This is a genomic window from Alteromonas sp. ABH2_165 (genome assembly GCF_056159945.1).
Genome location: NZ_JBSWWF010000001.1, coordinates 749,570 through 807,240, shown reverse-complemented (window position 1 = coordinate 807,240; position 57,671 = coordinate 749,570). Strand labels below are relative to the sequence as shown.

Genomic DNA, 57,671 nt, shown 5'->3' with positions numbered 1-57,671 from the left:
CGTTCGTTTATCGGCTCTGATCACCTTGCCACCCTAATTGAGGCCGCAAACCGCGCAGAAAAACAAAGCAGTTACCCGCCCTACAACATTGAATTGCTCAGCGAATACAAATACCGCATTACCATGGCGGTAGCAGGCTTCAGCCAGCAAGAAGTGCTAGTAGAAGTGCAGGACAACACCTTACGTGTTGCGGGTAAAAAAGCGCAAACCCAGCAAACAGAACGCAAGTTTTTGCATAAGGGCATTTCTGAACGTAACTTTGAGCGCAAATTTCAGCTGGGCGACAACGTGAAAGTACTGGCCGCCGATATGGAAAACGGCTTACTACATATTGATTTGGAACGTATTATTCCTGAACCGAAAAAAGCGCACCGCATACAAATTGGCGGCAGTAAGCTAGGCCATAACGAGTAGCGAATACCGATTTTAAGGCATTAATTGCTGCGCTAGCTTGTCATAAATAGGCAGATGATGCTCATGGACATCTGCCTGATTAATGCGACTTAGCGCTTCCCGGCCAGCTTCCTCTCGTCCCTGCAAAACATCCAGTTCGATAATGCGTAACTTGAGATAGGTTAGATCTTTGCTTTGATATTCACCAAGTGCAGTTTGCATAGAGGCGATTGCCTGCTCAAACCAATAACGAGACAGCTCAAATTGCTCAGTTTTGCGCAGTGTCACAGCGAGATTCGCTTGTCCGAAGGCCAGCATCATAGGTTCGCCAATTTGCTCACTGGCGTCGACAACTAAACGATAATATTCAATCGCCCGGGGGTAGTCCTTCAAAAACCAAGCTACATGGCCAATCGAGAGATTGAGTGGTGCTTTCGCGTAAGGGTTTTGTATATTGGCTGTTTTGTCCACGGCCCACTTTGCGACGTCGTTGGCCGTTTCATACTGTTTCAGGTAATTGTACAGATTAATTAGTTCAGCGAGTCGACGAGGGTCAGGCAAACGGTCAGAGCTAGACATGATCAAGTCACGGGTAAAGCGAACATATTTTTCACCGTTGGCGGTATCTCCCTCAGTGAGCAATTTCTTTGCATAAATGGTGTAAACGACAATGCGAAATACATCGGGGGCGTTTTCTAATCTCGCATAGCCTGCCACTTCATCAATGGAGATATCAAGGTTTTCAAGCTCCCAGCGTGCCGAGAGGTTGTAATACATCAACATGTACCAATCACGTTCGCCGGCAGTTTTATGTTTCAATAGCGCTGACGTTTCAGTTCGACACGCCACTGCATCTATCAAACAATCGTCCAGACTTGCATAAGACAACGCAAACGCACTGGCAGAGAAACCAGTACAGCAAAAAATAAATAATCGGATACCGTGGAGCACAACACATTCCCGGTCAGGTAGACATCTGAATTTTCACTTCCTTACCTGTACGCAGAGGGCGCAAGAAATAGCCGAACGGCAAACTCTCAAGCGTGAAGAATGATACAGCGAGCAAAAGCCCAGCCTGAGACAGTGTAGTTATCCATTTTTAAAATTGCCCAGGCATACTCCATCTGCGCAACAACGCCGGAGTATACCTTAATTTATGAAAAGTGTTTGCATGAAAATGCAACAAACAAAGTGCCAGACAATTAGCGTCCAGCGGAAAGATGAGTTTTGGTGAACAAGTGCGTTTGCGAAAGCCAGTCTTTAAGCACTGCATGTTCAGTGTCACTAATCCCGATCACTGACATGTGGGTTTCGTTATTGTTTATAATTCGCGTTACATTATCCAGCCCCTGCCAGCGCTCTGTGCGACGAATGTTACTGGCTAAATCCATACCCGAGCCGTAAGTCAGAATGGGCACTGACAACGCTGGCAAATCAGAAAACATATCGGTTTGTTCCAGCGTGATGCCAGCACGGCTTAACGCTAACTCAGCTCCAGCCTTAATTGATGAGTCTGGAACCAGTTTGCTCAATCGAGGTTTGAACATATGCGCCACACCAATGGTAGCGCGATCGAAACGATCCATGGGCGCAAGCAGAATAAGGCCAGAAATGGCATCCACTTGACGGGCCGTTTTTACTGCGGCCAGTGCGCCCATAGAGTGACCCACCAAATAAACAGGCTCGTCGGCGACAGGAATGATTTGTTCAATGAATTCTGCTAACAAGTCACCATCGCGCACACCAAAACCTAATGGTGCCTGAGACTCACCCTGCCCCATGAGATCAGGTTCAATAACACGAAACCCGAGGGCCTGAAAATAGAAGCCGGTGTTCATCCAGCTCTCTTTCTTGGCGCCATAGCCATGAATTAATACAACGGTACCTGAAAATTCGCCGACATCTTCAGGGGATAGCGTGACTTCTTTTAGAAAACTAAATTGATTGCCAAAATCCCGGGAAACGGAAAAAGATAACGAAGGTGGCTGTTGAATCGCTGCCGCACCATCGCGGTAAGGAATGCAATAATTTGAGACTTCACTACACCAGCGCTTTTCAATTACACCCCAACGGGCATACTCGGCATCGAGCGTTGCTTGTTCGTAATGAATAATTTGTGTGGGAGATTCTATGCGCTCCGCCACCATCCTTGAGCAGCCACTAAGAGCGATAAAAACAACTAGCAAAAATACGTGTTTCACTGCCTGTACCGCGTTACTTCTCTGCAGCCGGATGGCTGGTAGCTAAAAAATGTGGAACGCCGCAAGCGGCATTCCACGTTCGACATCAGATATATTCCACTTCTGTGATTTCAAATTCCACAGTGCCGGCGGGTGTCTGAATATTCACCACATCGTCCAACTCTTTACCAATCAGACCGCGAGCAATCGGTGAATTGACCGAAATCAGATTGTTTTTAATATCGGCTTCATCATCGCCAACAATGCGGTAAGTGGTTTCCGCATCGGTTTCCAGATTCATAATGGTGACGGTGGTACCAAAAATAACCTTGCCGGTGTTATCCATTTTGGTCACGTCGATGATCTGGGCATTAGACAATTTGCCTTCAATATCCTGAATACGGCCTTCACAAAAACTCTGCTCTTCACGGGCTGCATGATACTCGGCATTCTCTTTCAAGTCGCCGTGTTCACGGGCTTCCGCGATAGAATTAATAATTCTTGGGCGGGTTACCGTTTTCAGTTCATTTAATTCTTTGCGCAATAACTCTGCGCCACGAGCGGTCATCGGATACTGACTCATGGGGAATTCTCACTTTGTTTATTGGGTCTCCTGACCCACTGATCGCTGAGTTAAAAAAAGTGCGCCGAATGGGCGCACTTTTTTGTAATGCTAATTGGGTAGATTACCCCAATTTCACATAAATGTCATTAACCTTTAATACGAGCATGCAGTTCCTGCACCGATGACACTTTATTTCGGTCATCTGCAGACTTAGCACGAATCGTAGCAAACGCTGCGTTCATCGTAGTGGTATAGGTGATCTTATTCAATAAGGCCTCACGACGAATGTACACAGAATCTGTAATGGCTTGACGTCCTTCGGTGGTATTAATGATGTAACTGTAAGCACCGTTTTTAATTGAATCAACGATGTTAGGGCGTCCTTCAGAAACCTTATTCACAACACTACATTCAACACCGGCATCAATCAGGCTCTTCGCCGTACCGCTGGTCGCTTCAATTTCGAAGCCCGCTTCAACCATGGCTTTCGCCAGGTCGACAACACGCGCTTTGTCGTTGTTACGTACAGACAGTAGTGCTTTACCTTCTCTAGGCAGAGGCGCACTGGCTCCCAGGTTGGCTTTTGCATACGCTTCTTCGAAGGTATCGCCTACACCCATAACTTCACCAGTAGAGCGCATTTCTGGGCCTAACAGCGGGTCAACACCTTGGAACTTCGCGAATGGCAATACCACTTCTTTCACAGAATAGAACGGTGGAATAATTTCTTCCGTCACACCCTGAGACTGCAGTGATTGACCAGCCATACAGCGGGCAGCAACCTTCGCTAACGGTACACCTGTCGCTTTCGATACGAAAGGCACAGTACGGGCAGCGCGAGGGTTCACTTCAATCAGGTACACTTCACCGTCTTTGATAGCAAACTGTGTGTTCATCAAGCCAACAACACCAAGCTCCAGCGCCATGTCACGAACCTGCTTACGCATTACGTCTTGAATGTCTTTCGGTAATGAATGCGAAGGCAATGAACAGGCAGAGTCACCAGAGTGAACACCGGCTTGTTCAATGTGTTCCATGATACCGCCGATAACCACGTCGGTGCCGTCACAGATAGCATCGATATCTACTTCAATCGCGTCGTCGAGGAAACGGTCGAGCAGGACTGGGGCGTCGTTAGACACTTTTACCGCTTCATTCAGATAGCGTTTCAGATCTTTAAGGTCATAAACGATTTCCATCGCACGACCACCTAACACGTAAGACGGACGCACGACCAGCGGGAAGCCGATTTCTTCTGCCTTAGTCAGGGCCTGTTCGATATTCGTTACGGTTGCATTAGCTGGTTGCTTAAGACCTAGCTTATTAACCATGTGCTGGAAACGCTCACGGTCTTCAGCGCGGTCAATGGCTTCAGGTGAAGTACCGATGATGGGTACGCCATTGGCTTCAAGGGCACGGGCCAGTTTCAGCGGTGTCTGACCACCGTATTGTACGATAACGCCTTTAGGTTGTTCTTTCGCAACGATTTCCAGCACGTCTTCCAAAGTCACTGGTTCGAAATACAGGCGATCTGACGTATCGTAATCAGTAGAAACCGTTTCAGGGTTACAGTTAACCATGATGGTTTCGTAACCGTCTTCACGCATAGACAGCGCCGCGTGTACACAGCAGTAATCGAATTCGATACCCTGACCGATACGGTTTGGACCACCGCCCAGTACCATGATCTTCTCTTTGTCAGACGGATTCGCTTCACACTCTTCGTCGTACGTAGAGTACATGTAAGCGGTGCTGGTAGAGAACTCAGCGGCACAGGTATCAACACGCTTGTAAACGGGTGAAATGCCGAAACCACGACGGATGTCTCGAATGTCGCTTTCAGCAACGTTAGTCAGTTCTGCCAAACGCGCGTCTGAGAAACCTTTACGCTTCAATGCACGGGTAAAGTCAGCAGTCAGTGCGCTAACGCCCTGCTCTGCTACTTGGTTTTCCAGTTTGATCAGCTCTTCAAGCTGTACCAGATACCAGCGGTCTACGTTGGTGTTAGAGAACACTTCCTCAACGCTCATGCCCATACGGAAGGCATCACCGATGTACCAGATACGCTCTGCGCCAGGATTCTGAAGTTCGTACTTCAGTTTGCTCATGGCTTCGTCGTCTTCTGGATCCAGAATTGGATTCAGGCCCGTTGCGCCCACTTCCAGACCGCGAAGTGCTTTCTGCAATGATTCCTGCTGGTTACGACCGATTGCCATGACCTCACCCACAGATTTCATCTGCGTGGTCAGACGATCGTTAGCACCGGCAAATTTCTCGAAGTTAAAGCGAGGGATCTTGGTTACAACGTAGTCGATTGACGGTTCGAACGATGCCGGCGTCAAGCCACCAGTGATGTCATTGGCCAGTTCGTCGAGGGTATAACCGATAGCCAGCTTGGCAGCCACTTTTGCAATCGGGAAACCGGTTGCTTTAGAGGCCAGTGCTGACGAACGAGATACACGCGGGTTCATCTCGATGATAACCATACGACCAGTTTTCGGATCCACACCGAACTGTACGTTTGAACCACCGGTCTCTACGCCGATTTCACGCAGTACGGCCATGGCCGCGTTACGCATAATCTGGAATTCTTTGTCGGTCAGCGTTTGAGCCGGTGCAACGGTGATAGAGTCACCGGTGTGAACACCCATCGCATCGAAGTTTTCGATAGTACAAACGATAATGCAGTTATCGTTCTTATCGCGAACCACTTCCATCTCATACTCTTTCCAGCCAATCAGCGACTCATCGATGAGTAGCTCGTTGGTAGGAGAAAGGTCGAGACCGCGGTTACAGATTTCATTGAACTCGTCAATGTTGTAAGCGATGCCACCACCAGAACCCCCCATGGTGAATGACGGACGGATGATACATGGGAAACCGATGCGGCTAAGTACATCGTGGGCCTGCTCCATAGAGTGAGCAATTTCAGCACGAGGACATTCAAGACCGATAGATTTCATCGCTTTGTCGAAACGCTCACGGTCTTCCGCTTTATCGATAGCGTCTGCAGTTGCACCAATCAGTTCTACATTGAACTCTTTCAGTACACCTTCGCGTTCGAGATCCAGAGCACAGTTCAGTGCTGTCTGGCCACCCATGGTAGGCAGCACCACATCCGGACGCTCTTTTTCGATGATTTTACGTACAACTTCCCAGTGAATTGGCTCGATGTAGGTTGCATCGGCCATTTCAGGGTCAGTCATAATAGTGGCAGGGTTCGAGTTAACCAGAATAACCCGGTAGCCTTCTTCGCGCAGTGCCTTACAGGCTTGTGCGCCAGAATAGTCAAATTCACAGGCCTGGCCGATAACGATAGGGCCGGCACCCAGAATCAGAATACTTTTTATGTCGGTACGTTTTGGCATTGTCGGCTAATTCCTACTGTTTCGATTGTTCAATAAGTTCGATGAAATGATCGAACAGATCTGCCGCTTCGTGCGGGCCCGGGCTCGCTTCAGGGTGTCCCTGGAAGCTGAACGCTGGCTTGTCGGTACGATGAATACCTTGCAGCGATTTATCGAACAATGAGACGTGAGTAACTTCAAGATTCTCTGGCAACGACGCTTCATCAACAGCAAAACCGTGGTTCTGGCTGGTGATCATCACCGTGCCTTTCTTAAGATCTTTAACCGGGTGGTTGGCACCATGGTGACCAAACTTCATTTTCACCGTTTTTGCACCACTGGCCAGCGCCAGCAATTGGTGACCAAGACAAATACCGAATACCGGGATGTCTTTTTCAAGAATGGTTTTGATTGCTTCAATGGCGTAGTCGCATGGCTCAGGATCACCTGGGCCGTTAGACAGGAAAACGCCATCAGGATTGAGCGCCAGTACATCGGCAGCTGGCGTTTGCGCCGGCACCAACGTCACTTTACAACCGCGGTCTGCTAACATGCGTAAAATGTTGTTTTTTACGCCGTAGTCATAAGCAACTACGTGGTATTTTACCTCAGCAGGCGTGGTGTAACCTTCACCCAATGCCCAGGTGCCTTCGGTCCAGGTTTTCACTTCCTTAGTGCTAACTACTTTAGCCAGATCCATGCCTTTTAAGCCCGGGAACCCCTTGGCAGCGTCAAGCGCTTTGCTTTCATCCAGTTCGTCACCGCAGATGATACAGCCGTTCTGCGCACCCTTGTCGCGAAGGATACGGGTTAAACGACGGGTATCGATATCCGCAATACCTACTACGCCTTTGGCAGCTAAGTATTCAGATAAAGTTTGTTCGTTTCTAAAATTACTGGCAATGAGAGGAAGGTCACGAATGATAAGACCTTTAGACCAGATTTTGTCTGCTTCGACGTCTTCAGAATTGGTACCGGTATTACCGATATGGGGGTAAGTGAGTGTTATGATTTGTTCAGCATATGATGGGTCGGTGATGATTTCCTGATAGCCTGTCATGGAAGTATTAAAAACAACTTCCCCAACGGCAGAACCAGTGGCACCAATAGCCGTACCTTTAAAAACTGAACCATCCTCTAACACCAAAAGGGCAGAATTAGCCAAGTCAACCTCCAGATTAAGGATAACCGACGGTTTATTCAGTGGCATGAATAAACCCCACAAAAAACGGGAGGTAATAATAAAATTTACTTCCCGTTTACGATACTTTGCAGCTAATTAAATACGTCTCAGACAAGCTGAAACGCTAAATTTTGGCAAATTCCAAGTATTATATAGGAGTTATCAGGATACGTCTAATTCAAATTTGGAAAAATATGAAAAATACCTGATTGGCTGCGTTTTTACATCCTAACCTTAGAAAAGCCTATTTATCTGATGAATAGTTAGTCAAGACCAATTACATCGTTCATACCATAGCGGCCATTTTGCTTGTCAGACAACCACAACGCCGCGTGGACTGCGCCTTTAGCGAAGGTCAGTCTGCTGGATGCTTTGTGGGTTATCTCAAGACGCTCGCCTATGTCGGCAAAGAGTGCAGTATGTTCGCCTACAATATCTCCCGCTCTTACGGTCGCAAAACCAATCGTTTTGTGTTCTCTGGGGGGTTCTTTCCCTTCTCGGCCATAAACAGCACATTCTTGCAAGTTTCGACCTAATGTGTCGGCGATGGCCTGACCTATTGCCATGGCGGTGCCCGACGGCGCATCTTGTTTAAAACGATGGTGAGCTTCAAGAATTTCAATATCAGCGGTGTTTCCAAGGGCTTTAGCAGCCTGACTCACCAGCGCCAACATCACGTTTACACCCACACTATAGTTCGCTGCAAACACCAATGGAATTTGCTTCGCGGCTTCATCCAACGCGGTTAATTGCGCGTCAGATAAACCGGTTGTACCAATTACCACCGGTTTTTTGTTCGCTACACACCATGCAAGGTTGTCATCAAATGCAGCTGGCAGCGTGAAGTCAATAACCACGTCCACATCATCGGGGTCCAATGTAGAAACCGCCGTACACGCAACCCCTTGTGTACCGATTCCAGCCAGTTCGCCCACATCAATACCTACCCATGGAGAGTCATCACGCACGGTGGCAACGGCAAGATCTGCCTCTTCGTTTTCCCGCAGCGCTTCAATCAACACCCGGCCCATGCGCCCATTGGCGCCTAAAATTGCTACTTTCATGTTCATTTCATTCATCGTCTGTTTGCGGGCATTTTGCCTGACACAGCACAATTTTCAATTGTTCATAGGTAGATGCTTCAAGTTATCGTACCAGCGGCATAAAATAACGCGGATTTGTATACCCGCAGTCAGGAGTTGGTAGTATAAGTATCAGGCAATATTGGTTGCATAAAAATAGTAGTTGCATATAGAAACTTACTGACAGCAACTTGCAAACATAACAACGCGCAGAGGAATCTGGACATGGAACAAAAGTTGATTTGGGATATCCCTACTCGTCTCTTTCATTGGCTATTAGTATTTTCGCTGGTTGGCCAGTATGTCACCGCAGAGTTAATGGATAATGCTATGCAGTGGCATTTCTATCTCGGTTATTTCACCCTCGGGTTGATCATCTTCCGAATTATCTGGGGTTTTGTTGGTTCAGATTATGCCCGCTTCGGGCAGTTCCTTTATGGCCCCAAAGCGGTGGTTGGTTACTTAAGTACGCTGTTTGCCAGAAACTCCCAAGCTCATGCTGGTCACAATCCACTAGGTGGCTGGGTGGTGGTGGTTATGCTCACGCTGGTCATGATTCAAGCAGTGAGCGGGTTGTTTATGACTGATGATGTGTTTCTTGATGGCCCCTGGCGCGGTGCAGTTGAAGATGCCACTCTGGATACCATGAGCTTTCTGCACAATAACGTATTTAACGTACTCTTAGCAGTGATTGCCCTGCATATCGCTGCCATCGGATTTTATGCTGTTTATAAAAAACAGAAGCTAGCGCCGGCTATGGTACACGGGAAAAAAACCACAGCGGAGAAAGGCATTACATCATCTCGTTTACTCGCAGCGGTGGTTGTTACATTGATAAGTGCCGGAATTGTCTATTACGTGGTAGAAATTGCGCCACCAGAAGCAGCCGAAGAAGAGTTTTATTACTAACAGTACTCACATTATCTGTCGCTTAATTAAACATCAAAGCCGCTCCAATGAACGGCTTTGGTGTTTACAGATGTTTTGATTTTCAGTGCTTGCTATCGCGAAAAGTACGCCTTATTACTCAGAGGTTCCCTTTACCAGCCCCTGTTTCTGCATGATTGCCTGAATTTCTGTCACACTTGCTGGGTCGTCGATAGTAGACGGTATAGATAACAAGTGATTCGACGCAATTTGGCGCAACAATTTACGCAGTATTTTGCCAGAGCGAGTTTTCGGGAGCCGCGGAACAATCACTGCTCGTTGAAAGCAAGCAATGGGGCCAATTTCCTTTCGCATCATCTCCACCAGTTCCTTTTGCAACGTTTCCTCATCAATGGCGGCACCATCTTTTAATAACACCAGCCCCACGGGTACCTGTCCCTTCAGACTATCGTGAACGCCAATCACGCTGCATTCAGCAATCATAGGATGTGCAGCAACCACTTCTTCCATTTCACCGGTTGATAAGCGGTGGCCCGCCACATTAATTACGTCGTCCGTACGGCCCATAATAAATACATAGCCTTCATCATCTTTATAACCGCCGTCACCCGATGTGTAATAGTTCGGATAGGCTTCCAGATAGCTTTGCTTAAACCGTTCGCAGTCACCCCAAATAGTGGGTAAGCAACCCGGGGGCATGGGCAGTTTAATGGCAATGGCCCCCTGCTCTCCGGCTGGCAGTGGCTCGCCCACATGATCCAATACTTCAACATTAAAGCCAGGCACAGGAACCGTTGATGAGCCCGGTTTAGTCTCGAGGGTTTCGAGGCCAGTAGGGTTGGCACAAATTGCCCAACCTGTTTCGGTTTGCCACCAGTGGTCCACGACCGGCTTTCCGGTTTTATCCACGGTCCACAAATAGGTGGGAGGATCTAATCGTTCGCCAGCCATAAAAATGGTTTTCAGTGACGAGATATCATATTGCCCCAGCAAATTCGCCTCTGGATCTTCTTTTCGAATGGCACGGAAGGCTGTGGGCGCGGCGAACAACGCCTTGATGCGGTATTCCTCTGTCATGCGCCAAAACGCGCCGGCATCTGGGGTTCGCACCGGTTTCCCCTCATACACTACCGTGGTGCAACCATGGAGCAGCGGACCATAAACAATGTAGGAATGTCCTACCACCCACCCCACATCCGAAGCGGCCCAGAATACTTCTCCCGGTTGCATGTTGTAAATGGCATTCATGGAATACTTCAACGCAACAGCATGCCCGCCGTTATCGCGCACCACGCCTTTGGGTTTCCCCGTGGTGCCCGAAGTATAGAGAATGTATAAGGGGTCGCTACCGTTAACCGGTGTGCACTGAGCGGGTTGTGCTGTTTGCATTTCTGTTGCCCAGTCTGCATCGTTTCCGCTGAGTTCGGCTTTCACTTCCGGGCGCTGGAATACGATGCTGCTCTCAGGCTTATGCGCTGACAATGCAATAGCTTCATCAACAAGGGGCTTATAAGGTATGCGTTTATCTACTTCTATACCGCAGGATGCGGTCACCAGCACTTTCGGCTGGGCGTCTTCAATACGTACAGCTAACTCATGAGGGGCAAAGCCGCCAAAGACAACCGAATGGATAGCGCCCAACCGGGCAGTTGCCAACATGGCGATGACAGCTTGGGGGATCATTGGCATGTAAATAACGATGCGATCGCCCTTTTTCACACCTTTTGATTTTAAAACGCCAGCAAATTTCGCCACCTCCTCCAACAATTGCTGATAAGTGAGTGTGGATTTTTGCCCGCTTACCGGCGAGTCGAAGATGACAGCAATCTGCTCACCGCGCCCATTCTCGACATGATAATCAAGGGCCATATAGGCGGTGTTCATCTGGCCATCGGCAAACCACCTGTCGATCCCGTTGTCATCTTTAGACAGTATGGTTTCAGGGAAAGTAAACCAAGAAAGCGCGCGCGCCTTGTCTTTCCAAAATACTTCGGGGAATTCGATTGAGCGCTGATATTCTGCTGCATACGACATAATGGGCCTCTGAGAATGCTGATCTTTACTACGATTAATGTAATCAATAGTGAAAACTTTTAACTTGATTTACATTAATATAAAAACAACTACGTGCCGCATAAGACTTCTGTCGCAATTTTTTAGTTTAATGAGTTAGGTTCACCCGCCGCTGGCGATTGCTAGCTGCGCTGATTGAGCGCTAATAATGACCTCCCGCCATTCATCTTCTTCGATAGGTTTAGACAAATAAAATCCTTGGTAAATATCGCAGCCACGCTGCATCAAGTAGTTAATTTGAATCTCATTTTCAATACCTTCAGCAACCGTCCTTAAACCCATCGCGCTTGCCATATCAATAATGGTGTTCACTATGGGCGCGTTATCGCTTTCGAAGTTAATTTCGTCAACGAAATACCTGTCTATTTTTAACTCGCAGATGGGGAGCTCTTTCAGGTAGCTTAAACTTGAGTAGCCGGTGCCAAAGTCATCAATCGAGAATGAAAAACCGAGTTGAGAGAGGCGTTCGATACGTTTACGCACAATGTCGATGGTGGTCACCAATGTGGTTTCGGTGATCTCAAGAATTAATTGGTACGGATTAATTTGCCACTCAGAAATGGTGTGAAGTAATCTATCGTAGAAGTCCGCACGCGCAATATGACGGCCACTGATATTTACCGAAAGCGAAGTTTCGATGCCCTTAGCATTTATTTCGGACAACAGGCGACAGGCTTCGTTGATAACCCAATACCCGATATCAACCACAGCATCACTTTCTTCAGCAATAGGGATAAACTCACCAGGGCTAATAAATCCCAGCCGTTTTTCATTCCAGCGCAATAGTGCTTCTGAAGAAACAATGTTCCCTTTCGCGTCGAACTGGGGCTGAAGTACTAAGTAAAATTCGTTATTTTCAATGGCGTGGCTAAAACTCTGACTGATATAGTTATGCCGGTCGTACGCATTGAATTCATTGCGCTCCAAGGTTATCCGCCCTCCCGGGCCTTGCTGCTTGGCACGCTTGGTACCAAACTCTAATATACCCACAACTTTCTCATAACTCGCCTCTGGACTGTGCACATAGGTAGAAGCTAACGTAGCAGGCACAACTTGAGAATGGCCGTGTAAAGAAAATTCCCTTCCAAGTTCAGCGTGCACATTCCATTCAACTGTATCGATGAGCTCCATCACATCCTGATCTTTTTCAGGCGCGAATGGCTGTGAGTGGAGGATATAAAACTTGTCGCCTAATCCCCGATAAATTTGAAAACGGGAAGACACTGCACGCTTCAACCTGCCCGCGAAAATACGCAAAATATAGTCGCCGGTTTCCTTGCCGAAAGACAAATTAAATTGAGAGAAATTGTCGATATCCAGCATACAACAATATATTTGTTGATCGGATAAAGCCGCGGCAATGATGAGTTTTCGCAAATCTTTCTCAAAAGATTTCACATTAGGTAGGTGGGTGATTTCGTCGAAAAACGCGATGTTATAAATGCTATCAAGCGCCTGTTTACGCTCTGTAATGTCGCGAAATACACAAACAAATTGAGAAAAGCCAGATTGGAAAACTTCCGCAACAGACAGTTCGACTGGAAAATTTCTCCCCTGACTGTGCCGCGCACTCAACTCTTTACCATTTATCTCGCCAACGCCGGGCTTTAACTGTTGATGCACAAATTCACTGTCTTTGTCTGCGGGCGTTCCCGGCAGCAAAAACGAAATGTCCTCACCGATAACAGCATCAGGTTCGATGCCAAAAACCTCTTTTACAGTGTTGTTGGCAGTTATGATGGTACCAAACTCGTCTACGGTAAGCACCGCATCGTTGATGCTATCGAGAATGGTATTTAAGTACTCAATGTAGTTGTGCTCTGTGGCAGACAAACGTTTTTGTTCACTGACATCCTGCACGGAACCAAAGAGGCGCACAATTTCACCATCACGCTTTTGCGCTTTGCCGGAAAGTTTTAGCCACCGGGCGTGCTTCTTTCGCGTGACCACCGGGAGTTCAAGTTGGTAGTTAATCCCTTTATCAATCAAATTTCGAACGGCACGAATGAGAGTTCGCCTTGATTCAGGCGAGAAACAGGCGAGAATACGGTGCAAGGTTATCGGGCAGTCTTTGGTAAAATCAAACAATCTGTATGTTTCATTGGTCCAGTTCATTCTCCCTTCTGGCATATTAAAATCCCAGCCACCGGTTTCAGCCATTTCTGAAACGGTGTCGAATAAAGAAAGCTTGTCCTGTAACTGTTTGAGATTGTCGTGTTGTCGACCGATGACCAACTCAATAAGGTTTGCCAACCTTTCTGCGGTTAAGGCGACAAAAGCTGAATCATGTGCACTAATGCTGCTGTCGGGAAAAAAGCCCGCGATAAAAAGCCTACCAGTTACAGCTCCATTCGTTTCTACGGCGCTCGCTATGCCCTGCCAACATGCAGTGTTTTCAAGCTTCACCGCAACGAGATCTTGCTGTGCATTTACAGTGACTTCACATACATTTGGCCAAAGGCTTGCATTTTCGCGCAGCCAAAATAATACCTGCGCAGTCTGTGGTGAAGGCATGTTTGCGTTCTTCGGGATTGGCTCCTGAATGTGCAGAATGCATGCATTCTCAGCCGGAGTACTTCGGACGAGAGAGTCTAGAAGCTCACTGACACGGAAGCGATATTCGCATCCTAAGCGCTCCCGTAGCAGATTTTCACTAAGCAATCGTCGTTCTCCTTACAAATCCTTTGGATGAATAAAACAGCAAGCAAAACTTGGTTTCTTTAACGCAATGTCAGATTAAGCATAGAAAAAGAAACCTGATTCCTCAAATTGACAGCAAACTTTAATGTTGGAATGACTTCTTTCTGCTAAAAACGAAAAAACGGCCGCAAATGCGACCGTTTTTCTCATCGTTAAATATTACTTTCTTGCGGCTTGACTTATTACCAATTAATCCGCTTTGTAATCGTCATGACAACCTTTACACGCGCCACCTACCTGGCCTATCGCAGCGCGATATTTACTTTCATCCCCCGCAGCTGCCACACTCGAAAGATTTTCTGCCGCAGATTTCAAATCAGCGACTTTTCCTTCAAAGTCTGACCAGTTTTCCCAAATGTCGTCTTTTGCACCTGTATCAACATCAAATTTGCGGGTATCTACCATCAGGTAATCACCCATCATATCGGCAAGCTGTTCCAGACGCATGGCATTGGTGGAAATGGTTTCCTGATCAAATGGAATTGCCCCTTTCGCCATGCCGCCCAGTGGCGCCATATTACTTTTTACCAGTTGGAAGATAGCTTTGCGGTATTCAGTCGCCGCTTCTGCGTGTTTCTCATTCATCGCCGCTTCCTGAGCAACAACAGCCGTTGTTGTGAAACACGATACAGCCATTGCCGCGAGTATTCCGGTCTTGAGCAGTTGTTTCATTATGTTCTCCGTTAAATGAAATGTGATGTGGTGGCTTTATATTTATTACGCGAAAACCTGCATTTGGCTCATTAAAACCGCCTTGGATGCAGAATTTGATTATTATTCACACAAAAACAGGTGCTGAGATAGCCTGAAACGACAAGCCCTCCAAAAGGAGGGCTGAATTTTTATCGCTGACCGGGTTAAGGTCTAGGGGGAAAGCTTAGTTAGTCAGATCGTCAAAGAATTTCTTCACGCCGTCAAAAAAACCTTTTTCCTTTGGGCGATGTTTTCCAGAGTCGCCGCCCATGGAGTCATCCAGTTCCTGCAGCAGTTCTTTCTGACGGGTTGACAGATTCACCGGCGTTTCAACCACAACCTTACACATCAGATCGCCAGTTACACCACTGCGTACAGATTTAACCCCTTTACCGCGCAAGCGGAACATTCTTCCGGTCTGGGTTTCAGGACTGACTTTCAGTTTAACCTTACCGTCTAACGTAGGAACCTGCAGTTCGCCGCCCAATGCCGCTGTAGTGAAACTCAGCGGCACTTCGCAGTATAGATTATTACCGTCGCGCTGGAAGATTTTGTGTTCACGTACGTGTACCTGGACGTATAAGTCACCCGCTGGAGCGCCGTTCTCACCGGCTTCGCCCTCACCGTTCAAACGAATGCGGTCTCCGGTATCCACGCCGGCCGGTATCTTAACAGACAGGGTTTTGTTCTTTTCTTTACGACCGTGGCCATGACATGCATTACACGGGTCGGAAATAATTTTCCCGCGACCTGAACAAGTTGGACAGGTTTGCTGCACCGCAAAGAAACCCTGACGCATTTGCACCTGACCCGCACCATGACAGGTTGGGCAGGTAGTCGGTGACGTACCTTTCTTCGCACCGGAGCCGTGACAGACATCACATTCAACCAGTGTTGGTACACGAATTTCAACTTCTTTACCGCGAACCGCTTCTTCCAGGGACATTTCAAGGTTGTAGCGTAAATCGGCGCCCTGACGGGCACGGGACTGACGTCCACCGCGACCACCACCAAAGATATCGCCAAAAACGTCGCCGAAGATGTCACCAAAGTCTGCGCCACCGCCGAAGCCGCCACCACCACGATTCGGATCCACACCGGCATGACCATACTGATCATACGCAGCACGTTTCTGCGAATCAGTCAGGACTTCATAGGCTTCCTGGATTTCCTTAAATTTTTCTTCCAGCGCTTTATCGCCCTGGGTGCGGTCAGGGTGGTACTTCATCGCCAGCTTTTTGTACGCTTTTTTAATATCGCGTTCGCCAGCGCTTTTGTCCACTCCAAGCACTTCGTAGTAGTCTCGTTTCGACATATCGCTTACTTTTCCTACTCGTTACTTCTGATGCCCGGAAGCGGTATCTCCGCAACCGTCCATCAAACATTCATCCGGATAATTTCAACCGGCCTTAACACAACAAAAGGCGCAACAAGAATTCCTGCTGCGCCTGCACTGTACAGCACCCCGGCAGAGTGCCGCCGGGGAAGCATTGCTTACAGCTTATTTCTTGTCGTCTTTCACTTCTTCAAATTCAGCGTCAACAACATCATCTTCCGCTTTCTGACCAGAAGGCTGCTCTGCGCCTGCTTCAGCGCCGCCTGCAGCTGCCTGTTGGGCCTGAGCCGCTTCCATCAGTTTACCTGATGCTTCAACCAGCGCCTGCGTTTTCGCTTCGATTTCCGCTTTATCTTCGCCTTTAACCGCAGTTTCCAGTGCAGAGATAGCTTCTTCGATTGGCGCTTTGTCTTCAGCAGACAAAGCATCACCCACTTCATCAAGCTGCTTACGGGTAGCGTGAATCATACCGTCACCCTGGTTACGCGCTTGAATCAGTTCTTCAAACTTGGCATCCGCTTCTTTGTTTGCTTCCGCGTCAGAAACCATTTTTTCGATTTCATCATCGCTCAGACCCGAAGAGGCTTTGATAGTGATCTTCTGTTCTTTACCCGTATCTTTATCTTTCGCAGATACGTGCAGGATACCGTCAGCATCCAGATCGAAGGTTACTTCGATCTGCGGCGTACCACGAGAAGCCGGACGAATACCTTCTAAGTTAAACTGACCCAGCGACTTGTTACCAGACGCTTGCTTACGCTCGCCCTGCAGTACGTGTACTGTTACTGCAGACTGGTTGTCTTCTGCGGTTGAGAAGGTTTGCGATTTCTTGGTAGGAATCGTGGTGTTCTTCTCAATCAGATTGGTCATTACACCGCCCATGGTTTCGATACCCAGAGACAGAGGCGTAACGTCGAGCAGCAGTACGTCTTTTACATCACCAGACAGTACACCGCCCTGGATAGCTGCACCAACAGCAACCGCTTCATCCGGATTCACGTCTTTACGTGGCTCTTTGCCGAAGAACTCAGATACATACTTCTGCACCAGAGGCATACGTGTCTGACCACCAACCAGAATGATGTCGTTGATGTCAGAAACTGACAGGTCGGCATCTTCCAGTGCTTGTCTAACTGGCTTCAGCGAGTCTTTCACCATGTCTTCAACCAGAGATTCCAGTTTCGCTCGGGTCAGTTTGATTGCTAAGTGCTTAGGACCTGTTGCATCTGCAGTGATGTACGGCAGGTTAACTTCGGTCTGCTGTGAAGAAGACAGTTCGATTTTCGCTTTCTCACCGGCTTCTTTCAGACGCTGCATAGCCAGCGGATCTTTACGCAGGTCAATGCCCTGATCTTTCTTGAATTCGTCAACCAGATAAGTAATTACGCGGTTATCGAAATCTTCACCACCTAAGTGCGTGTCACCATTGGTAGCCAGTACTTCAAAGGTGTGCTCGCCATCAACTTCATCAATTTCGATGATAGAGATATCGAAGGTACCACCACCTAAGTCGTATACCGCAACAACATTATCGCCTTGCTTTCTGTCCATACCGTAAGCGAGGGCAGCAGCTGTTGGCTCGTTGATAATACGTTTAACTTCAAGACCCGCGATACGACCGGCATCTTTAGTTGCCTGACGCTGGTTATCGTTGAAGTAAGCAGGTACAGTGATTACTGCGCCAGTCACTTCTTCGCCCAGATAGTCTTCAGCGGTCTTCTTCATCTTTTTCAGCACTTCAGCAGAAATCTGCGGCGGTGCCATTTTGTCGCCTTTCGCTTCTACCCAGGCGTCACCATTGTCAGCCTTGGTAATTTTATAAGGCATGATGTCGATGTCGCGCTGCACTTCTTTATCTTCGAAGCGACGGCCGATCAGACGCTTGATAGCGAATAATGTATTAGTCGGGTTGGTTACTGCCTGACGTTTCGCAGACTGACCTACCAGTGTCTCACCGTCGTTAGTGTACGCGATGATTGAAGGCGTTGTGCGATCGCCTTCAGCGTTTTCAATTACGCGAGGTTTGTCGCCGTCAAGAACTGCGACACACGAGTTTGTTGTACCTAAATCGATACCAATGATTCTACCCATTTCGTGTCTCCAAAATAAGATTCAATAATTTCTGCAATATTAGTGGGGTTATTCCCCGGTAATTCAAGAGACGCCAGTAAAAATAAGTCTCTTAGGCTGTCGCCTGTTACGCCTGCGTATCAACACCACCGTCTGGTGCACGAGACACCATGACCATAGCCGGACGAAGCAGACGCCCGTTGATTTGGTAACCTTTCTGCATCACCGCCATCACTGTGTTTGGCGCGTGGTCGGCGCTTTCCTGCATGGACATCGCCTGATGCAACTCCGGATTAAAACCTTCACCCTGTGGATCAATAGGTGTTAAACCGAATTTTTCAATAGTGCTGACGAAAGATTTAAGCGTCATGTCAACACCTTCCATCAGAGGCTTAACGGCTTCATTGTCCGCATCACCTGCCTGAATAGCACGTTCAAGGTTGTCGATAACCGGCAGCAGCTCACCAGCAAAACGCTCAAGGGCGAATTTACGGGCCTTTTCTACTTCTGCTTCGGCGCGACGACGGGCATTTTCGCTGTCGGCGCGGGCACGCAGTACACTGTCCTGCTGCTCTTTGATTTGCGCCTGAGCATCCGCCAGTGCAGTTTCCAGCTCATAGATGCGCTGCTCCTGTTCAGAAACTGGCTGCGCTTCCGCGGCTTCTTCATTTACAACTTCGCCCTGAATCACTTCTGCGTCTTCAGGCTTATTTTGATCCTGCACGTCGCGATCTTCGCTCATGCCATCCTCCCAACAATACTCATCTGCGGTGAATTTTTGTGTTGCTGACTGCGGGTTAAAAACCTTGCCACAATCAGCGTGAATACGTTCAGTGGGGCTAATAATGGGGTTGGTTAACTGCCTATCAAGGGTATCCCCTAAAAATTTGTGGCTAATTGCCATATTTTTTACAGAAAGGTTGCGGTAGAGTTTGTTAACGAATTGTTTTCACTGTGGATCGCATGTTTAGCATCTGGACCATCGGCATCATTACCGTGGTGTATCTCGTATTTCTTTTTATGGTTGCCTTCTGGGGCGACCGGAAGCTTCGGGACAACCAGCAACACCCGGTTTTATACAGTCTCGGCCTGGGTATCCACTGTACCTCCTGGGCGTTTTTCGGCACCACCACACAAGCGTCACAATTTGGCTGGGCACTGGTCCCCACCTATGCCGGCATTATCTTCGGCATGGCTTTTTTCTACCCTGTATTGATAAAAATTGTTCGGTATTGCCAAAAGCACAATGTCACTTCTTTAGCGGATTTCTTTGCTCTACGTTTTCGCCATAGCCACTTTTTGGCAGCCACGGTAACAGGTTTATGCTTTATTGGCGTTATTCCCTATATTGCGCTGCAATTAGATGCCATTTCTGCCAGTATTCGGCTTATTACCTACGATGCAGGACAAGGCTCAGATACCGTAGGATTATATGTTGCAGCGCTAATGGCCCTGTTCGCCATTCTGTTTGGTACCCGCACACTCAACCTTACCGACAAACACCCCGGGCTTGTGCTTACCATTGCCGTTGAGTCTGTGATCAAACTGGTTGGCCTGTGTGTGGTAGGCATATTTGTGTGCTACGGACTGTTCAGCGGCCCCTTTGACTTAATTGCACAGGCCACGGTTCATCCCTCTGCCCGCGAAGTGTTGTATGCCGATTCGGCGCCCCTGGTGTATTTGAGCCATGTGTTACTAGGGGTGTGCTCATTGTTCGTGTTGCCCCGCCAATTTCATATGAATTTTGTTGAATGTAACGGTGAAGGCGAACTGGCTACCGCCCGCTGGCTTTTTCCCGCTTACCTTATTGGCATGACAACATTCATTCTGCCCATCGCCATTGCCGGCCACATTCTACTTGATACCAGCATGGTAAAAACCGACGCTTTCGTATTAGCGCTGCCTTTGAGCACCGGCAATATCGGGGTTTCACTTGCGGCATTAATTGGCGGGCTGTCTGCGACCACCAGCATGATAATTGTGGCTACCCTGGCCCTTGGGATCATGATGTCGAATAATCTCATTACCCCCATTTGGCTTAAGATTCGGCTAAAAAATGACCCGCAATTAACTATGCGCCCCGCCACTCTGCTCACCGTGCGGCGACTCACGGTACTGGTCGTACTTAGTGTAGCTTACTGGTACCACGTTAACGTGAGTCAAAGTGCGCCATTGGTAAAAAGCGGGGTGATTGCCATCGCTTTGCTCGGTCAGTTGCTTCCCGCCATGCTGTTTTCATTATACTGGCAGCGTACCGCCAAGTGGGCGGTGCAATCAGCGATTCTAGTTGGCTTTGTTTGTTGGGTAATGTGGTTACTCTACCCCTCTATTCTGTCGAGTTACTATTTCGAAAAAGCGCCTTCTGAACTTCAACTGGGTACCAGTTTCTTTGCCTGCCTGGTGATGAATACGCTCACCTTAGTTTTGATTTCGCTCTTATCATCGTCGAAGAAAGAACAGGATAAAAACCTTGGCGGCGACGATAAGCATCCTGATCTTGCCATTCGCATACAGGATTTATTTTCACTCACTGAGCGGGTACTTGAGCCCAGTGTTAACCTTACATTGAAAAGCCAGCTTTCTGCCCATGCCAACACAGACGGTTTCGCCAGCATGGCGCTGTTGCAACGGGTAGAAAAGTTACTGGCCGTTCAGGTGGGCACACCAAGCGCCCGCATTCTGCTCTCAGCCATTGCCCAATCTAAATCCGGGGCACTAAGGGAAATTGTAGACTGGGTGGAAGAAGCCTCTCAATCATTCCAGTTTAATCATGAGATTTTACAGTCATCGGTTCAAAACATTGAACAAGGGATCAGTGTGCTCGACCAGCAGCTTTGCATGCTTGCCTGGAATGACCGGTATGTCGAACTGTTTAACTATCCGAAGGGCTATCTGAAGGTGGGTCAGCCAATTCAGGCGTTGCTGCAGTACAACGCTGAGCGGGGCTTGTTGGGTAAAACCGATGACGTGGAAAATGAAATTAGTAAGCGTGTGGACTACATGCAAAAGGGCAGCAGCTATAAATATATTCGCCGCCAGACCGATGGCCGGGTCATCGAACTTAATGGTAGTCCGCTCCCCCACGGCGGTTATGTAACAACATACAGCGACATCAGCGAATATATCCGCATACAAGAAGAACTGGAACTCGCTAAACGGGATTTGGAAGCCCGGGTACTGAAACGTACTGAACAATTGGAACTGGCCAAACAGGAAGCAGACCGGGCCAATGAGAGTAAATCCCGCTTTCTGGCCGCCGCCGGCCACGACTTAATGCAACCGTTTAATGCCGCTACGCTTTATGCTGGCATGCTGTCACAAAAAACGACTGACTCCGATTTAGCCAGTTTGTCCCATGGGCTAGTCACATCACTCAACAGTGCTGAAGCCTTGCTCTCCACTTTATTAGATATGACCAAACTGGAATCGGGCGTATTAGTACCTCAAATTACTGAGTTTCCACTAGACGATGTGCTTACGCCGCTGATCAACGAATTCCAGGTGATTGCAGAACAAAAACAGCTTCTTTTAAAGCAGGTTCACACCTCCGTAGTCGTGCGCTCTGACAAAAAGCTCCTGAAGCGTATCGTGCAGAATTTGATCTCCAATGCCATTCGCTATACCCGCACAGGAACCATTCTAGTGGGCACACGTCGTAAATCATCGGATTGGTTAGCGATCTGGGTGTGCGATACCGGCCCGGGCATACTCGAACATCAGCAACAGATTATTTTTCAAGAGTTTCACCAGCTCGAGAACCGCGAAGCTAGTCAGGGGTTGGGATTAGGACTGACTATTGTGGAGCGCATCAGCCAACTGCTCGACCATGAAATTGGTTTGGCATCGGCTGTAAACAAAGGCACGGTATTTACCGTTACCCTGCCCCGGGCTGTGCGGGCACTTCAGCGCAACGCGATTGCTCCCCAAGAACAGAGTGTTACGTCACAAGCAACCTGGTTACAGGGACAGCATATTCTGCTGCTGGAAAACGACGAGCAAATTACCGAGGCCATGCAGGAACTCCTCGGTGACTGGGGCGCTGAGGTAATCTGTGCTCCTTCATTGTCTTCGGCGCAGGCAGTGTGCCCCGCACCGCCAGACATTATGCTGGTTGACTATCATCTGGATTTTGGCGAGAAAGGCACCGATGCTGCAAAGTCATTGAAAAGCTTCTGGCAACAGAATGTTCCAGGGATTTTAGTAACGGCAAACCGCGACGATGGCGTTCGTGATGAAGCCGCCGCAGCCGGCTTGCGATACCTTCCGAAGCCGGTAAAACCTCCCGCGCTGAAACGTTTGCTGAAAGAACTGCTAAGTGGCCGCTAATTCCAGTGTTTACACTTCTACCTTGTGCTCACCCTCGGTCTGATTTTCATTACTTAGCTTTTGGTACAGCCAGCCGATTCCCACCAGACTGAAGCCCAGACCAATGAATGAAATAGCACGATACAGCCCTTCTAGCTGTGCCGTATCAAAAATAAATACTTTAAGAATGATTACTGCCAAAAGACCGAATCCCACATTACGCAATGTGATTAACTGGCGGTGTTGACCGCCGAAGATAACTGCTACCGCGATGAGCAGCCACACGATTGAATACGTGTAAAGTTCTGCCTGTGGCATATTGTGACTGATGACAATATTCCCGGGATGGAATGCGCCACGGATCACGCCGTTAATATAGAAAAACAACAGCACGCCTCCCACAACACACGCCCCTTTTGTAATTTGCGTAGGTAATAATCTAGCCATCCCCATCCCAATAAGCACCAGCGCCGGTAGTAGCCACAACACAATCAGCCAGTTCAGAAACACACCATCGCCGGTGGCAATGGGTACAAAAAACGGGTTGTTATATCCAGATAACCCGACATGAAGTACTGCGGCAGCGGCAACGAGTAATGCGGCGTAACAGTGATAAATCCGAGACAAACTTTGCGCAAACCTAGCCCGCCACAAATAAACCGCAGACAAAATCAGCCAGTTACAGGCAAGGAGTGCACTTTCAGTGAAGGTCAGATCGGTAAAATCAGGATAATGCCCTACCAGCAAATAACTGGTTTCTGTGGTAAAGAACAGCGCGGTGAGATGCAATATGCCGCCATCCAGCCATTTCCGCAGACTGGTGGATGATTGATAAAAGCGACTTATCCCGAACAGTGCCACTACCATAGGAAGAATGATCAAGGTCCAGCGCACATCAATAACCGTTTCACCGGAGTACGTATCCAGCCAGGGTGCCATAGTTAGTCGTACGCTAACCGCAGTAAGCGCCACTTTATACACCCAGTCGGGCAACGAAACGCGGGCTTTCCAGCTCAGATAGCTCATGACTCCAATCTGAATTGCCAGCGCTAATGTAAGCGTGCCCGCATTCAGCAACATGGTCAGGCAAAGCGTAATGCAGGCATTGCTGAGTAAAGTGAGTGTAAGCTTTAGCAACGGAGCACTAATGCGCATGGAAACCAGCGCCGCACCAATAGCCAGCAACGTTAACTCTGCCGCCCACACGGGGTAGAGCACGACCGCAGCCTCGTCGGGTGCAAGGGCATAGCTAACGGCATACAGACTAACAGGCGCAATCACGAGCAACATCAAATAAGCCGGTCTCTGCCACTTTTTCAGCATAAACGCGCTGTACCACAGCATTGCCAGCGCGGCACTCTGAGCAAACAGGTAATTATGCGTGAATGGAAACAGGCTGTCCGAATAGTCGCCGGGGGAAGGCATGCGTACGAAGATAAACAATTGGAACAGTAGCCCCAAAAACGGCCAGGAGTCTAGCAGGCTGTTACGATTCGGCAGATAACATAGCACGACACCAATAATGAGTGCGCTCATGATCAGATAAACCGGTTCGCTGATGGTCGATAGGTAACCACACAACGCTATTAGCGGCAGAATGATCCCGGCCAGCTCTTTGCGCGGCATTAACAATGCTTTGACCGGTAATGTCTCGGTCATTACTTTATCTAAAGGCGAGAGCACTAACTCAGAAAGCGCGAACAGATAAATGGTAAAAAGAGTAAAAATAATAACGGCAGCAAAGTTGCTGGTATCAGCTTCCGCGCTGGCCCACAGCATCCATAATGTATGTGCCGCAAAGCTAAGCCACCATATCTTTCTCTGACGCACTGACTGTGCAATCCATGTAGCCGATGCCGACACTAACAAAATGTACGCATACAAGATAGCAATATTCGGCGAATCTGTACTCACCAACACGGGTACGATATAGGCGCCAATAACACCTATCCACGCCAATACCGGTCCAAAGCGTAGTGCCAGCCAGGTTGCAATAAGCGCGATTGCAGCGAGCAGAGCAAAACCTAATTCTGCACTGATAAAGTGGTAATAGTCGTAAGCCACCAGCACCATGGCAAAACAGGTGATTACCCCACCGCAGGCAATGGCTGCGCACACGTAAGGCGAATAGATGTGAAACTTCTCACGATAGCGGGATAAGTACTCCGCTGTGCCCACCAGTACAGTACCGAACAGGCCGCCTAATACGACGCGCAAACCCGGCGACAACAATCCGGCTTCAATAGAGTAGCGGGCAAGAAAAATACCGCCAATGGCCAGCACCAGACCACCCAACCAGAACAGGCCGTTTCCACGTAGAAATTGCTCAATGTCAAACCCGCTATCCCAGGGAGAGCTTTCTTTACTGTTCTCTGCTAATTTTTCCGACGGTAAAGATGGTGAAGACACGGAAGCAGGAACAGATACCGGGGCGGAAACAGGCGTTGGCGCGTTTGAAACTGTCTTCGGTGTAGTAGTTACCGGTGCATTTTCCTGCGGTTGCGATGTTGCAGTGGTACTGGGCTTTTCATCACCCGATCCTATTTTTTTATTCAGGCGGGTGATTTGGCCAGACTGTAAATTCACTAGATTTTTTAGCGTAGCAATCTCGCGGCGTAATTGGCGAATAGTGGAAAAATTCGCAAAAGACAGAAGTCCGCCAGCAAGCAGAAATAGAACAAATAACACTGCCAGGATCATGAGGCCATCCATGCCTACTCCTTATTGTTTGGGTGATGATTGCGCGGCAACGCGAAATATCAAAGTGCGTTAGGAATTATGACGTGTCGGGAACGCCTTTACCCTTACATTTTCAGATGCTCCAGTTTTCGCATTTAAAATATCAGCATAATACCTGGCGAATGGCATCGCTGTGAGGCCATGAGCGAACACAGACAATATGACACTGGCAAACACAATCTGTACGACGACATTTGCTATACCAATGTCGCTCTGCTCCAGCAAAAGTAAAACATAAAGAATTGATGCTAACCCGCGAGGCCCAAACCACCCTATGAAAATAATTGTCGCAGGCCGCAGTCCTGCACCAATTAACGATATGGCCACCGGCAACATTCTCAGAACAGTTAAAGATAGTACAGCATAGAGCCAAATCCGCCAGTTCAATATGCCACTGGTAAAGGCATCGGGCAATAATATCGCCCCAAACAGCAAAAAGACGACCAGACTTAGTAGTTGTCCTTCAGCCTCACCAAACCGGGCAGCCTCCTTTACAATGTGTTTAGCTCGAGTTGCCACCATTAAACCTGCGGTGAAGGCAGCCAAAAAACCATTCCCTCCAACAGCACCGGCTCCCGCGTAAGCCGCTAATGCCAACCCAAGGACGATAATTTGAGAGAATGCCTCATCCATCCACTTATTTTCTTTCGCTTTTTCTGCTGCTATAGCGCCAGCCATGCCAATTAGGCCGCCAACTAGAGGGCCCAAAATTACCTGTTCAGCCACAAATATCAACCACTCAGCAGCACCCTTCATTTCTTCAGAACCCAGCACGAAAGATGCGACTATCAGGAGTGCCGGATAAGCGAGGCCATCATTAAGCCCGCTTTCTACATTTAAAGCCTGCCTGACCCGCTGTGGCACAGCTTGATTCGAAACCACCGCTTGTCCAAGTGCCGCATCCGTTGGCGCTAGCGCAATTCCAAGCAAGAGTGACGCGCCGAAGCCAAGTGCTGGAAAAAGTCCCCAAGCAACGAGCGCACCTGCAAACATACATAAAGGCAGACCTATAGTGAGCAAACGGATAGGAATTCTGTGCTCCTTTGTCAGCGCGGTTACGTTTATCCGAGATGCATCGCAGAACAGGGTGACTACCAAGGTAACTTCGGCCAAAATATTTATCGCTTCGTTTTTTATCGAGAGATTGACTAGATCCAAGCCAGCGGCACCAATAAGCAACCCAAACCCTGTGAAAACAATGGGCCCGGTTATCGAACGATTGTCTGCTTGTCCAGAGACCAGTGCAAAAAGAATAACGCCAACAGCGACAATGAAAATGTCGGTATCTATCATAAAATAAGTTCTTCGTTATGGATGTACACTATCGCTGCAAACAAGCGAAACGCTGTAGTGCTTGAAAAAGTTGAAGCGTGATGAGTTTTGATTTAATCAATAAATGCAGTTACGGATAAACATGTACAACAGTTTACTCATTTTGCATCAACTGATTAAACAACACGCCCGCCTTGGTGCGATTTATCACACCTAGCTTGCGCAATACCGCCGAAACATGCTGTTTTACTGTCGATTCAGAGATATCCAGCTCGTAGGCAATTTGCTTATTAAGCAGTCCATCAGCAATCATTTTCAGTACTTTGAACTGGTGAGGTGTGAGTTGTGCCAGGCCTCTTGTAAACTGGTTATCAGATGTTGGCACGTTGGTGACAAGCGTATCGTTCCAGCCGGAGGGCAGCCATTGCTCGCCTTCGAGAACGAGTTCAACGGCTTTGGCAATCAATGGTAGTGGCGTAGATTTGGGAATGTAACCGCTGGCGCCTAGTGTGACCGAGCGTTCAATTAACACCGGCGACTCTTCTGCCGACACCACAACCACTAATACGTCAGGGTGGCGAGAGCGCAGTTCGGCCAAACCGGTTAGGCCCGCGTTACCTGGCATATTAATGTCGAGAAAAACCAAATCGATGTCGCTGTCCTTCTCAAGATGGGCAACAGCTTCATCAAGCGTTGCCACCTCGCTGATTTTTCCCTTTACGATATCATTCATGGCCTGGCGCATGGCGGCGCGGAACAAAGGATGATCATCGGCAATCAGTACATTGGCTTGCATAGTGTCAAACATTTGTGAAATCCATGTTACTGTGACCCAGAACGCAGAAGGAATCAAGCGATGAAATGAAAAACGGGCGACACTATGCCGCCCGTTTGCCTAAAGCGCTTTAACCCAAATCAAAAACGATAACCCACCGTCAAGTGTACAGTACGCGGGTCGCCATAATAGCCGGCCAGCGTAGTATCGTTACCCAGACCAACGCCGTAAGAACCATCGTCGTTGCGGGTAACAAAGTCATAACCCCCCACCAAATATTCTTCATCGGTGAGGTTCTTCACGTGCAGGCCGGCATACCAGTCACCTTCCATGCTTTCCCAGGTCACGCTGGCGTTCACCATGCCGTAGGCATCCTGCTTAATCAGATCACTGGCTTCAAATAACAGGTAATCGTCACGGTAGTAATAGTTGGCGTTAAATACAAAATCCCCCATGTCGGTCTGTATAAAATACTTAGCAGCAATATTCAGCGTATTTTCCGGCGTGCTTGCCAGGCCAATCAGTGGAGGCACGGCATTGTTTTCTTTAATTTCAAAATCAATGAAACCGTAGGCCACGTCAAAACTCAGGTTCTCAGTAGCAACGTAGGTCATTTCCAGTTCTGCGCCTGTTGCCGATGTTTCTGCGGCATTACGCAGACGCTGTAGCAGCGCCGTTGGATCATCAGAGTTACCTTCAATACCAATGTACTGGCGATCTTTGTGGTCATAGGAGAACAATGTGAGGTTAAAGCGCAGTTGGTCGGTCAGGTCACTTTTCATGCCCAGTTCGAAGGAATCCACCACTTCTGGATCGACGCCGGGCTCATTAAAGGTAGCACGAGGGTTAAAAGTACCTGATTTAAAGCCCTGAGAGTAACTGGCGAAAAACATCATGTCTGGCGACCATTGATATTCCACACCCACGCGAGGGGTGAAACGTGACCAGCTATCAACGGCAGGAGCATCGGGTACACCATCGCCGTCCGTGTCGGTGCCCAGCACCTGCGGCATAGACACGCCATCAGGGCGCACATAGCCATCGTACCAGCCACTTTCGGGATACAAATTATACAGTACTGTTCCATTGAAAACGGTTGCTTGTTTCTCTTCATCGGTAAAACGAGCGCCCAAAGAAACAGACAGTTTCTCTGTAATGTCATAGTTTAGCTGGCCATAAGCGGCAGTACTTTCACTGTTATTACAGCCAGACACTTCACGAGTAAAGCCAGTGGTGCCTTCCGGGAAGATCCCCAGCGCTGCGTAGTCACGACCCAGTACGCCTAGTACAGCATCGAATACGCCGCATGATTCGCCGTCGTAATAGTACAGGCCCCCTACCAGACTGAAGTGACTACCGGCATAATTGAACTGCAATTCATGGGTATCATTTTCATCTTCATAAATAGCCGGTACATCAAAGATATCCAATGCCGTATTATCGAAATCGATATTGGTTGGAGAATAACTTTCACGATGAGAACCGATGTATTTTAACTCCAGCGCATCACTGACATCGTAGCGCGCCATCCAGCTATAGCCTTCCAACTCAACCAAATTCCACGTTGGCATACTGGTATATGAGTCGTACACAGAATCTGGCACTGGCGCATCGGTACGTTGACTATCGATAAGGCGATAGCCGCCCTTGGCGTTAGATTTGTCTTCGGTTTTATCCCAACCAAAGCGCAGGAATAAATCGTCGGTGGGCTCAATTTCCAACGTCAGTCGGGCTGCCCATAAATCTTTGTTGTAGTTTTCACGATCTTGTCCGTCTAACGCACTTTGCAGGAACTCACCATAACCATCGCGGTTTAGATTCGCGTACCCAAACCCAAGGTACACTTTGTCTTCCATGATGGGATACTGACCCATCACCTTCACGTCTTTACGGCTGTAGTTGCCTACTGTGCCTTCTACTGTTAGTTCGGGCGATCCGGACATTTGTTTGGTGACATACTTCACTGCACCACCAATGGTGTTTTTGCCATAAAGCGTACCTTGTGGGCCGCGAAGTACTTCGATGCGCTGCACATCCAGTAAATCCAGCACGGCACCTTGCGGCCGGGCAATGTACATATCATCTACGTAAATTCCGACGCCAGGCTCATAACCCCACAGCGGATCTTGCTGCCCCATACCACGAATAAACGCAGTTAACGTCGAATTAGTCCCCCGACTAGTTTGCAATGTGGTATTGGGCGAAAACTGTTGAATTTCAGTTAAAACGCTAATGCCCTTTTCCGCTAACTCAACCGCACCAACGGAAGTAATTGCGACCGGGGTTTCTTGTAAAGATTCCACCGTTTTACGGGCTGTGACTTCGATGCGCTCGAGCTTGCCGCGGCTTGCGTCTTCAGTATCCTGAGCCAGCGCACTTTGGCTGCTTAGACAAGCGGTGGTGACGGCAACGGCGCAGAGGGTTCTGGCAAAGGTGTAGGGGTTGTGTGTCGTGTTCATGTCATGTCCCTTTTGATTGTTATCTGTTATCAATTCAGTGTCTGAAGCAGCGGTCTTTTTTAAGACTATGTTAATTTTTTGTTTTTGTGAGTAGTACCATCGTACTATGGGCAACACGCTGTTTTACCGACACAATTTAAAACAGTTCCTGAAGCAACTGCGGTCACAGATTGTTTTAAAGGAATCTTCAAATGATAAGTATGATTGGACTCACAGGCGGGCTAGCCCTGCTTATTGTGCTCACCATTCGTGGTATGAATTTATTCATTGCGGCGCCGCTTTGCGCTGTGATTGTTGCCCTCACCAGCGGTATCCCCCTTTTCAGTGGCGAAGAAAATTTCGTTAGCCTGTACATGAGTGGATTTTCAGGTTTTATCGCTGCCTGGTTTTTTATGTTCTTGCTCGGGGCTATTTTCGGAAAGTTCATGGAAGACACCGGTGCAGCAGACTCGGTAGCGCGCTGGATTGTAAACAAACTCGGTTTTAAACACGCCGTGTTGGCAATTGTGCTTGCCTGCGCCATTCTGACATACGGCGGCGTGAGCCTGTTCGTGGTGGCTTTCTCGGTGTACCCCATGGCATTGAGCCTATTCAAAGATGCCAACCTGCCCCGCCGCTTTATTCCCGCAACATTGGCATTTGGCTCGGTGACCTTCACTATGACGTCCGCCGGTTCACCAGAGATCCAGAACTGGATCCCGATTAAATACCTTGGCACCACACCTTTTGCAGCCTGGGAAGTCAGTTTGTTAGTGGCTATTTTTATGGCCACCTTTGGTTACTGGTGGCTTAAACGCATGATTAAAAAAGCCATTGCCAACGGCGAACGTTTCGAAGAGCGACCAGAAGATCCCAAGATCGAAGCGCGTGACTACCCGAATCCGATTACCGGCGTGCTCCCCCTGTTTGTGGTACTCGGCCTCTCTTTCCTATTGCACGATTCGTTGGCGCAATTAGCATTAATTGTGGCCTTAACCGGTGGCGTATTAACCCTGATGGTGCTCAACTTTAACTACTTCCACAACCTCGGGCGCGCAGTGAATGAAGGCACTACAGGCGCACTGGTTGCTATTGGTAATACAGCTGCAGTGGTAGGTTTTGGCGCTATTGCGAAAAACACCGAAGCCTTTCAGCAAACGGTTGAGATTATGACGCAGATCCCCGGCAACGAACTTATCGGCGCGGCGATTGCGGTAAGTGTTATGGCGGGCCTTACCGGCTCTGCTTCAGGTGGACAGGTCATTGTGCTGCCCCTCGTGGCGCCTCACTATATTGATCAAGGCGTGCAGCCCGAGCAATTACATCGTATTGTGTCTATCTCATCCGGCGCGCTGGATTCCCTGCCCCACAATGGTTACGTGGTGACGACCATACGCGCCATCTGCCGGGAAACGCATAAAGCGGCTTACGGCCCAATGGCGGCGCTCACTGTGGTGGTGCCGGTAATTGGTCTCGCTATCGCGATTACCATTTTCAGCATTTTTTGAGGCAATTATGACGAAACCGACTCTTAATCTTCATCTGGTGCTGGTATGGTCAATGGCAGTGCTAGCCTCGTTGTCGCAGACAGCCTGTGCAGCCACGCCTTCATCTCCAGAAAAGGTCACACTAATGACTGAAAAACAGGTATTTACCACGACTAACTTTAAAACCTACGGCGGAAAAACCATTCCGGAAGTAAATGTAGGTTGGGAAAGCTATGGTGAACTCAATGCGGCCAAAGATAACGTCATTCTGATCACCCATTATTTCTCTGGTAATTCTCACGCTGCCGGTCGGTACTCTGTCGATGACGCTGAACCTGGCTATTGGGATGCTATCATCGGGCCAGGTAAAGCCATTGATACCAACAAGTATTTTGTGATCAGTGTGGACTCACTGGTGAATATTTCGGCCTACGATCCGAACGTTGTCACCACTGGCCCCGCTTCTATTAATCCCGAAACAGGCAAACCCTATGGGCTGACTTTTCCCGTCGTGACTATCCGCGATTTTGTTAACGTGCAGAAGTTGGTGCTGGAAAGCTTAGGCATTTCCAAACTGCATGCCGTAGTTGGCCCTTCGATGGGTTCAATGCAAGCACAAGATTGGGCGGCGACGTACCCGGAATGGGTGCCGCGTATGGTGGCTGTTATTCCCGCAGCCCAGGCCGACGCTTGGACGGCCGCGGCATTAGAACAATGGGCCATACCTATTCGTTTGGATAAAAACTGGAATAACGGTGATTACACTCGCGAAGCGCCACCGAAAGGCGGACTGGTAGCCGCATTAATGAGTATTACCCTCCAAGCGCTGCACCCGGATTTCTTTAATCAGACCGGTCAGGCACTAGGCTATACGCCGCAAGAGCAAACGCCGCTGAACGATATCCACACCACCCATTCCATAGTGAACTGGTTGCGCGGTCGCGCCGAGGAGCGCGCCGACTTGATGGATGCCAATCACCTGCTTTATTTGGTTCGGGCAAACCAGTTGTTTGTTACCGGGTATGCGGGTTCTTTAGAGGCCGGCTTGAAAAACGTGAAAGCCAAAACCCTGTACCTTCCTGCGAAAACCGACTTGCTGTTGATGCCGTATATGGCTGAAAAGCCATACAGCATTCTTAAATCTCAGGGCAAAAATACACAAATTGACTATCTGGAAGGCGCACTGGGACACCTGGAAGGTGTGGCTGATATCAGCCAAAAAGCTGACCTGCTGCGGGCCTTTTTAAATGATGAGCCCCAATAACCTGAAATATCTAAAACCAAACACCCAATTAATAAAACGGAAGCCAACTATGCACGGACTGAAAATAAAAGCCTCTACCGCCCTTCTTACCGCCGCATTCAGTGCAACAGTCGCTGCACAGGTACCGCCATTGCAGCTGGATGTAGAACATATCACTGTGTCGGGCTTATCATCTGGCGGTTATATGGCTAACCAGATGCATATTGCGTATAGCGATTGGATCATTGGCGCCGGTATTCTTGCAGCAGGCCCTTACTACTGTGCTCAGGGCGACATCACGGTAGCACTTAGCCAATGCGTGGACAAAAGTGAACCGGCCATCGATACTGAAGCGCTTAACGACAAAGTGAAGACGTTGGCTGCCAATAAGAAAATCGCTGAATTGTCCAACCTGCAGAACGATAAGGTATGGCTGTTTCATGGCACCCGTGACGTAAGAGTGAACAAATCGGTTAGCGATGCACTTACCGCACAATATCAGGCATTGATGCCATCTGAACAAATAAAGTACATTGATAATAAACCGATCGCCCATTTATTCCCTACAAAGGATCGTGGCGGTCAGTGCATGTCATCATCCTCTCCTTTCATCGGCAATTGCGATTACGATGCCGCCGGCGAAATGCTCAACCACTTGATTGATGATTTAAAACCCGCCAGTGATTCCCTCACCGGCAAGGTAGTCAGCTTTAACCAGCAGAAACTCGGTGGTAAGAGCGCTGCCACGCTGGCAGAAAAAGGCTATGCTTATATTCCTGCCAGTTGCGCTGAAGGTGAAGACTGTCAGGTACACGTGAGCTTCCACGGCTGTAACCAATTCGCTGACACTGTGGGCATGGCTTATGTAGAACAAACCGGAATGAATCAGTGGGCAGACAGCAACAACATGGTGGTTGTTTACCCGCAGACGACGTCGTCTCTAGTTATGCCGTTGAATCCTCAGGGATGCTGGGACTGGTGGGGTTACACCGGTGAAGATTACGCCACACGCAGCGGAAAGCAGATCACTGCCGTTCGCAACATCGTTTTGGGATTATCATCTAAGTAAGGATTTATCATGGCTTTAAACATTTTTATCACCGGTGGTGCCAGTGGCATTGGCTACGGTATTGCCGAATCCCTTGCCTCCGAGGGTCATCATTTAATTATCGCCGACATTGACCTGGACGCCGCAGAGTCAGCCTCACAGAAGTTAAAAGATGAAGGCCATAGTGCCCAAGCCATCGAAGTCAACGTGTGTGATGCCAAGCAGGTTGCTGCATTGCCGGAAAAGCTCGGCGACGTAAAAGTCGACGTATTGATTAACAACGCCGGCATTCAGCACGTATCCAAAATTGAAGACTTTCCACCCGAGAAGTGGCAGCAGTTAATTAATATCATGTTGGTTGGCCCGGCCCTGCTCACTCAAGCGTTTCTGCCTGGCATGCGCGAAAAAGACTTTGGCCGCATCATTAATATAGGCTCTATTCATTCGCTGGTCGCTTCGCCGTTTAAGTCGGCTTATGTAGCAGCAAAACATGGTTTGTTGGGTTTCGCGAAAACGATTGCCCTTGAAACCGGCGACTGTAATGTCACTATCAACACCGTTTGCCCGGCTTACGTGAAAACCCCGTTGGTTGAAAAGCAAATTGCCGACCAAGCGCGAGAAAACGGCATTAGCGAAGAAGAAGTTATCAATGAAATCATGCTGAAGCCGATGCCGAAAAAAGCCTTCATCACGTTTGAAGAGCTCGGTGCTACCACCAAATTTTTGATGAGCGATGGTGCCCGCAACATTACCGGTCAGACCATGGTGCTAGACGGCGGCTGGGTTGCGCGCTAACCCTTTCTTTTTTCATAAAACTTGTGCTAATGTCCGAAAAAATGTAGCGGCAAGCGGGCATTAGCCAGAATATGACTTATCAAACGGTAGCGTTGATCGGAAAACCCGATCATCGTGGCATCCAGGATACTCTCCAACAGCTCATTACCTATTTGCGGAAACGTGAATGTCGGGTTTTGGTTGAAGAGTCCATCAAATGCGATCTTGAAACCAATGAGTCCGAGCGGGCGAACCTGGTCACCATTGGCAAAGAAGCCGACCTCGCCGTGGTAATAGGTGGTGACGGCAGTATGCTGGGCGCCGCCCGTGTGCTCTCCCGTTTCGATATTCATGTTGTGGGCGTAAATCGCGGTAATCTTGGCTTCCTAACCGACATACACCCCGATCAGATTGAACAACAGCTGGATATAATTTTTTCCGGTGAAACCGTGGTCGAAGAGCGTTTTCTGCTGGAAGTGTGCGTGTACCGCCATGAAAAACTGCGCAGTAATAATGCCGCGATGAATGAAGTGGTGCTCCACCATGGCAAAGTGGCGCACATGATGGAATTTGAGATTTACATTGATGGCCAGTTTGTATTCAGTCAGCGTTCCGATGGATTAATTGTGGCCACGCCAACAGGCTCAACGGCTTATTCTCTCTCTGCCGGTGGCCCGATTATTGTGCCTCATCTCGATGCGCTTACGCTGGTGCCGATGTTTCCGCATACCCTGAGCAGCCGGCCAATCGTCGTGGACTCTAAAAGTATCGTTTCTATGCGCGTTTCTAAAGTGAACAGCGACAGTTTACAGGTGAGCTGTGACAGTCACATTGTACTGCCAGTGTTGCCCGGCGATGAAATACGCGTGCATAAAAGTAAAGATACGTTAAAACTGGTCCACCCGAAGGGTTACAGCTATTTCAATGTGCTGCGAAACAAACTTGGATGGGGCAGTAAACTTTATTAATATTCGCTGCGGGTTTAAACATGAAATTTGTTTAATAATTAAGCCCGTCGTTGCTGTCCCCCTTCCAGCAAAATAAGGCAACCTTCCCTAAGCACTCACACCTTAATTAATTTTTAATTAAAAATCATAAGCTTAGCCAACAAATTATACTTAAGCCTAAATTTTGTAAATGAAATAGCTGAAGTATTCCTGTTTCGTACGACTATATTATTCATTTCATCACAAACGTTAAACATCGTTCATTAACCCTCAAATCGATTCACTCCGTAGGCAACACATACCCTATATTCGGAGCCAGCGATGTTTTCGCTCATCAAAATTGCCCTGAGTCGCCCTTATACCTTTATTGTCATGGCACTCATTCTTCTTATTCTCGGTGTGCTTTCCATTTTCAGAACGCCTGTAGACATTTTTCCCGAAGTGGAAATTCCGGTTGTTGCAGTAGCTTGGGATTATAAAGGCCTGCAACCTGATGAAATGGCAGGCCGCATAATGACCCCCTTCGAAAGGGCACTCACAGCGACTGTTAATGATATAGAACGCATTGAATCGAATTCTTACAACGGCTACGGCATAGTAAAAATTTTCTTTTACCCCACCGCTGATATAAATCTTGCAAACGCGCAGGTCACCAGTGTCGCCCAGTCAAAACTTTCCGATATGCCGGATGGTACCAAGCCTCCACTTATCCTGAATTACACTGCTACCACAGTCCCGGTTATTCAGCTCGCGTTAAGTGGTGAAGGCCTTTCAGAACAACAGTTGTCAGACCTTGCGAAAACCCGCCTGCGTTCGCAGTTAGTGACCGTTCAGGGTGCGGCCATTCCCTACCCTTTCGGAGGCAAGGTAAGACAAATTCAGATTGATCTTGACCCTCAGGCGCTTCAGGCCCGGCAGCTTACCGGCCAGGATGTTGCAAACGCACTGGCTGAGCAAAATCTGGTGATCCCGGCTGGTACACAGAAAATTGGCGAAACAGAATACATTATTGACTTGAATAACTCACCGGAAGCCGTGGAGGACTTTTCAGATATTCCCATCACGAAAGAGGATAATACCGTCGTCTATTTACGTGATGTCGCCACGGTGCGGGACGGCAGTGCTGTACAAACCAATATTGTGAATGTAGATGGCAAGCGTTCGGTATTACTGAGTGTATATAAGCGCGGAAGTACTTCTACACTCGCGCTGGTTGAAGGTATTAAGGCTAAAATAGAAGAAATTCGGCCTCAGTTGCCTGACGGCCTCGAGGTAAAATACCTTGCTGACCAGTCAGGATTTGTTCGCGGTGCAGTGAATGGCGTGGTTACAGGCGGGGTAATCGCTGCCTGCCTGACCGGCCTTATGATTCTGTTGTTTCTCGGCAGCTGGCGTCCCACGCTGATTGTTGCCACCACCATCCCGCTTTCAATACTCGGCGCGGTGTTCGGTCTCTCTTTGCTTGGTAATTCAATGAATATCATGACATTGGGTGGGCTGGCGCTGGCGGTCGGTATTCTTGTCGACCTGGCCACGGTAACCATCGAAAATATTGATGTGCAGCTTAAGAAAGGAGTAGCCGTTAAGGAAGCAATCAGCACTGGCAGTAAGCAGATTATTGTACCAACCTTTGTGTCGTTACTATGTATCTGCGTTGTTTTCATTCCTATGTATTTACTAGAAGGTTTGCCCAGATATCTGTTCGTTCCCCTTGCTCAGGCAGTGATCCTGGCCATGCTGTTTGCTTTTTTGCTTGCGTTTACTCTGGTACCGACCATGGCGAGCCTGCTACTTAAAAGACAGGAAACAAACAACGCATCGGATGGCAAATCTCAAAAGCAATCAAAAGGGTTTCTGGGCAAACTTCAGTCACGATTTGAAAGTGGTTTCGAAAAGCTTAAAAACGGTTATCAATCACTCCTTACTCGCTGTCTGGAGAAAATACGATTATTTGTAATTGGTTTCTCTGTACTGGTTTTACTCTCTTTCGGACTGCTCCCTTTCGTGGGACAAGACTTTTTCCCGAAGGTGGATGGTGGGCAAATTCTCTTGCATGCCAGATTACCGGCAGGTACCCGGGTGGAAGAAACCGCGGCACGTTTTGCCGAAATAGAGGATGCTGTGCGCAACATTGTGCCAGCTAAGGAGCTAGATGTCGCAGTGCAGAACCTTGGTACTTATGATTCAAGCATCAATAATATTTATAGTAACAATGGCACTATCGGTACCCAGGATGGTGATCTGCAGATTGCTCTGGCTGAAGGCCATGCGCCAAGCGCTGAATACGTCAAAGAACTGAGAGCTACCCTGCCATCGCTGTTTCCAGATGTTACCTTCTCATTTCTGCCCGGTGATATTGTCAGTCAGATCCTGAATTTTGGCTCACCGGCTCCGGTGAATATCCAGATAAGCGGCTACGACATTGATAAAAACTTTGCCTATGCCAACACCCTACTGCCACAAATTCGTCGTATCCCGGGACTAAACGATGTGCGCGTTCAGCAAACACCCAACGCGCCTTCGATAAAAGTAAACGTAGACCGCACCCAGGCACTGTTTACCAACGTGACGCAACAGGATATTACCAACTCTATGGTGGTCAACCTGGCCGGTTCGTCGCAGGTTGCACCGTCTTTCTGGCTGGAGCCATCCAGCGGTAATACCTACCCTATTGTGTTACAGACGCCGCAGTACCGCCTTGATTCACTGACCGATTTAAAAAATTTGCCGGTGGATGCAGAAAATAGTGAAGACTCCCTGGTACTTGGTGGACTCGCACAGTTCAAACGCGCCCCCACAAACGGCGTGGTGACGAAAACCAACATACAACCAGTAATTCAGATATATGCCGCTGTTGCGGAACGGGATCTGGGTTCAGTTGTTAAAGATATTAATGAAATTCTTGATAAACAGAAAAAGCAACTGCCGAAAGGCTCATCAGTGACGCTGAGCGGACAGGCAGAGACCATGACTCAGGCATATACCGGCTTGTTTGCTGGCCTCGCCGGGGCTATCGTGCTGGTTTATCTGCTCATCGTCATAAATTTTCAGTCGTGGCGTGATCCGCTGGTTATCATTGGCGCTCTTCCCGCGGCGCTTGCCGGTATAGTCTGGATGTTGTTCCTTTCCGGCACGACCTTCAGCGTACCCGCCCTCACTGGTGCGATCATGTGTATGGGCATTGCCACATCCAACAGCGTGCTGGTTATCAGCTTTGCCCGTGAATTACTGGAAGAGCACGGTGATCCGCTGAAAGCTGCCATAGAGGCCGGTGTTTCCCGTCTGCGCCCGGTTATCATGACGGCGACCGCAACCGTTATCGGCATGTTACCTATGGCACTCGCACTGGGTCAGGGTGGCGAGCAAAACGCGCCACTTGGTCGTGCAGTTATCGGCGGCCTGCTGGTCGCCACTATTGCAACACTCTTTTTTGTGCCGGCTTTGTTCAGCATTGCTCACAGAAACACTGAGAAATCATCACAACCGCAGTCTCAAGGAGAAGACTCATGAAAACTTATCCATTAGGTATGATTAGCATCCGCCTGATTGCAGTGTCTGTTGTTATTATTGCTGTAATCCTCGCAGGCGGTGGATTTTTTGTTAAGGCCCGTCAGCAGGAAAAACTGGCTGAGCGAACTGAGCAGCTTGCTGTTCTTCCGGTCAAGGTAACAAAACCGGAAAAACAGGAAAATATGGAACAAATCCGCCTTCCGGGACGGTTGGAAGCATTCAAAACCGCCTCCATTTACGCGAGGGTAGACGGCTATGTCGCTAACTGGTTAGTAGACATTGGCGATAAGGTAGAAAAAGGCGATGTACTGGCAGAACTCGACACGCCGGATATTGACCAGGAACTGTCCAGAGCTGAAGCAAACCTGAATGTGGCAGAAGCCGATGCTGCGCTGGCGAAAACGACGGCCCAACGATGGCAGGAATTGGTGAAATCTAACGCTGTTTCAGTACAGGAAGCCGATCAGAAAACCAGTGAGTACAATGCTCTGGCTGCCACTGTAGAATCAAGCCGTGCGTCGTTAAACTATCTTAAAGTGCAGCAGCAATACGCAAATATAAAAGCACCGTTCAGCGGCGTAGTTACCGCCAGAAATATTGATGTCGGCGATTTAATCACTGCTGGTAACAGCGGTGGTGAATGGTTATACGAAATTTCGCAAACCGATAAAATCCGGGTTTATGTTCGTGTGCCGCAAAGTTATCTCGATCAGGTTTCAGTAGGATCCCGGGCAACTATCTCAGTTCCTGGCACCTCTCAGGAAGTAAAGTCAGCGGTCACCGCCTACTCAGGTATGGTGGAAAAAGAAAGTGGTACAGCCCTTATGCAGATCCTGGTTGATAATGATGACAGCAAACTGGCTCCCGGCAGCTTTGCATCTGTTGCACTGGACACTACACAACCTGACGGCACGTATACCCTGCCCTCCAATACGCTCATTTTTGACGCGGACGGTCTGGCGGTGGCAACCGTTTCTGATGATAATAAAATCGTCAGAATGCCCGTTCAGCTAGCGCGTGATTTGGGTACCATGATCGAAATAAAATCGGGTTTGTCCGGCAATGAGCGCGTGATTACCAGTCCACCTGATGGTATCCAGGCCGGTACTGAAGTGCGTATCCAGAAAGACAAAAAGAAAGACGATAAAAAAAATGATAAAAAGAACGCCTGAATTTCAGGCTTCTTTACTACTGACTTTTATCTGCTCTGCGGTTTCCGATATCATAGGCCGTTTTACTGAAGGCTTCTAAAAATGGCTAAGCACAAACCGGTAATTGAAATGCTGACCTGCGGCATTCACACTAAGTGGGATGCCGACGACAAAGCGCTTCCTAAAATTAAAACCTTCACACAGAGCGTACCTCTCGAACTGGATATTGAGTTCGGTTTCATCGTTAATATCAAAAAGGCCAAGAACCAGAAAGTCCGCTTTTGTATTTATCATCCCGATATTCCGGATAAACACGGTGAGCCCATGCCTCCCTTCAACGGCGAAGAGTACATTCGTTCTAACGACTGGGATTTCTATCTTGGCGACACATTATGGGAGCCACTGGAAAATAAAGTGGGAGACTGGCGCATGACACTGGAACTGGATGGCAAGATCATTGCTGATAAAACCTTCACCGTAGAAGAAGATTTACCCTACGACGGTGCGCAATTCTGGATGCGCGGGAAACCTAAGTTAAAGCGCTAAAGTACGGCGCTGCTGTGTTACGCAGTTGGCATCAAGAGATTATTGTAAGCGATGAGAACTGAAAGTGATTTAGAAGCCATAATAACGAAATGAAATGCTACCGGTAGCATGATAATCTAATAAAATATCAATGCAGCATCAAAAGAGGTAATCAATGACATTCAAACGGGACGAGCAGCAAGGCAATATTTGGCTTTCCACCAACCACGTTAACGGTGATTTTACCGATTTTGGTATTCAGCCTCACATCCTGCCATCTGAAGCCGCCGTGGGAGAAGCCATGTTAGAAGAATTGCTTGCCACCGCTTCTCAAAAAACCGGAGAAATAAATATCGCGTTGCTTGGCGGCCGTGGTGCGCAAGCGTTTCACCGGTTACTCGGTGAAAAGGCGCGTACCCGTGAACTTGATCCTGTATTGTCGCGATTGAATGTGTTTACCCAAGATGCACTAGCACCGATGAGCATGGCGAATAGTCTGAGCTTTGTAAGAGATTTTGAGCGTATTCTGGGCGATGACTTCTTCGCCAAAATTAACAGTTTTACGCCCATGCAAACCGATGTAACCAATCTGGAAGCTGGCCTCACCGCTTACCTCGATAAACTCGAATCGTTAGGCGGACTGGATATTTTCTTTATTGGTCATGGTCCGGAAGACAACGCAGCCTCTCACCTCGCCTATATAAAGCCCGGCTCCGGTGCAAAAGCTGAACATATGGCTGGTCTTATTCCCATTTCCAGCAGCATTTTGGAACACCACATCAGCAAGTTTAAAGCCGGAGGCAGCAACATCAGTGAGGCCGATGAACAAGAGTGTCGCGCGGCTGGTTTTATCCTTACCCTGGGCCCCGCAGCAATTCTCTCGGCAAAAAAGGTTGTGCAATCAGTGGTCGATGCGTCTACTGCACCGGCCAAGATACAAACCTATGCTAATGTTATGAATTCACCACTCAGCACCGACATTGAAATGGCAAAACAACAGTTAGATGCAAATCCCGGCCTGTGGATTCGTCTGCATTCAAATAAAAAATCCTTTGTGCTGCAAGATGTTATGAGTGACGTTGTCGCATAACCACGAGGATTATTTTTCACCTTCACTAAACATCGGGCCGCAATCAGCGTATCTTAAACGCTGAATAGATTTGGAGATTGCTATGTGCGGCTTTATTCAACGAGAACCGAAATCCACGGGTTTGCAGGAAGTGTTATCTGAGGCAGGTTTAACTGAAACCTTGCCTCTTTTCGCTGCAGAAAATGAGAACGTGATTAACTTTTACCCGGCTTATGGAAAAGATCCTTCACGAAAAATCTCGAATCTCATCGTGAGTCCCCAAACAAGCATTGATGCGACCTGGTGGTTCGATGCCAAACCCTACGGTGACAGCCTGTTATTAGGCGACCGCACAACGTTCAACGCCAGAAACCTCGACAGTCCATTTTGGAAACATGCTATACAATCACGCCGCGCTATCGTTGCCGCTACGGCTGTGGGCGAGTCGAATCCGGTAGGTAAAGGCAAAGCGCATTACCTGATGAAAGCGCGGCGGGGGCTGCTCATCGGCGCCGTTTACCGTATTTTTGACAATGGCTGCGCTGTTTGTTCAGTGATCACCCGCCCGCCCCAGCCTGGGTTCAGCCAGTTCCACGAAAAGTCCATCCCGTGCTTTTTGCCAACAGATCCCCAGGTTATCGATGCCTGGCTAAGCGGCGAACAAAACGACCCTTTGGTAAATGAGATCCTTGCAAACCCGCGGCTTTACGATGATCTTTGTGTCACTCCAGTGAAAAGCTTCAAAAGTGCAGAGGCTAAAGGCCCTGACATCTGGTTACACGCTAGCGCTCCATAACCGATATAAACGGAATATCGCTTAGGAGCATATTGCTGCTGACATTTAAATTCGCTAGTAAATCAATTGGATAAGCAGCTATCCACTGGCGCTTTCCCACCCTCAATAAAAACTTCACTTTACACCGCCAAAATACTGTATATATTTACACATACTGTATAAACATACTGCGGTGAAAAAATGCTGGTCAATTTATCGATTAAAAACTTCGCTGTTGTAAAACAATTGTCCGTAAACTTTGAAGCGGGAATGACGGCCGTTACCGGTGAAACTGGTGCGGGTAAATCTATTGCGATAGATGCGCTCAGCCTTTGTTTAGGTGAGCGAGCAGATGCCGGTGCGGTGAGAAAAGAAGCCACCAAGGCTGAAATTGTCGCCCACTTCAATTTAAGTGGCCACAAAGCCGCACTCGCCTGGCTTGACGAGCAAGAGTTAGTCGATGACGAAGACGACAGTTGCTTCGTGCGTCGCGTTATTTCTCGTGAAGGCCGCTCTAAAGCGTTCATTAACGGTACACCAGTTTCACTTCAGCAATTAAAACAGTTTGGTCAGTACCTCATTGCTATTCATGGACAGAATACGCATTTACAGCTGCTTAAAGATGACTATCAGCGAAAACTTGTGGATCAGTATGCCGCACACCCAGCCTTATTAAACAGCGTTGCGGAACACTACCGTAGCTGGAAGAGTAAACAGGCAGAGCTAAAGGCGCTGGAAACACAGGCGCAGCAACGCGCAGACCGCCAGCAATTATTGGCTTATCAGGTTAAAGAACTGGATGAGTTTGCCATTGAAGAAGGCGAGTTTATCGAGCTTGAAACAGAGCATAAGCGTTTAAGCAATGGGCAAACGCTTTTGGAACAAGCTCAAACCAGTTTTTATAACCTGTATGAGAATGATGAAGGCAATGCGCTATCTATCATCCAAAACGGCCTGGATCGACTCAGTGAGTTGGAAGAGCATGACAGCGCACTTACCCCCATCATTGCGTTGCTCAACGATGCCTCAATTCAGGTGGAGGAAGCCGCTCGAGAATTGCGCGGCTATTGTGATGGTCTGGAAATAGATCCCTTACGCCTGCAACAAGTTGAATCTCGATACAGCAAAGCGATGGAACTGGCACGGAAACATGCAGTAATGCCAGAAGAACTGTTTTCACATCATCAAAACTTAGCGGCAGAATTTGCTGAACTGGAAGGTGATGAGAGTAGGTTGGAAGATCTACAACAAGAAGTTGTAGAAGCGAGAAACCAGTATATAAAAGCGTGTGAAGCCTTATCGGCCTCCCGGCAGAAGGCTGCAGCTAAGCTTGCCACCGCCATTGAAGGTCAAATCCGCCAGATGAATATGCAGCATGCATGTATGCAAATAGGCGTTGAATACGATGAGAACAAAACGCCCACAAGTCATGGGCTGGACGACGTAATCATTCGCGTTTCAACCAATGCTGGGCAGCCCGCCGATCAACTGGAAAAAGTGGTTTCCGGTGGTGAGCTTTCTCGAATTGGATTAGCGATACAAGTGCTCACCAGCGATAAAAACGCAACGCCAACAATGATATTTGACGAAGTAGATACCGGTATCAGCGGGCCGACGGCGGCGATTGTAGGCAGCCTGCTACGCAAACTCGGCAAAGTGAGTCAGGTAATGTGCGTAACACACTTACCTCAAGTTGCCGCGCAGGCCCATAATCAGTTGTTTGTTACCAAGTTCAGCGATGGCACAACCACAGAAACACAAATGTTGCCATTAACCCGTCAAAACCGTATTGATGAACTGGCAAGATTGCTCGCAGGCGATAAAGTGACAGATTCTGCCTTAGCAAATGCAAAAGAGCTGTTGGAAAGTGCCGAATCGAACTAATAAGCGGTTGATTGGTCATAGGTGATTGGGTAGCATGCTGACGCACATTATTTTGTGATAGCCTGCACCTGGGCATATCCTGTTAGGAAAATAATGTCCGTCACTATAATCAAAGCATAACTGGACACGCTAACGCATGAAGTTGTATCAAATCGCTATTTTGTTAACCGCTGTATTTTTCTCTACTGCCTGCTCAAACTGGATCTATCGTATTGATGTTCCGCAAGGCAACTTCCTTGATGAAAGAGATGTACAAAAGCTGCGTGTAGGCATGACCAAAGAGCAGGTTATTTATGTACTCGGGCATCCCGTAGTACAAGACTCATTTAATAAAAGCACCTGGTACTATGTCTATGATATGAAGCGTGGCATGGAAAAGCGCGGTGAAGATTTCCAGAAGCAACTTGTGCTTAGTTTCAACGACAACAAGCTAGCCACTGCCGAAGGTGACTTCGAACTGTCAGAAGACTTTAATACTCCGCTCGATCAATAAGCATTTTTAGTCCGGAACACTAATAAATAGTATTCCGGACTAACTCCCTCTTCCCTCCACTCCCACATACACTCCCAACCAATTGATTACAAAGTGGTTTTCTAGTTGGCCCCGTAATTGCTCTTATTGTTCTGTACGTTAAGATAATTTTACCGTTGCCTCAAAATAGGTCGCCACGGTGTATACCTCGAAAATGGAAGAATAAAATGCTAAACCGGAAATCCTCTTTACTTGCTGTTTCTCTTGTTGGCGCATTAGCCCTGTCAGGTTGTGTTATTAATGTCGGCGGCAATGGCGATTACCACGATGGTGGAGACGTTAGCAGTATTATGGGCTCTGTCACTATCGATCCTGGCCGTCATGCGGGTGATGTTTCTTCGGTAAACGGTGATGTACGGCTAAAAGAATTTGCTGTTGCTAACGATGTGAGTACAGTGAATGGCTCGATAGTGCTCGATAATAACGTTGCCGTTAACAGCGCAACAACGGTAAATGGCGATATTACAGCTGGAGAGAATTTGAATGCATTTGGCTCACTGGAAACGGTGAATGGCACAATCACCTTATCATCGGGCAGCATGGTAGAAGGCAATATTGAAACCGTGAATGGCGATATTGCACTGCCTGATACAGAAGTGAAAGGTGATCTAACCACGCTCAACGGCACCATTAAGCTTGTCGGTTCCACCCGCGTTTACGGTGATATCGTGTTTGAGGGATCGGAAGACGGATGGAGCACGCCAGAACGCAATTGGCCAGTTTTGATAATTGAAGAAAACGCCACAGTTGATGGCAATATTATTCTTGAACGCGCGGTGAAGCTGGAATTGGCGGATAAGTCTCTGGAAAGTAAAGTTATCCGCCGCAATCGTTCTTAATCACTATTCAGCGTAACATCAAGCCAAACCAACCGATGATCGGAGCTCGCTTCTCTGTCTTTAACCAGACGGAATAGCGGGCTTTCTTTTGATGGCCAGAAAACACCATTGCCTTGCACTGAAAAGCCGAAACGCGACGGCAACACATAATCAGCCCGTGCTCCCCAATAAGCGGTAAAACGATTACTGAATGCCTCCGGACTGCTTTCATCACCACCCTGACTCAGCGGTATTACATCGTTATTGACCAGTGGGTGTTCTGTTAATTGTTCTATCACGCCAGGCCGCCACTTCTCACCTTTGTCTGCTGCATTAAAATCGCCCACCAGCACAAAGCGGCTGTTTCGAGCCAACGACACAGCATGGCCGTTATCATCATAAATATATTCGCCGCCGTCTGGTGTGAGGTAATCCGCCATCAATCGAATTTCATCATGATTACGCTTGCCGTTACGATCCTCGGGTCCATCAAAGGTTGGCGGCGTGGGATGCATCGCCAAAACGTGCACTATTTTGCCATCTACATTTACTGGCACATCCCAATGCGACTTTGAACTCAAGCGCAGCGCGGCCCACGCTTCAGCGCTATACCAGGTTTCGCCGCTCTCGGGAATAACGGGCTGTTGCGCGCCCGGCATGTCTTTCCATTTAAACAATTGCAGGCTGCGCACTTGATCATCCAGGATGGGGTATTTCGACAAAACGACCATGCCGTATTGACCAGGATATAATCCAAATCCCCAGGCGTCTCCCCCTTTACCACTGGCGTGACCATCACGATCGAGATCAAAGGGTGACGGCTCGCCCGTATTGACCGGTGCGAGATACACATAGGGATAATCGATTGCAGCTTGCCCATGTTGACTGACGTTCAGATAATGCGTAATGAACGCATTAACGCCAGCCTGTTTGTCGGCAATGTAATCAAACTCATTTAAAAGCAGAATATCTGGCGCAGTTCGCTGTATGATTTCAGCAATGTTTTTTACTTGCTGATTGTCGCCATCAGCCAAAACTGTTTTCAGTACATTAAGACCCGGCTCCATGCCCAATTTAGGATAGTTGGTCGACTCCATGCTGACATTAAACGTGGCAACCCTCACCGTGTGATCACGGGGTTCAGCAGCGGTTTTTTCGGTGCTATTCAATAAACTTCTCACTTGATCAACGGGTAATGCTTTAGCCGTACCATGGTAGCCTTCAACATTTTCTGCCATCAATAAACTGTTGTAAATGGCCTCTTCTGTAGACTCAATGACCGCCTCAAATAAGGGTGAAACCGCATTATTAGCTAACACCGTATTGATGTGAGAAGAGGCTGCTTCACTGCGACGGTTTTCTTTCGCGGTAGAAAATGCAATAACGTAGTCACCAGAACCGTTGGTTAAACTGGCTCCTGTACGTGCAACACCTGCCATGGCTCGCTTTGCCAGGCGCTTAAGGTTTCTGTCGTCAAGTGGCGCATCAGTGGCAACCACAATCATAATAGACCCATCGGCCGCGGTGTCGTTGTTCAGCTTGTCCTGTAAATAAAATTGATTCAGTGCCTGACCCACTTCTACACCTTGCATCTGCAAAATGCCGCCAAAGTTACTTTGCACTAACACACCTACCTTGTAACCGCCCAAAGACTTGGGCAATACCCGACTACTTGTACCAATTCCGCCCTTCCAACCAAAAGCACGTGTACCGCTGCCAGCGCCTACGTTACCCTCTGCAACCTTACCTGCAGATGCTGACTCAATGGCTTGTTTAACCTGCTCGGCTGTTACTACCCTGCGCCTAATGTCATTTAAAAAGCCGTCGTTGGTCTCGCCAACAACCGCATTTACAGAGCCCACGTTTTCATTGCCGGCCTGAGCTAGCGTCCATTCCACTACCCCCGCGATACCTTCAGCCACGCTTAGGGTGTTGGTAAGTACGATAGGCGTTTCAATTTCACCCAACTCACGGATCTGGCTAATACCGGCCATTTTTCCGTAACCGTTGCCAACGTGAACAGCAGCTGGCACCTTGTTCTGCCGAAGATTCCCTACAGCCGGAATGATTGCCGTTACGCCGGTGTGAACATCTTTGCCATTATGCAAGGTAACCTGCCCGACACGCACGCCAGTTACGTCTGTGATACTGTTCAATTTGCCAGGATTAAGCACACCGGGACTCAGACCAATATCTCTGGCCCGTACCTGTTCGGCCGAGGAGGAAGTAACAAGAAGGCTGGTTAAGATGACCAGGGAAGATAAGAGTTTCATGCCGTTTTTATTAATTTGATTTGAGCTGAAGATGAGTGTCACATGGCTGCAGGCAAAAAACAAAAAAACGCGGTGAAAGTATTGCTAGAACAGACTGATAGCCCGCTCAATGAGAAACAGGCAGGCACCAATTAAACCACCAACCAGTGTACCGTTTATACGCACTTTCTGCAGATCTTTACCAATATTCAGCTCAATCTGTTCGGCCATCTGCTTGTCGTCCCAGGCCAAAATCGTTTTGCGGATATGCTCAGTAAGGAAGTCGGCTAGTTCCGGTGCCATGGCACGGCCGGCTTCAGAAATATGCAAATTGACGGCGTCAGCCAGTTTACTGTCATTTTCAATAGAGCGCCCCACTTCCTGCAGCGCGTGAGAAACCCGCTTTGCGAATTCGCCCTCTGGCTTAGCAACGTCTTTAATCAACCAGACTTTGACATCTCCCCACACCTGAATCAGATAATCTTGCAGTGCATCGTTTTCTAATAGCCGGGCTTTGATACTCGCCATCTTTTCAGCCATGGCTGGGTCAGATTCCATCCGCTGCGCAAATTCGTTTAGCTGACGATCGAAGCTTAACCGCAACGGATGCTCCCGATCTTCAGCAATATCAGCCAGAATACTGATTAGTGCTTTTGATGCGATGTCAGCCCCCTGTTCACTCAGCCAGGTCGTAGGCAATATTTTTTCAAGCCGACGATACTCAAGCTTTAACCAACTATAAAGTTTGTCGGCAATAAACGCCTGGCTTTCTTCCCGCTGGGCAATATCTGCGATTTTCACCAGCAGTTGATCAAGCACCTCCTGGTGACGTTGTTCTTTTGTGAGCACCCGCAACGTACCAGCCGCCATCGGCGTAAAATCAATTTTGCCAACGGCTCGCTTTACACCTTTTACCAGCATGTCCTGAATAGGCTTATCATCCAGTGTGTTCACCACACCAGCAAGGCTGCGGCTGAAGAAGCGGCTCAGCCTGTAAGCATTATCAGGCTGCCGGAGCCATCGTGCCATGCCCTGAGCGGGTTTCGCATCGTTCACCAGCCGGGTAATGGCTTCTTCGTTGAAAAACTTATCCTTTACGAAATGCGACAGATTGTTCGCGACTGCCGCTTTGTTGTTTGCAACAATGTTGGTATGAGGAATAGGAAAGCGCGCAGGAATTGGCCGGAACAGCGCCGACACCGCAAACCAGTCGGCCAGGCCGCCTACCAGCGCGGCCTCGGCTGCCATCTTGATGAGTGCCGCCCAGGTTGGCCAGGGCGTCAGCCATTGGCGATGCTCTGCGATGGTGGCAAGTAGAAAAATGCAGGCAGCACCAATTAGCCAGAGAAGCGCAATGCGTTTGGCCCGATTCAATAATAGATGTTTGTTATCCAAAAGCTCTGTTCCTTTATGTCGTTTATTGTACGACACTGTCCGTTATGGCTATTTTTAACTTTACCGGCGAGACCAGTTGCAACCCGCCCCTCGTGACATTGGTATGACAATGAAGGCTTTCTGGTTCAACAACATATGTTAGTCTGTTGCTACAAATAAGTGATGGGTAAAGCATTGAGTTAGCAGTTTAGAATTAAAACGGGTTGGTTTCACAAACGAGGATGCTTAAACAGGCCATTTAGTTAATTCTGCCATTGCTCACCGTAATACCGACGCTACCTTAAAATCAAACAATTCAGCTTTAAGGATAAAAATGAATTTCTCGATACAAATGAAATTGACGTTTCTGGTCGCCTTTTTCTGTATGGCATTACCGACAAATAATGCATTTGCCGCACTGGAAACACTGACGTGTAATGGATGTAATTTTAATCAGAAGGAATCCAAAGCCGGCGCGTATAGTCAGCACTCTGATGATGAGTATGTCATCGTGTTTGATTTTAAAAACGCGGCAGCTACGAAATTCGAACTCATTTCTCACAAAGGAATTTCGGGGAATAGTAAAAGTCTGATAAGCGAAGTCGCATTAACTGCTGATGAACATCACGATGTAGCACTTATCCTTAATTTCTATAAAACGTTTCGGTCGATGATCCAGAGCAAGTCAACATCGCTCTTTACGGAATCCATTTCAGAAACAGACTATGTTGGCAGACCCGTCGACAGCAAGGTTAGTCCAGTCAGAGATGAAGCGATCAGTGAGATAAATGTATTGGGAGACCCCTATACGTTCATGTCCAGGAGCTCATTCCGCAATGATGCGTTTGATTATTTAATGGATGCCGACAATGATGTCTTTCGTCGATTTACCCGGCAACTAACTGGTGCAGTTGCCAGACCCGATGTCAATGATATGGGACTTGTTATCCGGATAAATTTTTATGACGAAAAGCGACTCATGACGTACAACGGCAGAATAAACACTTTCCCAGATTTTGTCAGAGAAAAATTTATTATTCTGAGTGGCAGAGATGCTGACCTGAATGCAATACCTTTGACAAAAGAAAAGTTCGTAATGGACACACTCAGATTTAAAGAGCCTCGCAACGGCGAAACAATTGTCCTCTCCTACGGTAATATGCTGTGGTCTGCTGAAAAGGAAACGTGCCGCGTTAGTAGTAGAAACCCACGAATAGTAAATGGCGAAAAACTTGTTTTCTACGAATATGCATGTGGTTAGTCACGATTAATAAGAAATAAGCAGCGTTACGCTGCTTATTTTTTAGGTTGATTTTATCAATCCCACTTTGGCCCAAAGTCAGGGCTAACGATACGTTCACCATTGTCTAAATCGTCAATACGCTGAATATCCTCATCAGATAAGCGAACCTGGGTATAATCGAAATTAGCCTGCAAATGGTCTTTGTTAGTAGAAGACGGAATCGCATGAATACCTTTGGCATCCATCCATGCCAGCACTACCTGCGCAGGATTGGCGCCATGTGCTGCGGCAATATTGAGTAGTTCGTCATTTTTCATGACCTTGCCAACAGCAAATGGCATGTACGCGGTTACGCTGATACCCTTCTCTTTACAATGCTCAACCACCTGACGGTTTTGCATAAACGGATGCAGTTCAATCTGGTTTGTCAGGATTTCTCCCTCACCCAGGATCTCAACGGCTTTATCAATTTGTGCCATGGTGAAATTAGACACACCAATATGTCGTGTCAGTCCCTCTTCTTTAGCTTGCTTCAGCGAAGCCAGATAATTTTCCATGGGGATGTGATCGTTCGGTGAAGGCCAGTGGATAAGCAACAGATCAACATACGCCATTTTCAGTTTGTTCAGGCTCTCATGCACAGAGGGGATAAACGAACCTTGATCGAGATGGTCGTGCCATACTTTTGTGGTCACAAACAGCTCTTCGCGGTTTATACCCGCAGTTTGAATAGCATCGCCAATGGCCTCTTCATTGCCATAGAACTGCGCAGTATCGATATGGCAGAAACCGATAGAAAGTGCATCCGTGACCGTTTTTCTTGCAACATCGTCTTCCAGACGAAACGTGCCAACGCCTAGTTGCGGCATCGATTGCATAACATTCTCCTGTTTCGTTTAAATTTATCAACATGGAAACGGCTTGTTTCGGGGATGGTTACGGCATGAAATGCGTTCCGGATTACAACACCGTTGCATTAGGTATTTTTACTCATACGTTGCAGTCAACCGTGTCATCGAAAATAAAATGGCCGATTGCTAGACTTTCATTACGACTAAAGTTGAATACCAACGGAGTTTTCTGATGCGTCGCGCCTTCTCTCTGATTTGTCTAGCGTTTCTCAGCCAGCCCCTACAGGCCGCCAACAAAGACACATTTTTTGTTGGTATTGGGGATGTCAGCAGCGGTCAAACCTATCCCATAAATGGCAGTAAATATCAGCCACTGCTTGATGCCGTACTATCAGCTTTTTCTCTGGAAGAAGGCATTGAAGTTGAATACGTTTCGTTAAACAGCGTGGATTATGACCGTTGGTTTAACGACAGCACCATCGACTTCAGATTTCCTGATCATCCTCGTTGGACAGCAGCGAAGAGCCCGCTATTTTACAGCCAGCCGGTGGTAGGTGTGTGTGAGACCACACGGTTTTTACCGCAGAATCAATGGATGCGAGTTGAAGACGTTACCCGGTTAGGTGTGATTAAAGATTTACCTGTGTCCCGAGAGTGGTCAGAGCAAGAGATAAAAGGTTACACCAAAATCATTCGATTCGACGACACAGCAAGTATGATCGAGGCGCTTTTATCACACCACGTCGATGGCATATTGACCGATGCTGAAGCACTCAGCGAAGCCACAAAACAACTTAATGTGGCGCAAAATCAGTTGGTTTCGTCTGCGCATATTCCAGACAAGAAGAGTAGTCTACGGATTTCCAGCGAGCAGTATCCTGCTATGTTGGAGAAATTGGACGAATTTCTTAAGACACATCGCGGCATGATTGCGCAAATTGCTCGCCGCCATGGTTTAGATAACGGACGAGCCTGTGTTATCAGGCCCGCCGCAAAACATCAGTCGGAATTAGCTGACTGATTGCGTTGATGTGACTGGCGTGCACGGTGTTTTTTCACCGAGCGACGCATACGGGTAAGACGGGCATGATCCAGTTTACCCTGGCGAACGTCCACCATAGTCTGGGTTTCTTCGTCGAGTTGTACCAATTTACGCAGCGAATTGAGTTCAGCTAATGGCAACTCTACCCACGCGCCCTGAGGCAGGCGCTTCTGCAGTTCAACCGGTCCGTAACGTACCCGCATCAGGCGACTTACCTGCACATCCTGTGATTCCCACAGTCGACGCACTTCACGATTCTTCCCTTCTGACAAGGTCACGTTGTACCACTTGTTCATGCTGTCTTCGTCGTTCACTGAGTTAGAACGGGGCACGATGGTGGTGAACTTGGCTTTACCATCTTCCAATTCAACACCGTCAGTGAGCGTTTTCAGCGTTTTACCGGATACTTCACCAAAAACACGTACAGCATATTCACGTTCAACTTCACATTTCGGGTGCATAAGCCGGTTAGCCAGCTCCCCATCGTTAGTGAATAAAAGCAGACCACTGGTGTTAATATCGAGTCGGCCCACGGCAATCCAGCGGCCCACGCGAATAGCCGGGAGACGTTCAAATACTGTTGCACGGCCTTCCGGATCGTGACGACTACACAATTCGCCCTCAGGCTTGTTATACATGAGTACACGGCATACTGGCTTTTCCGTTTGGCGAGATAACAGATGTCCATCCACACGGATTTGCTGGGTAGGTTCAACGCGGTCACCTAAGGTAGCCACTTTACCGTCTACGGAAACGCGACCGGCGTCAATCCAGCGCTCCATTTCCCGACGTGAACCCAGGCCCTGATTAGCCAATACTTTTTGCAACTTTTCACTCATTTTCTTCTCGCTTCATGTTAGCGGTTTCAATCGCACGGTCTGATTCAGACGGTGCCTCCAGTGTTGCCGTCGACGGTGACGGCTCGTTGTCGTCCAGCGCTTCAAAAACTTCAGAGCTGGGTAAGTCGGCCAACGATTTTAACGAAAAATAATCTAAAAACTGTCGGGTAGTGGCGTATAGCGACGGTCTGCCAGGGACCTCTTTATGCCCTACCACTTTTATCCATTCGCGCTCCTTGAGCGTGCGGATGATATTACTACTGACAGCCACACCCCGAACGGCTTCAATTTCCCCCCGGGTGATCGGCTGTCGATATGCAATTAAAGCGAGTGTTTCCAGCATGGCCCGGGAATAACGCGGGGCTGATTCTTGCCACATCCGGCTAAGCCAAGGGCTTAAACTATCCAATGACTGAAAGCGGTAACCACTGGCCACTTCTACCAGTTGAATGCCCCGGGGCTGATAATCCAACACCAACTCTTTCAGCACTTCATTGAGCGCCCGCTCGCTCACGGTAAATTCCGCCAATACGGTATCCCGCAATGCCAGCTTCGTCATTGGGCTGTCGGCGACAAATAAGGCCGCTTCCACCAGCTGTTTAAGCTGGTTTTTATTAATCTTCTTCATGACGGCCTAATTTTACATGAATTCTGGCAAAGGGTCCTGTCTGAACACACAATAAAAGCTGTTCTTTAACTAATTCTAGAATGGCCAGGAACGAAACCACCACACCGGCACGGCCTTCTTCAAAAGTAAACAATGCATCCAGGGGGGTGTAAGTTTCGCTGTTTACCTGTGCGAGGATCTGACTCATCCTCTCCCGGGTGCTCAAGGCTTCACGCTCAATGGTATGATGCTCAAAAGCCGCCGCCCGTTTCATGGCATGACTAAATGCCAGTACAATTTCCTGCAACGACACATCCGGTTCGATACGCAACGGCTGCACACTCTCAGCCACATCGGCTTTAATGGCGAATACGTCTCGCTCCATGCGTGGCTGCTCATCCAGTGTTTGCGCCGCCTCTTTTACCGCTTCATATTCTTTCAAACGGCGTATGAGTTCGGCCCGTGGATCTTCCTCATCATCCTCTTCGTCACTTCGACGAGGTAATAGCAAACGGGATTTAATTTCCGCCAGAATCGCCGCCATTAGCAGATATTCCGCCGCCAGTTCCAGCTTGAGGGTTTTCATCACCTCAACATATTCCATGTACTGCACAGTAATAGCAGCCACGGGCAATGTGACAATATCGAATTTCTGCTTACGAATAAGGTACAGGAGTAAGTCCAGCGGCCCCTCAAAGGTTTCCAGAATAACTTCCAGCGCGTCCGGCGGGATATATAAATCCTCCGGCTTTTCAATTACCGCTTCACCGTTGATGAACGCCAGCGGTAACGGCTGCTGTATAGGCGTGGAAACTACCGGTTCCTGTTGCTCTTCTGCCATGAGTACTACCGTAAATAGTCCTTTATCTGCCCGTGGTCTAGCTTATAAAAACGGCGAGGTATCACCGCTGCCTTCACGAATGATCTGCGCTTCGCCATCAGAAAAATCCACGACTGTCGTAGGCTGCTCGCCCAGATAGCCACCGTGGATAATTAAGCCCACTTGCTTTTCCAGTTTGTCGCGAATTTCGTCCGGGTCTGATTCTGCCATGGTATTGCCTGGCAAGATCAGCGACGTAGACATCAGCGGTTCACCCAGTGTTTCCAGCAGTTTAAGCGCAATAATGTTATCAGGCACTCGAATACCAATGGTTTTACGTTTCGGATTTTGCAAACGCTTTGGCACTTCACTGGTGGCCTTGAACACAAACGTGTAGGGCCCCGGTGTATTGTTCTTAATTTGACGAAACGCCAGGTTATCTACTTTGGCGTAGTTAGACAGTTCCGACATATCCCGACACATCAGGGTAAACTGGTGTTCATTTTTTATCTGACGAATTTGACACAGACGCTCCAACGCCTTTTTATCGTCCATCTGACAGCCAATGGCGTAACCGGAATCGGTGGGATAAACAATGACTTCGCCCTGGTGAATGATTTCTACCGCCTGATTTAGCAGACGTTGCTGCGGATTTTCAGGATGAATATAAAAAAACTGACTCATGATAATGTCCTGTTAGGGGTGGGCGGCAAAGGACCAGTCGTGCCACACAGGCGTAAGGCTGGATGAAATGCCCAGATTCCTTCCTAGTTCTGTCCACCGTGATGGAAAATGGAAGTCGGAGCCCGCTGACGCCAGCAAATTATGCTCGCTGGCAAGTTCGTTGATGAGTTTTTGCTTGTCAGGATTGATGCCCGGGAAGGCGGTTTCGATAGCATCGCCACCATAACTGGCAAACTCAGCAACCAAGCGTCGCAACCATTTTGCTGTCATATCGTAATGCGCCGGGTGAGCGAGAACGGCTTGTCCGCCAGCAGCGCGAATGTGGGTAACAGCCTGCTTAATCTCAGGCCAGACAGCTTTGATTGCCGCGCGTTTTCCTTTTCCAAGATACTTCTTAAATGCGGCATCCATGGTTGCCACACCGTATTCATTCACTAATACGCGCGCAAAGTGTGCACGGGTCACCTGCCCAACACCTGCAATGGCAAACGCTTTTTCAGTTACGCCATCAAAACCACACTTTTGCAGTTTTTCACCAATTTTAAGCGCCCGTTCACGACGAATATCCGCCTGATTCTGCAGAAAGGCTTTCAGCACCTCATCATCTACATCAACGTTTAGCCCCACCACATGAATATCAAACCCGTGCCAGGCGGTGGAAATTTCAACACCATTGATGATGGTCAAGGCCCGTTTTTGCTTTGCTTGTGCCGCGTGCGCTTCGGGTAATCCGGCCAGTGTATCGTGGTCAGTGATGGCCAACACATCCACTTGCATGTTGTGCGCGCGCAGAATCAATTCCTCGGGAGTGAGGTGACCGTCTGAATGTTTGGTGTGACTATGTAGATCGATTTTCAATGTCTTATGCAAATTTCCGGTTGACACAACTTCAATTTTGTTTTCTTCTATAGGGCATATTATACGTACTAACGACTTCGATGCCTATCGAAGTTTCAAACAGAGAAATCATGCGTAATCAATTATCAATCAGCAAAAAAATCAATGCAGTTTGGTGGTGGCACTCCCTGAATTAACGGGCGGTGTACGCGTGAGTGCGTGAAAGAACACAATAAAGGCCCGTTTTACGGGCCTTTTTTTTTAATCGCAGTTGGAGAATTTGCGACAATGAGTTTAGCGGAACTGGGCACACAACCAGGCAAAGTGGAAACCATCGAGCAGTCGGGGCAATATCTAAACGACCCGCTGGCCGCCTTCACTTTCCTGTGCGCCGACAAATCGAACGCACTGCTGTTGGAATCAGCAGAAATTGAAAGCAAAGACGACCTGCAGAGTCTGTTAATGGTAGACGCCGCCATGCGGCTGGTATGTCGTGGTAATCAGGTTATTTGCACCGCCCTCACCCCAAACGGTGAATCGGTATTGCCACTGATTGAAGCCCAGCGACCAGAGGGCATGGATGTAGTACGAGACGGCGTTACTGTTACCCTTACCTGTCATGCTGCTGACTCATCATTGGATGAAGATTCGCGATTAAAAGCCGCAAGCGTATTCGATGGTCTGCGCATGCTAGTGAAACAAATCACCCCACTACGCCAGCATCCACACGCGGTATTCTTAGGTGGTGTTTTTGCCTATGACTTGCTGGCGACCTTCGAGCAGCTACCCGACGTGCCAGACGGCGAGAATGATTGCCCTGACTATGTGTTTTATCTGGCAGAAACCTTACTCACGGTGGATCATCAGACAAAAGAAACGCACCTCGTCGGCAGTGTATTCAGTGGTCCCAATGTGGCGCAGAGCTACTTCGACATTGCTCAGCGATTAGAAAAATTGCAGGCGCGCTTACAGGACATTCCGGCAGCACCGGAGGCCGACGTCCACGCCCAGCCTGATTCCACGGATGTGGATGTCGACAAGGACGATGCTGCCTACGCCGAAGATGTGATTAACCTCAAACAACACATTCTTTCCGGCGACATATTCCAGGTGGTTCCTTCCCGTACGTTTTCGCTTCCTTGTCCCGACCCCATTGCTGCTTACGCCCAACTGAAAATCAGTAACCCCAGTCCTTACATGTTCTACATGAAAGATGAAAATTTCACGATATTTGGCGCATCGCCCGAGTCAGCCATTAAATATGAAACCCAGACTAACCAGGTAGAAATTTACCCTATCGCGGGCACCCGCCCTCGCGGC

The 57,671-nt window shown here is 48.3% G+C and carries 43 protein-coding genes and 1 pseudogene (2 of these 44 running past the window's edge); 19 read left to right on the top strand and 25 right to left on the bottom strand.

Translation table 11 applies throughout. The features are described 5' to 3' along the window. On the top strand, nt 1–414 hold the 3' portion of the coding sequence (locus ACXAFQ_RS03545) for an Hsp20 family protein (RefSeq protein WP_474818179.1). The gene continues 30 nt to the left of window position 1, outside the view; only the last 414 of its 444 coding nucleotides appear in the window; the start codon falls outside the window, past its left edge; its stop codon occupies nt 412–414. Nucleotides 415–426: 12 nt separating this feature from the next. On the opposite strand, the gene ACXAFQ_RS03540 is transcribed toward ACXAFQ_RS03545, so the two are convergent. The 6 genes from ACXAFQ_RS03540 to dapB all read right to left on the bottom strand — a co-directional run bounded on the left by ACXAFQ_RS03540 (nt 427) and on the right by dapB (nt 8,732). Then, a complete protein-coding gene (locus ACXAFQ_RS03540) occupies nt 427–1,344 on the bottom strand; it encodes a tetratricopeptide repeat protein (protein WP_474818178.1) in 918 nt (305 codons plus the stop codon). 251 nt (nt 1,345–1,595) lie between these two features. Continuing rightward, the gene (locus ACXAFQ_RS03535; protein ID WP_474818177.1) at nt 1,596–2,594 is read right to left on the bottom strand and encodes an alpha/beta hydrolase; all 999 of its coding nucleotides are present in this window, start codon (nt 2,592–2,594) and stop codon (nt 1,596–1,598) included. 85 nt (nt 2,595–2,679) lie between these two features. Continuing rightward, complete coding sequence (gene greA / locus ACXAFQ_RS03530) at nt 2,680–3,156, bottom strand: transcription elongation factor GreA (protein WP_070123512.1); 477 nt, start codon at nt 3,154–3,156, stop codon at nt 2,680–2,682. Nucleotides 3,157–3,284: 128 nt separating this feature from the next. Beyond that, nucleotides 3,285–6,506, bottom strand: a complete 3,222-nt coding sequence (carB, locus tag ACXAFQ_RS03525; RefSeq protein WP_474818176.1) for a carbamoyl-phosphate synthase large subunit — start codon at nt 6,504–6,506, stop codon at nt 3,285–3,287. 13 nt (nt 6,507–6,519) lie between these two features. Then, a complete protein-coding gene (carA, locus tag ACXAFQ_RS03520; protein WP_474818415.1) occupies nt 6,520–7,650 on the bottom strand; it encodes a glutamine-hydrolyzing carbamoyl-phosphate synthase small subunit in 1,131 nt (376 codons plus the stop codon). 281 nt (nt 7,651–7,931) lie between these two features. Beyond that, complete coding sequence (dapB, locus tag ACXAFQ_RS03515; RefSeq protein ID WP_474818175.1) at nt 7,932–8,732, bottom strand: 4-hydroxy-tetrahydrodipicolinate reductase; 801 nt, start codon at nt 8,730–8,732, stop codon at nt 7,932–7,934. 243 nt (nt 8,733–8,975) lie between these two features. On the opposite strand from dapB, the gene ACXAFQ_RS03510 reads away from it, so the two are divergent. Continuing rightward, the gene (locus ACXAFQ_RS03510) at nt 8,976–9,659 is read left to right on the top strand and encodes a cytochrome b/b6 domain-containing protein (RefSeq protein ID WP_474818174.1); all 684 of its coding nucleotides are present in this window, start codon (nt 8,976–8,978) and stop codon (nt 9,657–9,659) included. Nucleotides 9,660–9,773: 114 nt separating this feature from the next. On the opposite strand, the gene ACXAFQ_RS03505 is transcribed toward ACXAFQ_RS03510, so the two are convergent. The 6 genes from ACXAFQ_RS03505 to grpE all read right to left on the bottom strand — a co-directional run bounded on the left by ACXAFQ_RS03505 (nt 9,774) and on the right by grpE (nt 19,252). After that, entirely contained in the window at nt 9,774–11,711 is a 1,938-nt protein-coding gene (locus ACXAFQ_RS03505; protein ID WP_474818413.1) for a propionyl-CoA synthetase, read from the bottom strand. A gap of 102 nt (nt 11,712–11,813) precedes the next feature. Continuing rightward, a complete protein-coding gene (locus ACXAFQ_RS03500; RefSeq protein WP_474818173.1) occupies nt 11,814–14,372 on the bottom strand; it encodes a putative bifunctional diguanylate cyclase/phosphodiesterase in 2,559 nt (852 codons plus the stop codon). Between the two features lie 228 nt (nt 14,373–14,600). Next, complete coding sequence (locus ACXAFQ_RS03495) at nt 14,601–15,083, bottom strand: c-type cytochrome (RefSeq protein WP_474818172.1); 483 nt, start codon at nt 15,081–15,083, stop codon at nt 14,601–14,603. Between the two features lie 205 nt (nt 15,084–15,288). Beyond that, nucleotides 15,289–16,419, bottom strand: coding sequence for a molecular chaperone DnaJ (gene dnaJ / locus ACXAFQ_RS03490; RefSeq protein ID WP_474818171.1), 1,131 nt, complete (start codon nt 16,417–16,419; stop codon nt 15,289–15,291). 186 nt (nt 16,420–16,605) lie between these two features. After that, nucleotides 16,606–18,531 (bottom strand): molecular chaperone DnaK, encoded by a 1,926-nt coding sequence (gene dnaK / locus ACXAFQ_RS03485; RefSeq protein WP_474818170.1) that lies wholly within the window; start codon nt 18,529–18,531, stop codon nt 16,606–16,608. Nucleotides 18,532–18,637: 106 nt separating this feature from the next. Further along, entirely contained in the window at nt 18,638–19,252 is a 615-nt protein-coding gene (gene grpE, locus ACXAFQ_RS03480; protein ID WP_474818412.1) for a nucleotide exchange factor GrpE, read from the bottom strand. Nucleotides 19,253–19,473: 221 nt separating this feature from the next. Here grpE and ACXAFQ_RS03475 point away from each other — a divergent pair, with 221 nt between their 5' ends. After that, nucleotides 19,474–22,836, top strand: a complete 3,363-nt coding sequence (locus ACXAFQ_RS03475; RefSeq protein ID WP_474818169.1) for a PAS domain-containing hybrid sensor histidine kinase/response regulator — start codon at nt 19,474–19,476, stop codon at nt 22,834–22,836. A gap of 9 nt (nt 22,837–22,845) precedes the next feature. Here the strand turns inward: ACXAFQ_RS03475 and ACXAFQ_RS03470 are convergent, their stop codons facing one another. The 4 genes from ACXAFQ_RS03470 to ACXAFQ_RS03455 all read right to left on the bottom strand — a co-directional run bounded on the left by ACXAFQ_RS03470 (nt 22,846) and on the right by ACXAFQ_RS03455 (nt 30,060). Then, nucleotides 22,846–25,527: a DUF2339 domain-containing protein gene (locus ACXAFQ_RS03470; protein ID WP_474818168.1), complete on the bottom strand. Its 2,682-nt coding sequence runs from the start codon at nt 25,525–25,527 to the stop codon at nt 22,846–22,848. Nucleotides 25,528–25,584: 57 nt separating this feature from the next. Further along, nucleotides 25,585–26,847, bottom strand: a complete 1,263-nt coding sequence (locus tag ACXAFQ_RS03465; protein WP_474818167.1) for a cation:proton antiporter — start codon at nt 26,845–26,847, stop codon at nt 25,585–25,587. 133 nt (nt 26,848–26,980) lie between these two features. Beyond that, nucleotides 26,981–27,622: a response regulator gene (locus tag ACXAFQ_RS03460; protein WP_474818411.1), complete on the bottom strand. Its 642-nt coding sequence runs from the start codon at nt 27,620–27,622 to the stop codon at nt 26,981–26,983. A gap of 119 nt (nt 27,623–27,741) precedes the next feature. Next, the gene (locus ACXAFQ_RS03455; RefSeq protein ID WP_474818166.1) at nt 27,742–30,060 is read right to left on the bottom strand and encodes a TonB-dependent receptor; all 2,319 of its coding nucleotides are present in this window, start codon (nt 30,058–30,060) and stop codon (nt 27,742–27,744) included. A 191-nt stretch (nt 30,061–30,251) separates the two neighbouring features. Here ACXAFQ_RS03455 and ACXAFQ_RS03450 point away from each other — a divergent pair, with 191 nt between their 5' ends. The 13 genes from ACXAFQ_RS03450 (at nt 30,252) to ACXAFQ_RS03390 (ending at nt 45,823) form a co-directional block, all read left to right on the top strand. After that, nucleotides 30,252–31,547: a GntP family permease gene (locus ACXAFQ_RS03450; protein ID WP_474818165.1), complete on the top strand. Its 1,296-nt coding sequence runs from the start codon at nt 30,252–30,254 to the stop codon at nt 31,545–31,547. A gap of 7 nt (nt 31,548–31,554) precedes the next feature. Next, a complete protein-coding gene (locus tag ACXAFQ_RS03445) occupies nt 31,555–32,790 on the top strand; it encodes an E22 family MetX-like putative esterase (RefSeq protein WP_474818164.1) in 1,236 nt (411 codons plus the stop codon). Between the two features lie 49 nt (nt 32,791–32,839). Next, on the top strand, nt 32,840–33,838 hold the full coding sequence (locus tag ACXAFQ_RS03440; protein ID WP_474818163.1) for an extracellular catalytic domain type 2 short-chain-length polyhydroxyalkanoate depolymerase: 999 nt from the start codon (nt 32,840–32,842) through the stop codon (nt 33,836–33,838). A gap of 9 nt (nt 33,839–33,847) precedes the next feature. Further along, complete coding sequence (locus tag ACXAFQ_RS03435) at nt 33,848–34,612, top strand: 3-hydroxybutyrate dehydrogenase (protein WP_474818162.1); 765 nt, start codon at nt 33,848–33,850, stop codon at nt 34,610–34,612. Nucleotides 34,613–34,683: 71 nt separating this feature from the next. Then, nucleotides 34,684–35,559 carry an NAD(+) kinase gene (nadK, locus tag ACXAFQ_RS03430; protein WP_474818161.1) on the top strand — a complete coding sequence of 292 codons (876 nt, stop codon included), beginning with the start codon at nt 34,684–34,686 and terminating at the stop codon, nt 35,557–35,559. A gap of 300 nt (nt 35,560–35,859) precedes the next feature. Then, entirely contained in the window at nt 35,860–39,048 is a 3,189-nt protein-coding gene (locus ACXAFQ_RS03425) for an efflux RND transporter permease subunit (protein WP_474818160.1), read from the top strand. Next, nucleotides 39,045–40,220, top strand: a complete 1,176-nt coding sequence (locus tag ACXAFQ_RS03420; protein ID WP_474818159.1) for an efflux RND transporter periplasmic adaptor subunit — start codon at nt 39,045–39,047, stop codon at nt 40,218–40,220. Before ACXAFQ_RS03425 ends, ACXAFQ_RS03420 begins: the two co-directional genes overlap by 4 nt. Before the next feature lie 81 nt (nt 40,221–40,301). Further along, nucleotides 40,302–40,745, top strand: a complete 444-nt coding sequence (locus tag ACXAFQ_RS03415; RefSeq protein WP_474818158.1) for a DUF3859 domain-containing protein — start codon at nt 40,302–40,304, stop codon at nt 40,743–40,745. Nucleotides 40,746–40,899: 154 nt separating this feature from the next. Continuing rightward, nucleotides 40,900–41,814 (top strand): 6-phosphogluconolactonase, encoded by a 915-nt coding sequence (locus ACXAFQ_RS03410; RefSeq protein WP_474818157.1) that lies wholly within the window; start codon nt 40,900–40,902, stop codon nt 41,812–41,814. An 82-nt stretch (nt 41,815–41,896) separates the two neighbouring features. Next, nucleotides 41,897–42,589 carry an SOS response-associated peptidase family protein gene (locus ACXAFQ_RS03405; protein ID WP_474818156.1) on the top strand — a complete coding sequence of 231 codons (693 nt, stop codon included), beginning with the start codon at nt 41,897–41,899 and terminating at the stop codon, nt 42,587–42,589. Between the two features lie 180 nt (nt 42,590–42,769). Beyond that, a complete protein-coding gene (gene recN, locus ACXAFQ_RS03400; protein WP_474818155.1) occupies nt 42,770–44,452 on the top strand; it encodes a DNA repair protein RecN in 1,683 nt (560 codons plus the stop codon). 136 nt (nt 44,453–44,588) lie between these two features. Further along, nucleotides 44,589–44,945, top strand: a complete 357-nt coding sequence (locus ACXAFQ_RS03395) for an outer membrane protein assembly factor BamE (protein ID WP_070126755.1) — start codon at nt 44,589–44,591, stop codon at nt 44,943–44,945. Between the two features lie 206 nt (nt 44,946–45,151). Next, a complete protein-coding gene (locus ACXAFQ_RS03390) occupies nt 45,152–45,823 on the top strand; it encodes a DUF4097 family beta strand repeat-containing protein (protein ID WP_474818154.1) in 672 nt (223 codons plus the stop codon). On the opposite strand, the gene ACXAFQ_RS03385 is transcribed toward ACXAFQ_RS03390, so the two are convergent. The 3 genes and pseudogenes from ACXAFQ_RS03385 to ACXAFQ_RS03375 form a co-directional block, all read right to left on the bottom strand. Then, complete coding sequence (locus ACXAFQ_RS03385) at nt 45,820–47,040, bottom strand: endonuclease/exonuclease/phosphatase family protein (RefSeq protein WP_474818410.1); 1,221 nt, start codon at nt 47,038–47,040, stop codon at nt 45,820–45,822. The two genes, ACXAFQ_RS03390 and ACXAFQ_RS03385, sit on opposite strands and share 4 nt — an antisense overlap. Then, a pseudogene (locus ACXAFQ_RS03380) lies at nt 47,020–48,075 on the bottom strand (P1 family peptidase); the annotation flags it as partial. The gene ACXAFQ_RS03385 and the pseudogene ACXAFQ_RS03380, both read right to left, overlap by 21 nt. An 84-nt stretch (nt 48,076–48,159) precedes the next feature. Next, nucleotides 48,160–49,449, bottom strand: a complete 1,290-nt coding sequence (locus tag ACXAFQ_RS03375; RefSeq protein WP_474818153.1) for a DUF445 domain-containing protein — start codon at nt 49,447–49,449, stop codon at nt 48,160–48,162. A 313-nt stretch (nt 49,450–49,762) separates the two neighbouring features. On the opposite strand from ACXAFQ_RS03375, the gene ACXAFQ_RS03370 reads away from it, so the two are divergent. Next, nucleotides 49,763–50,689: a hypothetical protein gene (locus ACXAFQ_RS03370; protein ID WP_474818152.1), complete on the top strand. Its 927-nt coding sequence runs from the start codon at nt 49,763–49,765 to the stop codon at nt 50,687–50,689. A 56-nt stretch (nt 50,690–50,745) separates the two neighbouring features. Here the strand turns inward: ACXAFQ_RS03370 and dkgB are convergent, their stop codons facing one another. After that, complete coding sequence (dkgB, locus tag ACXAFQ_RS03365) at nt 50,746–51,549, bottom strand: 2,5-didehydrogluconate reductase DkgB (RefSeq protein WP_070126758.1); 804 nt, start codon at nt 51,547–51,549, stop codon at nt 50,746–50,748. A 205-nt stretch (nt 51,550–51,754) separates the two neighbouring features. Between dkgB and ACXAFQ_RS03360 the strand changes: the two genes are divergently transcribed. Next, a complete protein-coding gene (locus ACXAFQ_RS03360; RefSeq protein ID WP_474818151.1) occupies nt 51,755–52,543 on the top strand; it encodes a type 2 periplasmic-binding domain-containing protein in 789 nt (262 codons plus the stop codon). On the opposite strand, the gene rluB is transcribed toward ACXAFQ_RS03360, so the two are convergent. The 5 genes from rluB to ACXAFQ_RS03335 are packed head-to-tail and all read right to left on the bottom strand — an operon-like array spanning nt 52,522 to nt 56,372. Further along, nucleotides 52,522–53,403 (bottom strand): 23S rRNA pseudouridine(2605) synthase RluB, encoded by an 882-nt coding sequence (gene rluB / locus ACXAFQ_RS03355; RefSeq protein WP_070126760.1) that lies wholly within the window; start codon nt 53,401–53,403, stop codon nt 52,522–52,524. The two genes, ACXAFQ_RS03360 and rluB, sit on opposite strands and share 22 nt — an antisense overlap. After that, on the bottom strand, nt 53,396–54,031 hold the full coding sequence (gene scpB / locus ACXAFQ_RS03350) for an SMC-Scp complex subunit ScpB (protein WP_474818150.1): 636 nt from the start codon (nt 54,029–54,031) through the stop codon (nt 53,396–53,398). Before scpB ends, rluB begins: the two co-directional genes overlap by 8 nt. Then, nucleotides 54,018–54,851: a segregation and condensation protein A gene (locus ACXAFQ_RS03345; RefSeq protein WP_474818149.1), complete on the bottom strand. Its 834-nt coding sequence runs from the start codon at nt 54,849–54,851 to the stop codon at nt 54,018–54,020. The genes scpB and ACXAFQ_RS03345 overlap by 14 nt, the downstream gene beginning before the upstream one ends. A gap of 42 nt (nt 54,852–54,893) precedes the next feature. Beyond that, the gene (locus tag ACXAFQ_RS03340) at nt 54,894–55,514 is read right to left on the bottom strand and encodes an L-threonylcarbamoyladenylate synthase (protein ID WP_474818148.1); all 621 of its coding nucleotides are present in this window, start codon (nt 55,512–55,514) and stop codon (nt 54,894–54,896) included. Nucleotides 55,515–55,526: 12 nt separating this feature from the next. Further along, a complete protein-coding gene (locus ACXAFQ_RS03335; RefSeq protein ID WP_474818147.1) occupies nt 55,527–56,372 on the bottom strand; it encodes a PHP domain-containing protein in 846 nt (281 codons plus the stop codon). Nucleotides 56,373–56,639: 267 nt separating this feature from the next. On the opposite strand from ACXAFQ_RS03335, the gene ACXAFQ_RS03330 reads away from it, so the two are divergent. Continuing rightward, nucleotides 56,640–57,671: the 5' portion of an anthranilate synthase component 1 gene (locus tag ACXAFQ_RS03330; protein ID WP_474818146.1), read on the top strand. The gene runs 561 nt beyond the window's last position; the window shows 1,032 of its 1,593 coding nt (coding positions 1–1,032); the start codon lies at nt 56,640–56,642; its stop codon lies off the right edge, out of view.

Excerpts from the sequence above, each read along its gene's own strand:
- ACXAFQ_RS03445 (WP_474818164.1), top strand. The coding sequence starts at position 31,555 with ATGACGAAACCGACTCTTAATCTTCATCTGGTGCTGGTATGGTCAATG.
- ACXAFQ_RS03415 (WP_474818158.1), top strand. The coding sequence starts at position 40,302 with ATGGCTAAGCACAAACCGGTAATTGAAATGCTGACCTGCGGCATTCAC.
- ACXAFQ_RS03395 (WP_070126755.1), top strand. The coding sequence starts at position 44,589 with ATGAAGTTGTATCAAATCGCTATTTTGTTAACCGCTGTATTTTTCTCT.
- ACXAFQ_RS03470 (WP_474818168.1), bottom strand. The coding sequence starts at position 25,527 with ATGGATGGCCTCATGATCCTGGCAGTGTTATTTGTTCTATTTCTGCTT.
- ACXAFQ_RS03360 (WP_474818151.1), top strand. The coding sequence starts at position 51,755 with ATGCGTCGCGCCTTCTCTCTGATTTGTCTAGCGTTTCTCAGCCAGCCC.
- ACXAFQ_RS03455 (WP_474818166.1), bottom strand. The coding sequence starts at position 30,060 with ATGAACACGACACACAACCCCTACACCTTTGCCAGAACCCTCTGCGCC.
- rluB (WP_070126760.1), bottom strand. The coding sequence starts at position 53,403 with ATGAGTGAAAAGTTGCAAAAAGTATTGGCTAATCAGGGCCTGGGTTCA.
- ACXAFQ_RS03465 (WP_474818167.1), bottom strand. The coding sequence starts at position 26,847 with ATGATAGATACCGACATTTTCATTGTCGCTGTTGGCGTTATTCTTTTT.
- ACXAFQ_RS03475 (WP_474818169.1), top strand. The coding sequence starts at position 19,474 with ATGTTTAGCATCTGGACCATCGGCATCATTACCGTGGTGTATCTCGTA.
- ACXAFQ_RS03345 (WP_474818149.1), bottom strand. The coding sequence starts at position 54,851 with ATGGCAGAAGAGCAACAGGAACCGGTAGTTTCCACGCCTATACAGCAG.
- ACXAFQ_RS03425 (WP_474818160.1), top strand. The coding sequence starts at position 35,860 with ATGTTTTCGCTCATCAAAATTGCCCTGAGTCGCCCTTATACCTTTATT.
- ACXAFQ_RS03420 (WP_474818159.1), top strand. The coding sequence starts at position 39,045 with ATGAAAACTTATCCATTAGGTATGATTAGCATCCGCCTGATTGCAGTG.
- ACXAFQ_RS03370 (WP_474818152.1), top strand. The coding sequence starts at position 49,763 with ATGAATTTCTCGATACAAATGAAATTGACGTTTCTGGTCGCCTTTTTC.
- ACXAFQ_RS03510 (WP_474818174.1), top strand. The coding sequence starts at position 8,976 with ATGGAACAAAAGTTGATTTGGGATATCCCTACTCGTCTCTTTCATTGG.
- dkgB (WP_070126758.1), bottom strand. The coding sequence starts at position 51,549 with ATGCAATCGATGCCGCAACTAGGCGTTGGCACGTTTCGTCTGGAAGAC.
- ACXAFQ_RS03495 (WP_474818172.1), bottom strand. The coding sequence starts at position 15,083 with ATGAAACAACTGCTCAAGACCGGAATACTCGCGGCAATGGCTGTATCG.
- carB (WP_474818176.1), bottom strand. The coding sequence starts at position 6,506 with ATGCCAAAACGTACCGACATAAAAAGTATTCTGATTCTGGGTGCCGGC.
- greA (WP_070123512.1), bottom strand. The coding sequence starts at position 3,156 with ATGAGTCAGTATCCGATGACCGCTCGTGGCGCAGAGTTATTGCGCAAA.
- recN (WP_474818155.1), top strand. The coding sequence starts at position 42,770 with ATGCTGGTCAATTTATCGATTAAAAACTTCGCTGTTGTAAAACAATTG.
- ACXAFQ_RS03340 (WP_474818148.1), bottom strand. The coding sequence starts at position 55,514 with ATGAGTCAGTTTTTTTATATTCATCCTGAAAATCCGCAGCAACGTCTG.
- ACXAFQ_RS03435 (WP_474818162.1), top strand. The coding sequence starts at position 33,848 with ATGGCTTTAAACATTTTTATCACCGGTGGTGCCAGTGGCATTGGCTAC.
- dnaK (WP_474818170.1), bottom strand. The coding sequence starts at position 18,531 with ATGGGTAGAATCATTGGTATCGATTTAGGTACAACAAACTCGTGTGTC.
- ACXAFQ_RS03440 (WP_474818163.1), top strand. The coding sequence starts at position 32,840 with ATGCACGGACTGAAAATAAAAGCCTCTACCGCCCTTCTTACCGCCGCA.
- ACXAFQ_RS03460 (WP_474818411.1), bottom strand. The coding sequence starts at position 27,622 with ATGCAAGCCAATGTACTGATTGCCGATGATCATCCTTTGTTCCGCGCC.
- ACXAFQ_RS03405 (WP_474818156.1), top strand. The coding sequence starts at position 41,897 with ATGTGCGGCTTTATTCAACGAGAACCGAAATCCACGGGTTTGCAGGAA.
- ACXAFQ_RS03385 (WP_474818410.1), bottom strand. The coding sequence starts at position 47,040 with ATGGCAGAAAATGTTGAAGGCTACCATGGTACGGCTAAAGCATTACCC.
- grpE (WP_474818412.1), bottom strand. The coding sequence starts at position 19,252 with ATGAGCGAAGATCGCGACGTGCAGGATCAAAATAAGCCTGAAGACGCA.
- ACXAFQ_RS03450 (WP_474818165.1), top strand. The coding sequence starts at position 30,252 with ATGATAAGTATGATTGGACTCACAGGCGGGCTAGCCCTGCTTATTGTG.
- ACXAFQ_RS03390 (WP_474818154.1), top strand. The coding sequence starts at position 45,152 with ATGCTAAACCGGAAATCCTCTTTACTTGCTGTTTCTCTTGTTGGCGCA.
- nadK (WP_474818161.1), top strand. The coding sequence starts at position 34,684 with ATGACTTATCAAACGGTAGCGTTGATCGGAAAACCCGATCATCGTGGC.
- dnaJ (WP_474818171.1), bottom strand. The coding sequence starts at position 16,419 with ATGTCGAAACGAGACTACTACGAAGTGCTTGGAGTGGACAAAAGCGCT.
- dapB (WP_474818175.1), bottom strand. The coding sequence starts at position 8,732 with ATGAAAGTAGCAATTTTAGGCGCCAATGGGCGCATGGGCCGGGTGTTG.
- ACXAFQ_RS03410 (WP_474818157.1), top strand. The coding sequence starts at position 40,900 with ATGACATTCAAACGGGACGAGCAGCAAGGCAATATTTGGCTTTCCACC.
- scpB (WP_474818150.1), bottom strand. The coding sequence starts at position 54,031 with ATGAAGAAGATTAATAAAAACCAGCTTAAACAGCTGGTGGAAGCGGCC.